This is a genomic window from Bradyrhizobium sp. LTSP849 (genome assembly GCF_000938255.1).
Lineage (GTDB): Bacteria > Pseudomonadota > Alphaproteobacteria > Rhizobiales > Xanthobacteraceae > Bradyrhizobium.
Map to the genome: position 1 here is coordinate 1 of NZ_JYMR01000016.1, position 57,671 is coordinate 57,671.

At 58.7% G+C, this 57,671-nt stretch carries 54 protein-coding genes; 14 read left to right on the forward strand and 40 right to left on the reverse strand.

Features of this window, described 5'->3' with window-relative positions:
- Positions 1-40: 40 nt before the first annotated feature.
- The 3 genes from tnpC to tnpA form a co-directional block, all read right to left on the reverse strand.
- Complete coding sequence (tnpC, locus tag UB31_RS11820) at positions 41-1,669, reverse strand: IS66 family transposase (RefSeq protein WP_044999807.1); 1,629 nt, start codon at positions 1,667-1,669, stop codon at positions 41-43.
- Between the two features lie 70 nt (positions 1,670-1,739).
- Positions 1,740-2,087: an IS66 family insertion sequence element accessory protein TnpB gene (gene tnpB, locus UB31_RS11825; RefSeq protein WP_044999806.1), complete on the reverse strand. Its 348-nt coding sequence runs from the start codon at positions 2,085-2,087 to the stop codon at positions 1,740-1,742.
- Complete coding sequence (gene tnpA, locus UB31_RS11830; protein WP_044999804.1) at positions 2,084-2,479, reverse strand: IS66-like element accessory protein TnpA; 396 nt, start codon at positions 2,477-2,479, stop codon at positions 2,084-2,086. Before tnpA ends, tnpB begins: the two co-directional genes overlap by 4 nt.
- Positions 2,480-2,612: 133 nt before the next feature.
- Between tnpA and yghU the strand changes: the two genes are divergently transcribed.
- A complete protein-coding gene (yghU, locus tag UB31_RS11835; protein ID WP_045006609.1) occupies positions 2,613-3,488 on the forward strand; it encodes a glutathione-dependent disulfide-bond oxidoreductase in 876 nt (291 codons plus the stop codon).
- A gap of 427 nt (positions 3,489-3,915) precedes the next feature.
- Here yghU and UB31_RS11845 read toward each other — a convergent pair whose 3' ends face one another.
- Positions 3,916-4,593 carry a glutathione S-transferase family protein gene (locus UB31_RS11845; RefSeq protein ID WP_045006611.1) on the reverse strand — a complete coding sequence of 226 codons (678 nt, stop codon included), beginning with the start codon at positions 4,591-4,593 and terminating at the stop codon, positions 3,916-3,918.
- Positions 4,594-5,044: 451 nt separating this feature from the next.
- Here UB31_RS11845 and UB31_RS11850 point away from each other — a divergent pair, with 451 nt between their 5' ends.
- Positions 5,045-6,370, forward strand: coding sequence for an adenylate/guanylate cyclase domain-containing protein (locus UB31_RS11850; RefSeq protein ID WP_045006612.1), 1,326 nt, complete (start codon positions 5,045-5,047; stop codon positions 6,368-6,370).
- 19 nt (positions 6,371-6,389) lie between these two features.
- Here UB31_RS11850 and UB31_RS11855 read toward each other — a convergent pair whose 3' ends face one another.
- Positions 6,390-6,944, reverse strand: a complete 555-nt coding sequence (locus UB31_RS11855; RefSeq protein WP_210168180.1) for an enolase C-terminal domain-like protein — start codon at positions 6,942-6,944, stop codon at positions 6,390-6,392.
- A gap of 506 nt (positions 6,945-7,450) precedes the next feature.
- Here UB31_RS11855 and UB31_RS11860 point away from each other — a divergent pair.
- A complete protein-coding gene (locus UB31_RS11860; protein ID WP_045006613.1) occupies positions 7,451-8,101 on the forward strand; it encodes a DsbA family oxidoreductase in 651 nt (216 codons plus the stop codon).
- A gap of 65 nt (positions 8,102-8,166) precedes the next feature.
- Here the strand turns inward: UB31_RS11860 and UB31_RS11865 are convergent, their stop codons facing one another.
- The 4 genes from UB31_RS11865 to UB31_RS11880 all read right to left on the reverse strand — a co-directional run bounded on the left by UB31_RS11865 (position 8,167) and on the right by UB31_RS11880 (position 12,955).
- Entirely contained in the window at positions 8,167-8,622 is a 456-nt protein-coding gene (locus tag UB31_RS11865) for an SRPBCC family protein (protein WP_045006614.1), read from the reverse strand.
- Between the two features lie 326 nt (positions 8,623-8,948).
- The gene (locus UB31_RS11870) at positions 8,949-9,917 is read right to left on the reverse strand and encodes a 2-dehydropantoate 2-reductase (RefSeq protein ID WP_045006615.1); all 969 of its coding nucleotides are present in this window, start codon (positions 9,915-9,917) and stop codon (positions 8,949-8,951) included.
- 104 nt (positions 9,918-10,021) lie between these two features.
- Entirely contained in the window at positions 10,022-10,444 is a 423-nt protein-coding gene (locus UB31_RS40400) for a VOC family protein (RefSeq protein ID WP_082078494.1), read from the reverse strand.
- A 309-nt stretch (positions 10,445-10,753) separates the two neighbouring features.
- On the reverse strand, positions 10,754-12,955 hold the full coding sequence (locus tag UB31_RS11880; RefSeq protein WP_045006635.1) for a molybdopterin-containing oxidoreductase family protein: 2,202 nt from the start codon (positions 12,953-12,955) through the stop codon (positions 10,754-10,756).
- Between the two features lie 217 nt (positions 12,956-13,172).
- Between UB31_RS11880 and moaA the strand changes: the two genes are divergently transcribed.
- The 5 genes from moaA to UB31_RS11905 all read left to right on the forward strand — a co-directional run bounded on the left by moaA (position 13,173) and on the right by UB31_RS11905 (position 18,250).
- Positions 13,173-14,216, forward strand: a complete 1,044-nt coding sequence (gene moaA, locus UB31_RS11885) for a GTP 3',8-cyclase MoaA (RefSeq protein ID WP_197087388.1) — start codon at positions 13,173-13,175, stop codon at positions 14,214-14,216.
- A 132-nt stretch (positions 14,217-14,348) separates the two neighbouring features.
- The gene (locus tag UB31_RS11890; protein WP_245305549.1) at positions 14,349-14,567 is read left to right on the forward strand and encodes a 4Fe-4S binding protein; all 219 of its coding nucleotides are present in this window, start codon (positions 14,349-14,351) and stop codon (positions 14,565-14,567) included.
- 19 nt (positions 14,568-14,586) lie between these two features.
- Positions 14,587-15,966, forward strand: a complete 1,380-nt coding sequence (locus tag UB31_RS11895; RefSeq protein WP_045011020.1) for an FAD-dependent oxidoreductase — start codon at positions 14,587-14,589, stop codon at positions 15,964-15,966.
- Between the two features lie 150 nt (positions 15,967-16,116).
- On the forward strand, positions 16,117-17,583 hold the full coding sequence (gene pdxR / locus UB31_RS11900; protein WP_044999900.1) for a MocR-like pyridoxine biosynthesis transcription factor PdxR: 1,467 nt from the start codon (positions 16,117-16,119) through the stop codon (positions 17,581-17,583).
- A 292-nt stretch (positions 17,584-17,875) separates the two neighbouring features.
- Positions 17,876-18,250, forward strand: coding sequence for a nuclear transport factor 2 family protein (locus UB31_RS11905; RefSeq protein ID WP_044999901.1), 375 nt, complete (start codon positions 17,876-17,878; stop codon positions 18,248-18,250).
- A gap of 160 nt (positions 18,251-18,410) precedes the next feature.
- Here UB31_RS11905 and UB31_RS11910 read toward each other — a convergent pair whose 3' ends face one another.
- The 16 genes from UB31_RS11910 to UB31_RS11990 form a co-directional block, all read right to left on the reverse strand.
- Positions 18,411-20,033 carry a GMC family oxidoreductase gene (locus UB31_RS11910; protein ID WP_044999902.1) on the reverse strand — a complete coding sequence of 541 codons (1,623 nt, stop codon included), beginning with the start codon at positions 20,031-20,033 and terminating at the stop codon, positions 18,411-18,413.
- 92 nt (positions 20,034-20,125) lie between these two features.
- Entirely contained in the window at positions 20,126-20,974 is an 849-nt protein-coding gene (locus UB31_RS11915) for an enoyl-CoA hydratase (RefSeq protein ID WP_082078496.1), read from the reverse strand.
- 32 nt (positions 20,975-21,006) lie between these two features.
- Positions 21,007-22,272, reverse strand: a complete 1,266-nt coding sequence (locus UB31_RS11920; protein WP_044999810.1) for a CaiB/BaiF CoA transferase family protein — start codon at positions 22,270-22,272, stop codon at positions 21,007-21,009.
- Between the two features lie 289 nt (positions 22,273-22,561).
- On the reverse strand, positions 22,562-23,272 hold the full coding sequence (locus UB31_RS11925; RefSeq protein ID WP_044999904.1) for an SDR family NAD(P)-dependent oxidoreductase: 711 nt from the start codon (positions 23,270-23,272) through the stop codon (positions 22,562-22,564).
- A gap of 257 nt (positions 23,273-23,529) precedes the next feature.
- A complete protein-coding gene (locus UB31_RS40405; protein ID WP_156162694.1) occupies positions 23,530-24,072 on the reverse strand; it encodes a UGSC family (seleno)protein in 543 nt (180 codons plus the stop codon).
- Between the two features lie 8 nt (positions 24,073-24,080).
- Positions 24,081-25,532, reverse strand: a complete 1,452-nt coding sequence (locus tag UB31_RS11940) for a thioredoxin family protein (RefSeq protein ID WP_044999811.1) — start codon at positions 25,530-25,532, stop codon at positions 24,081-24,083.
- 85 nt (positions 25,533-25,617) lie between these two features.
- Positions 25,618-26,976 (reverse strand): C4-dicarboxylate transporter DctA, encoded by a 1,359-nt coding sequence (dctA, locus tag UB31_RS11945; protein WP_063775624.1) that lies wholly within the window; start codon positions 26,974-26,976, stop codon positions 25,618-25,620.
- Between the two features lie 68 nt (positions 26,977-27,044).
- On the reverse strand, positions 27,045-28,037 hold the full coding sequence (gene trxB / locus UB31_RS11950; RefSeq protein ID WP_044999812.1) for a thioredoxin-disulfide reductase: 993 nt from the start codon (positions 28,035-28,037) through the stop codon (positions 27,045-27,047).
- A 113-nt stretch (positions 28,038-28,150) separates the two neighbouring features.
- Positions 28,151-28,882, reverse strand: coding sequence for a GntR family transcriptional regulator (locus UB31_RS11955; protein ID WP_197087095.1), 732 nt, complete (start codon positions 28,880-28,882; stop codon positions 28,151-28,153).
- A gap of 76 nt (positions 28,883-28,958) precedes the next feature.
- A complete protein-coding gene (locus UB31_RS11960; RefSeq protein WP_044999814.1) occupies positions 28,959-30,512 on the reverse strand; it encodes a class I adenylate-forming enzyme family protein in 1,554 nt (517 codons plus the stop codon).
- Positions 30,513-30,569: 57 nt separating this feature from the next.
- Positions 30,570-31,838: an acyl-CoA dehydrogenase family protein gene (locus tag UB31_RS11965; protein WP_082078498.1), complete on the reverse strand. Its 1,269-nt coding sequence runs from the start codon at positions 31,836-31,838 to the stop codon at positions 30,570-30,572.
- A gap of 505 nt (positions 31,839-32,343) precedes the next feature.
- Positions 32,344-33,228 carry a LysR family transcriptional regulator gene (locus UB31_RS11970; protein WP_044999816.1) on the reverse strand — a complete coding sequence of 295 codons (885 nt, stop codon included), beginning with the start codon at positions 33,226-33,228 and terminating at the stop codon, positions 32,344-32,346.
- A gap of 227 nt (positions 33,229-33,455) precedes the next feature.
- Positions 33,456-34,244: a molybdopterin-binding protein gene (locus UB31_RS11975; protein ID WP_044999818.1), complete on the reverse strand. Its 789-nt coding sequence runs from the start codon at positions 34,242-34,244 to the stop codon at positions 33,456-33,458.
- Positions 34,234-35,079: a cytochrome b/b6 domain-containing protein gene (locus tag UB31_RS11980; RefSeq protein ID WP_044999819.1), complete on the reverse strand. Its 846-nt coding sequence runs from the start codon at positions 35,077-35,079 to the stop codon at positions 34,234-34,236. Before UB31_RS11980 ends, UB31_RS11975 begins: the two co-directional genes overlap by 11 nt.
- A 125-nt stretch (positions 35,080-35,204) precedes the next feature.
- On the reverse strand, positions 35,205-35,972 hold the full coding sequence (locus UB31_RS11985; protein WP_044999820.1) for an alpha/beta fold hydrolase: 768 nt from the start codon (positions 35,970-35,972) through the stop codon (positions 35,205-35,207).
- 126 nt (positions 35,973-36,098) lie between these two features.
- Complete coding sequence (locus UB31_RS11990; RefSeq protein ID WP_044999821.1) at positions 36,099-36,407, reverse strand: putative quinol monooxygenase; 309 nt, start codon at positions 36,405-36,407, stop codon at positions 36,099-36,101.
- 146 nt (positions 36,408-36,553) lie between these two features.
- Here UB31_RS11990 and UB31_RS11995 point away from each other — a divergent pair, with 146 nt between their 5' ends.
- From UB31_RS11995 to UB31_RS12005, 3 genes are all read left to right on the forward strand, one after another.
- Positions 36,554-37,588, forward strand: a complete 1,035-nt coding sequence (locus tag UB31_RS11995; protein WP_349509919.1) for a GlxA family transcriptional regulator — start codon at positions 36,554-36,556, stop codon at positions 37,586-37,588.
- Positions 37,589-37,868: 280 nt separating this feature from the next.
- The gene (locus UB31_RS12000) at positions 37,869-39,368 is read left to right on the forward strand and encodes a CoA-acylating methylmalonate-semialdehyde dehydrogenase (protein ID WP_044999823.1); all 1,500 of its coding nucleotides are present in this window, start codon (positions 37,869-37,871) and stop codon (positions 39,366-39,368) included.
- A 146-nt stretch (positions 39,369-39,514) separates the two neighbouring features.
- On the forward strand, positions 39,515-39,904 hold the full coding sequence (locus UB31_RS12005) for a tautomerase family protein (RefSeq protein ID WP_044999909.1): 390 nt from the start codon (positions 39,515-39,517) through the stop codon (positions 39,902-39,904).
- Between the two features lie 292 nt (positions 39,905-40,196).
- On the opposite strand, the gene UB31_RS39875 is transcribed toward UB31_RS12005, so the two are convergent.
- From UB31_RS39875 to UB31_RS12055, 10 genes are all read right to left on the reverse strand, one after another.
- Positions 40,197-40,703 carry an ester cyclase gene (locus UB31_RS39875; protein ID WP_082078499.1) on the reverse strand — a complete coding sequence of 169 codons (507 nt, stop codon included), beginning with the start codon at positions 40,701-40,703 and terminating at the stop codon, positions 40,197-40,199.
- Between the two features lie 249 nt (positions 40,704-40,952).
- On the reverse strand, positions 40,953-42,062 hold the full coding sequence (locus UB31_RS12015; protein WP_044999825.1) for an enolase C-terminal domain-like protein: 1,110 nt from the start codon (positions 42,060-42,062) through the stop codon (positions 40,953-40,955).
- Between the two features lie 153 nt (positions 42,063-42,215).
- Positions 42,216-42,401: a tautomerase family protein gene (locus UB31_RS12020; RefSeq protein ID WP_044999826.1), complete on the reverse strand. Its 186-nt coding sequence runs from the start codon at positions 42,399-42,401 to the stop codon at positions 42,216-42,218.
- A 15-nt stretch (positions 42,402-42,416) separates the two neighbouring features.
- Positions 42,417-42,647, reverse strand: coding sequence for a tautomerase family protein (locus UB31_RS12025; RefSeq protein WP_044999827.1), 231 nt, complete (start codon positions 42,645-42,647; stop codon positions 42,417-42,419).
- Positions 42,648-42,675: 28 nt separating this feature from the next.
- Positions 42,676-44,100, reverse strand: coding sequence for an MmgE/PrpD family protein (locus tag UB31_RS12030; RefSeq protein WP_197087096.1), 1,425 nt, complete (start codon positions 44,098-44,100; stop codon positions 42,676-42,678).
- Between the two features lie 516 nt (positions 44,101-44,616).
- Positions 44,617-45,507 (reverse strand): LysR family transcriptional regulator, encoded by an 891-nt coding sequence (locus tag UB31_RS12035; RefSeq protein ID WP_045011031.1) that lies wholly within the window; start codon positions 45,505-45,507, stop codon positions 44,617-44,619.
- Between the two features lie 351 nt (positions 45,508-45,858).
- On the reverse strand, positions 45,859-46,821 hold the full coding sequence (locus UB31_RS12040; protein WP_349643867.1) for an NAD(P)H-dependent flavin oxidoreductase: 963 nt from the start codon (positions 46,819-46,821) through the stop codon (positions 45,859-45,861).
- 198 nt (positions 46,822-47,019) lie between these two features.
- On the reverse strand, positions 47,020-47,991 hold the full coding sequence (locus UB31_RS12045; RefSeq protein ID WP_044999829.1) for a LysR family transcriptional regulator: 972 nt from the start codon (positions 47,989-47,991) through the stop codon (positions 47,020-47,022).
- Positions 47,992-48,461: 470 nt separating this feature from the next.
- The gene (locus UB31_RS12050) at positions 48,462-50,093 is read right to left on the reverse strand and encodes a sodium:solute symporter family transporter (protein ID WP_050031518.1); all 1,632 of its coding nucleotides are present in this window, start codon (positions 50,091-50,093) and stop codon (positions 48,462-48,464) included.
- On the reverse strand, positions 50,094-50,348 hold the full coding sequence (locus tag UB31_RS12055) for a hypothetical protein (protein ID WP_044999830.1): 255 nt from the start codon (positions 50,346-50,348) through the stop codon (positions 50,094-50,096). It abuts the gene before it with no gap.
- 444 nt (positions 50,349-50,792) lie between these two features.
- Between UB31_RS12055 and UB31_RS12060 the strand changes: the two genes are divergently transcribed.
- Positions 50,793-51,392: a glutathione S-transferase family protein gene (locus UB31_RS12060; protein WP_044999831.1), complete on the forward strand. Its 600-nt coding sequence runs from the start codon at positions 50,793-50,795 to the stop codon at positions 51,390-51,392.
- Between the two features lie 292 nt (positions 51,393-51,684).
- Here the strand turns inward: UB31_RS12060 and UB31_RS12065 are convergent, their stop codons facing one another.
- The 3 genes from UB31_RS12065 to UB31_RS12075 form a co-directional block, all read right to left on the reverse strand.
- The gene (locus tag UB31_RS12065) at positions 51,685-52,149 is read right to left on the reverse strand and encodes a RidA family protein (RefSeq protein WP_044999832.1); all 465 of its coding nucleotides are present in this window, start codon (positions 52,147-52,149) and stop codon (positions 51,685-51,687) included.
- Entirely contained in the window at positions 52,143-52,862 is a 720-nt protein-coding gene (locus UB31_RS12070; protein WP_044999833.1) for an SDR family NAD(P)-dependent oxidoreductase, read from the reverse strand. The genes UB31_RS12065 and UB31_RS12070 overlap by 7 nt, the downstream gene beginning before the upstream one ends.
- Before the next feature lie 66 nt (positions 52,863-52,928).
- Complete coding sequence (locus UB31_RS12075; RefSeq protein WP_044999835.1) at positions 52,929-53,363, reverse strand: organic hydroperoxide resistance protein; 435 nt, start codon at positions 53,361-53,363, stop codon at positions 52,929-52,931.
- A gap of 117 nt (positions 53,364-53,480) precedes the next feature.
- Between UB31_RS12075 and UB31_RS12080 the strand changes: the two genes are divergently transcribed.
- A complete protein-coding gene (locus tag UB31_RS12080; RefSeq protein WP_044999836.1) occupies positions 53,481-54,380 on the forward strand; it encodes a LysR family transcriptional regulator in 900 nt (299 codons plus the stop codon).
- Positions 54,381-54,603: 223 nt separating this feature from the next.
- On the opposite strand, the gene UB31_RS12085 is transcribed toward UB31_RS12080, so the two are convergent.
- Positions 54,604-55,620 (reverse strand): D-cysteine desulfhydrase family protein, encoded by a 1,017-nt coding sequence (locus UB31_RS12085; RefSeq protein ID WP_044999914.1) that lies wholly within the window; start codon positions 55,618-55,620, stop codon positions 54,604-54,606.
- 402 nt (positions 55,621-56,022) lie between these two features.
- The gene (locus tag UB31_RS12090) at positions 56,023-56,586 is read right to left on the reverse strand and encodes a TetR/AcrR family transcriptional regulator (protein WP_044999838.1); all 564 of its coding nucleotides are present in this window, start codon (positions 56,584-56,586) and stop codon (positions 56,023-56,025) included.
- Positions 56,587-56,715: 129 nt separating this feature from the next.
- On the opposite strand from UB31_RS12090, the gene UB31_RS12095 reads away from it, so the two are divergent.
- On the forward strand, positions 56,716-57,660 hold the full coding sequence (locus tag UB31_RS12095) for a pyridoxamine 5'-phosphate oxidase family protein (RefSeq protein ID WP_044999839.1): 945 nt from the start codon (positions 56,716-56,718) through the stop codon (positions 57,658-57,660).
- Positions 57,661-57,671: the final 11 nt, after the last annotated feature.

The window sequence follows — 57,671 nt, forward strand, 5'->3', positions numbered from 1 at the left end:
GTAAGCATCCGGCGAAGACCGCGCGCGGGTCATTTTCGGCTCAGGCGGCTTGATCAACGTTCCGGATGGCAGAGCGCCAATTCCATGGCAGCAGTTCGTCGAGCCTTTGGACGGGATGCTCGGCGATGCGCGCCAGAACGTCGGCGAGCCAGGCTTGCGGATCGACGTCGTTCATCTTGGCGGTGACGATCAGGCTGTACATCACCGCCGCCCGCTCGCCGCCGCGATCCGAGCCGCAGAACAACCACGACTTCCGACCTAAAGCGATGCCGCGCACGCCACGCTCCGCCGCATTGTTGGACAGGCAGATGCGGCCGTCATCGAGGAAGCGGGTAAATGCGCTCCAGCGCTTGAGCATGTAGTCCATGGCCTTGGCGACATCGTTGCTGCGCGAGAGCTTGGCGCGTTGTGTGCGCATCCAGGCTTCCAGATCGGCCACGAGCGGCGCGCTGAGTTCCCGGCGAACTGCCTGGCGCCTTTCGGCGCTCTGACCGTTGATGGTCCGCTCGATCTCGAACAGGGCGTCGATCCGGCGGACTGTTTCCAGCGCCAGCGGCGAGATCACTGCCGGCCTCTTGCCCTGAGCCTTGCGACGCGCATTCTCGGCCAGATCAGCCATCACGAAGAACGGCCGCCGGGCATGGACCCAGCACGCGGCTTCCAGGATCGGACCTGCGTTGCGGCCCGGTTCGTAAAGCCTGCCATAGCCGCCATAGGCATCGGCCTGGAAGATTCCGCTGTAGTTGGCCAAGTGAGCCTGGGGATGCTCGCCGGCCCGATCGCGCGAGTAATAGAACACCGCGCCCGGCGGGGCCTGCCCTCCAAAAGGCTTGTCGTCGCGCACATAGACCCAGATCCGGCCGGTGTCGGTCTTGCCTTTGGCCAGGACCGGAACCGTGGTGTCGTCCCCGTGCAATCGCTCGGCGCTCAGTACGTAGGCCTCGAGGCGCTTGAACAAAGGTGCCAGCGCCGCGGTGCAGCCGCCGACCTGGTCGGCCAGGGTCGACAGACTGATCGGCACGCCCTCCTTGGCATAGCGCTCCGCTTGCCGGTTCAGCGGCTGATGTTGACCAAACTTCTCGAACAGCACCATCGCCAGCAGGCTTGGCCCCGCCCAGCCGCGGGCAAGCACATGGAACGGCGCCGGAGCCTGGCTGATCTTCTCGCAATCACGGCAAGTAAACTTCTCGCGGACGTGCTGGATCACTTTCCAGGATTTCGGGATCACCTCCAGCGTCTCGGTGATGTCCTCGCCGAGCTTGGACAGCCGCGCGCCGCCACAGCAGGCGCACGCCACAGGTCCCGGCACGATCACCCGCTCGCGAGGTAGATGCTCCGGGAACGGCTGGCGTGACGGCCGCTTGCGCGTGAACGACGCCACCTTCGTGGTTTTGGCCGCGGCCATTTCGGCGGCGAGTTCGTCCTCCGTCGCCGAACTCTCCAGCTCCTCCAGCGTCAGTTCAAGCTGATCCAATAGCCGCGCGGTACGCTCCGAGCGCGGACCATGGCGGTCGCGGTTGAGTTTCTCGATCTGCAGCTTCAGATGGGCGATCAACGCCTGGTCGTCGGACTGCCGGGCACGGGCGGCCGCAGCCTCCGCCCGAGCAACGATCAATGCCGCTTGCAGCGTTTCGATGTCGTCTGGCAGCGATTCAAGGCCGTCACCCATGGCCCCGATGGAATCACAAAAGAGGCGATTTGAGGCGTCTTTTCTTCCGCACCTCAGAACTTTTTTGAGCCTATCCTGCGCTCTGTGGCCGCCACGTGTGCTGCGGATTGCGCCAGTCGATCGCCTCCAGCAGATAACTCATCTGCGCCGCGCTCAGCCCCACCACACCGCCCACCGTCGCCGGCCAGACAAAACGGCCACGGTCCAACCGCTTCGCGTAGAGCGACAATCCAATTCCATCGTGCCACAAGGCCTTGATCAGCGAACCGCCGCGTCCGCGGAACACGAAGACATCTCCGGCGAACGGATCGCGACCAAGGCTTTCCTGCACCAATAATGACAAACCCTGCATGCCCTTGCGCATGTCAGTGTAGCCGGTCGCAATCCAGATGCGTGCGCTCGAAGAGACTGGGATCATCGACGCTCCAGAACCTGCAGCACCCGCGCCAGGGCGGCCGCATCGACGCCCGCATCGACAATCACCCGACGATCCCGGCCAACGACGATCACCATCTGCCCGCTCGTCGCTGTGGCAGCAACCGCCGGCTCGACCTCAGCGGCAAGGACGACCCGCGCAAAGCCGGATTGCTCGCTTTGAGGGCTGATCGGCTCGGGACCGAACGAGCGCCGCCATGTCATCAGCAACGAACGTGATATGCCATGGCGTCTTGCTGTCGACGATATCGCGCGCGGCGCTTGAAAGCTTTCGGTCACGATCCGCAGCTTTTCGTCATCCGACCAGCGTCGCCGGCGACCAGTCTCGACCACCTCAAGCCGTTCAAGCTGAGTACTGCGCTTATGGCTGTCCATAAGGACTGTTACGCACCAATTGGACTAATCCAACAAGGCGGCCCTCGCCGGAGGGAGACGCTAAAGTGATCGATGCGATTTGTCTCGCACTGGCGATTAGACTTGCGGTGAGGAAAGACCTGGAGTTTTGAGAATGACTTCCTCGTTCGAATATGCGCCGCCGAAGGTTTGGAGTTGGGACAAGCCGAACGGCGGACGGTTCGCAAACATCAACCGACCGGTCGCCGGCCCGACGCACGACAAGGAACTCCCACTCGGCCGCCACCCCATCCAACTCTATTCCCAGGGAACGCCAAACGGCGTGAAGGTCGCCATCCTGCTTGAGGAGCTGTTGGCGCTCGGCAACAGCGGCGCAGAATACGACGCCTGGCTCATCAGAATCGACCGCGGCGATCAATTCGGAAGCGGCTTCGTTGCGCTGAACCCGAACTCCAAGATCCCGGCCATGGTGGACCAAAGCGGACCATCGCCGATCCGGGTCTTCGACTCCGGAGCCATCTTGATATACTTGGCCGAGAAATTCGACGCCTTCCTGCCGACCGAACCCGGTGCACGAGCCGAATGCATATCATGGCTGTTCTGGCAGGCCGGAAGCGCGCCATACGTGGGCGGAGGCTTCGGCCACTTTTACGCGTACGCGCCGACCAAGATCGAATATGCCATAGATCGATTCTCCATGGAAACGAAACGCCAACTCGACGTGCTCGACCGGCGGCTCGAAACGAACGAATTTGTCGCTGGCAGCCACTACACAATCGCCGATATCGCCGCCTGGCCCTGGTACGCTGGCCTGACGAGGGGTTGGCTTTACGGAGCGGCTGAGTTCCTTCAAGCACAGGAGTACAGGAATATTGCGCGCTGGGTAGACGCGATCGCCGAGCGGCCGGCCGTCCAACGCGGGCGAATGGTCAACCGCGTCACTGGCGACGCCTCAAGTCAACTGCATGAGCGACATGACGCCAGCGATTTTGAGACGAAAACGCAGGACAAATTGACGGCCGGAAGGTAGCCGCTTGAAGCGGGCACGCGCCGGCGGCACCATTCTGCAACTCTTGAAGGCACAACTAGTGGCACCGCGCTTTAGCAAGTCAAGCGCAGTCGCAGGTCGATTTTCGCCGCTTGAGCGCGAACGAAGATCAATCATCTTCGCAGCGCGGCGGGCTGCACGCCGAGCGTGCCTTGCGATATGCTCCAGGATTTTGTGTTCAGAGAGAGATATCGAAATCGTCCGGCAGCGACTAATGATAGGAAATGGTCATAGATTTTGTCGCATCAACGCCCCGTGCATCTGCTCAAGACCAGCCACGCCAGCGTCGACCAGATCGCCGCTGAAGTTGGCTAAGCTGAAGGCGTGACTCTGCGCCCGCTGCTGCGCCGGAGGCTCGGTTGCGGCGTCCGTGAAATCCGCCGCAACCTCTGAGGTCGGCTTGCCCGCCTCAGCTCGCACCCCTACCCGCCGCTGCGGCAGCAAACAACAAATCCCAGCCGAACCGGGGCGCTGTCGCCTGATAGCTCGGCGTTGTTTGTATCTGCTCCCACCATCGGGCGAAACCGTCTACCGCGAAGACTTCGTTAGCATCCGGGGTCAGTGAAACGAGGCAACAGATCGGAGCGACGTAGAAATCACCGAGTGAGGGACGCTCGCCCGCGATAAAGGCACTACCGCCACGAATTTTCATAAGCTCCTGCAGTACCCGACGGCTGCTAACAATCGCTTGCTTTCTCGCTTCTTCATTCCGCCCGCCGATCAGGTCGGGAAACAAGTGATATCCAGCAGCAGCGATCAGCGCGCCATAACCATAGGAATCAATGATGCCCATCGCCATGCGCATTCGCGCTCGGTCCTTCGAACTATCCGGCGTGAACGACGGGCCCGGCAGCACCTCGTCCAGATATGGCGCGATAGCGCCGGTTTCGATGATGCGGAAGCCATCGTGGTCCAGCACCGGCACTTTACCGAAAGGATGGCGCGCCATGTGCTCGGACTGGCGCGGTTCACCCTTGAGTACATTCACTGGCACCTGTTCGTATCGCGCACCTTTCTCGGCGAGCAGCATCCGGACTGTCCGGACATACGTACTGCCGTCGAAACCATAGAGGACGATTCCAGTCATTCTGTTCCCTCTTGCTTGGACATCGCTCCAGCTTTTTGCATTTGGGCATGTCGCCAGCTCGTCAGTTAAGATGACGCGCACGCCGTCCCTCTGACGGTCCCAACAACGGAACAGCTTCGGCGATTTTGTACGCCCTCGTTCCACTGCACTAGCTTATCTGCGTCGTAGGTTTGCGCTCGAGCGAATTCACGCTAGGCACCGACCGGTATCGCTATCAAACGCTTTTCCGAGATAGCCATATCTCTCATTCAGATTACTCGGCATTCTCGAGGTCGCGCGAACGGTTTGGTCCAATAGCGCTTTCGGGCACCGTGTTACACCGAATGTCTACTTCGCGCCGACACTCGACGTCCTCACAACGACGCGAATGACCCGAACAAGCCTCGCGCAGCAATTTGGGCGGTGTTATCATGCAGCCGACAGAGCTACGACCACTGGGGATGGCCATCAAATGAGCTATTCAGAACTACCGTTGACACGGTACGCGATGAGCGGCGACATAAGTGTCGCTTATCAAACCATGGGGGATGGCCCCATCAATATCATCGCCATCCCCGGTGCCATTTCGCATGTCGAGTTCTTGCACGAGATGTCCGGGTATACGGCGTTCTTGCAACGTCTTTCAAAATTCGCGCGCGTCATCACCTTTGATAAGCGCGGCCAAGGACTGTCGGACAGGATCTCAGGCGCCCCTACGCTCGAAGAGCGCATGGACGACGTGCGAGCTGTTCTGGACTCCGTCGGCGCACAGCGCGCGGCTCTGCTCGGATTTTCCGAGGGTTGCGCAATGAGCGCAATGTTCGCTGCGTCCTACCCCGAGCGCGTTTCGCACCTCGCTTTGTTCGGAGCGTTTGTCCGCTACCGGGATCTTTTTACGGACGCTGATCCAGAGGTGATCGCTCAGGAGCAGATGAAGAATTGGGGGACCGGTGCCCTGATGAAAGGTGTGATATCCAGCAGGGCGTCCGACCCTGACGCTGTCGCGAAGTTTGCCAAGTTTGAGCGCCTGTCGGCGAGCCCCGGCGCAATGAAGGCCACCCAATTGTTAAACTTCCAGATCGACGTCGGTCATATCCTTCCGGCTGTGCGGGTCCCGACATTAGTGCTGCACCGGACAGCCGACGCACTGGTCCCCGTCCGTTTGGGACACGACTTCGCTGCGCGAATTCCCGACGCCAAATATATCGAATATCCCGGCGGGGATCATGCATTCTGGACAGGCGACGTAGAGGCGTTGCTCGGTGATATTGAAGAGTTCATCACCGGGCATCGCGAGACCGCATCGGCCGATCTGGAGCGCATCCTGGCGACCGTGCTGTTCACCGACATCGTCGATTCAACTCGTCGCGCTGCCGAAATGGGCGACCAGAATTGGCGTAGATTGCTGGACAGTCACGATCAGCTGGCACGCCAGATGGTTGAAAGACACCGTGGCAGCCTGATCAAGAGCACCGGTGACGGCATTCTCGCAACCTTCGACGGACCAGGTCGTGCTGTACGTTGCGCGCTGGCATTCTCGGCCGCAGCCAAGCAGATTGGCTTGCCCCTGCGTTCGGGTCTGCATACGGGAGAAATCGAGGTCAGGGGCCGCGATATCGGTGGTATCGCAGTTCACGCGGCGGCCCGTGTCATGGCAAATTCGGAGCCCGAGGAGGTCCTCGTATCCCGCGTCGTCTCGGATCTCGTAGCGGGAGCCGCACTGAAATTTGACGAGCGGGGAGCATATGAACTCAAAGGCCTCCCCGGTCGATGGGATTTGTTTGCAGCCAGCGCGTGAAAGATCAGCGCCGGGAGCATCAGTCCGCCAATACGGACGGGTCGATGGCGAAGCCCCAACCCGGCCTGTTAGGCACGATGCTTGCGCCTCTTTCGTCCCTCACCAGCGGCTCCTGGTAGAGCGCGTCGAACCAATTAATATATTCATGATAGCTCGCGTTGGGCACGCACGCCATGAGCGCGAGGCTCATTTGCGGAAAGACATGGGAAGACACAGGGATATCGAATGCCTCGCAAATGGCCGCGGCTTTTAGGAACTCCGTCGGCCCGCCCATCCTTTGCAGATCAGGCATCAGAATATCTGCAGCCTTGAGCTGCAGCAGTTCAAAGATGCCCTGGTGGTTATACGTGTACTCGCCAGTGGCGACGGGGATATTGATAGCCGCGGCAACCTTGGCTTCTGAATGCGGATTGCTGCCCATGACGGGCTCTTCGTACCAACCGATTTCGAACTCCTCGATACGGCGCGCCAATTTGATAGACGCCTCAGGCGACGCAATCAGTTGCGCGGCATCAACCAGTAGAATGACATCGGGGCCTTTCCCGCTTCTTCGAGTGTTTCGCTCGTCAGCCAATGAGACCATGTCAATCTACGCGGCGCCTGGATCTCCGTTCTGCAGCGAGCCCCTTTATCTCGCTTTTTGGCAAGATCATAGGCGACGATACGAGAGGCCATCATACCCAGGCGTCAACCAACCGTAATCTCCTTGCCGACTGCTCGCTTACGGACGGGGAGGACGCAGCAGCAGTGCCGTGCCCTACCTATTATCGACGTGATCGACAAGCGATCCTGGAGAACTGCTTGTTCTTTGATCGAACCGCGTTTGCCGCCCCCAGAATGAATGGTTATGTCCCTCAGCGTAATTTAGTACGTCTGGCTTTGGGTGGCCGTTGCTTCCGGCCGGTGTCCGAACCCGCTTATGTGTCCGGCCGAAAAGCACATGAGTGTAACGATCTACGGAAGAGTGTGTTTCTGTCCGCAACGGTTCATCCGATGGTTAAGTCACCCTATCTAGCTAATGAGCTCGGGGGCGCGTGGCATCCCCGAAACGTGACCAAGCGAATAGCGAGCGACATTTCCATGACTAAGACGGTCAAGATCGACTTCATATCTGATGTGTCATGCCCCTGGTGCGTAATTGGGCTAGGAAACCTGGATGTTGCCCTGAGGCGATTTGAAGGGCAATTGACGGCTGACATCCGTTTCCAGCCCTTCGAACTCAATCCAGGGATCCCGCCGGAGGGTGAGAGCCGTTTCGACAACGTGGCACGCAAATACAACGTCGGGCGCGAGCAGGCGATCGCGAACCGTGAGCGCCAGCACGCTCTCGCCGCGCAAGTTGGCTTCGACATGGTGACTACCGACGAAAGCCGCTTCTACAACACATTTGACGCGCACCGCCTGCTGCACTGGGCTCGGATCGAAGGGCGGCAGGAAGAGCTGAAGCGCGCGCTGCTCGCCGCCTACCATACCAACATGCAAAATCCCGGTGACCACAGCGTGCTCGTCGCCGCTGCTGAATCTGTTGGCCTTGAAGGCGCGGCTGCGCGCGATGTGCTCACCTCAGGGCGCTACACTGACGAGGTGCGCGACGCGGAAGAAAAATGGCATCGAGCAGGGATAAGCAGCGTTCCCGCCGTGGTGGTCAACGATCGCTACCTAATCACCGGAGCCCAGCCGCCGGAGGCGTTCGAGAAAGCCATCCGCAAGGCCGTGTCCGAGGTCGTCTGACCGGCGCGGCCCCTACGATCGCCGCAGGCCCACCAGGAACGACGGAGCGCAGATACACTAAAGAGTTAGCGGGTTTGACCTTTGACTACATCTGCGAAGCGCGAAAAGAACTCGTCGGCGATCTTCTTCGCCGACCCGCTGATCAAGCGCTGACCCAACTGCGCCAGCTTGCCACCTATCTGCGCCTCTACGCCATAGGATAGCAACGTACCTTCCTCGTTCGCGACTAACGCGACCGTGGCGACGCCCTTAGCGAATCCTGCGATCCCACCCTCACCTTCGCCCGAAATCCGGTAGCTCCTCGGGGGAACGAGATCGCTCAGAGTGACTCGCCCCTTGAATCTCGCCGAGACTGGGCCGACCTTCATCTTTGCAATTGCACTAAACTGATTGTCCGCCGACCTCACGAGCTCTTCGCAGCCCGGAATGCACACCTTTAGAACATCCGGATCATTCAGTTTCTCCCACACAGTTTCCCGGTTCGCGGCAAGTTGGACCTCTCCGGCCATCGTCATGGGCATAAGACGTAACCTCCAATGAAGCCGCCGTCGGGCACCTCTGGCAACATGCGAGCGAGCCAGCCGCAATACAGACCCAACGGCGTGTTATCCAAGTAAATCTGCATGTGATAACCGGCGTTAGGTTCAAAATGCTGCTCAACTGATGTCGGTAGTGACAGACACCCTCTTTATAAACTTCATCACCCGTGTTCGCGAAGGTCAAACGAATAAACACGATCCTCTTATCGCCGAAAGCGATTGGTCTTTTGTCGCTTCACGGATCAATTCAATCAATGCGAGGGTCTGACGTGTACCATCTGCGGCACTCGCAGTGCAGTTCACGTGCGCTATTGTAGCGTGATAGCGTGCGATCGGGGCAGACGGGCTGCCGCGTGTCTCTGCTCGAGGGCCTTGATGTGCGTATAGGCAAGCATCAATGTGCGATGCTCAATGTCGGCGTCGATCGCCTTGTTGAGCATGAAGCCCAGGATGTGATCGACCTCTGTCGACCCACCGCGTTCGACGTCGCGCAGCATCGACGTCGCGTATTGCGACTCCCGCTGCGAGAACGTCTCTTCCCACAGTTTCATAAAGCTATCGCTAGGCGCGTGGCCGTTGGCGGCTGCCACCGCGGCACCGCACCGAAGCTGTTCAAGGAAAAGCTCACGGCCATAGGGAGTGCGAACAATCTCGCCGACATTCGCGCGCATCAGGCAGGTCATCGCAGCAGCCGTCGAGAGGTGGACGATCTTCTCCCACATCCGTTGCACGATGTCGGTTACCGCGAAGGCTTCGACGCCTTTCGCAGCAGCAAATAGAGCCGCCAGCGTTGTCACGCGTTCCGTCATCTGGCCAGATTGCTCGCCAAAAGTGAGCGTCCGCCAATCGTTGAATTGGCGGATCGCGCCGCTCGGCGTGAGGGTTGCTTGAATCTTGGCAGTACCACCGAGCACGCGGCGCTGACCGAATCTTTGGTTCAGGAGGTCGATATGGGCAATACCATTCAGGAATGGCAAGACGTAGCCGCTCGGTGCCACGGCCGGCGCGATCGTCGCTATGGCCGCATCGAGGTCGTATGCCTTGCAGGTCAGAATTACTCCGTCGAAAATCGGTGCCACTTCGGACGCGACCACTGTCTTCACAGCCAACTGCGCATCCCCGAATGGGCTCTCGAGCCGTAACCCTTGCTCGGAGAGGATTTTGCGCCGTCCTTCCCGGACGAGGAACGTGACATCGGCACCACTTTCGGCCAGACGGCCGCCAAAGTAGCCGCCAATGCCCCCGGCACCAAGAACCAGAATCTTAGGACTTCTCACGAAGGTCTTCCTTTTGACACGCCGGGCTTGGCACGACGGAACGGGGCATCACTAGAGAGGAACTTGATCGATCGCCGGAGCGGCGTTCACCAACCGGAGCTCGGCTAACCGGTGGCGGGAGACACGCAGGCAAACTCAATCCGGATGCCGCCTGGCTCTCGTATCATAAAATGGAATTTCGGACCCTTGCCCGACCTTTCCGGCGCAAACTCAATCTCATTACCAGGCCACGCCGCGACACACGCGTGCAATGCGTCAAGCGCCTTGTGATCCACAACCTTCAACGCAAGGTGATGCAGACCGAGATTACGGCGGCGCTCGAACGGCACGCAGGTCTCCGGATCCTCGACTTGCCAGAGTGTCACAATGGCATTTCCGTCCGATACGAAGGCTGCTGGATAGCTTGGATCCTCTCCAACAACCCGCCAACCAAGGCAATCGCAAAAGAACTTCCGCGTCAGTGCAAGATCCTTTACGGTAAGGCCTACGTGATCGACACCGATCGTTAGCGGCACATTCTCCTGCATTGCAGCTCTCCAGACGCTCACACGAACCTGCGGCGCGAGCAGCCACGATACGCAGATCTAAGCCGTCAGGCTAATGCGAGTCGTCACTGACTTGAAGAGCCGTTACTGGAAAGACACTGTTGCTTCTAACGGAACATTGGCTGGTTCGTCGATCCCAAGCCAAGCGGTCGGAGATCGGACAATTTTGCGAGCCTTGGGCAATCGGTATTTCCTCTAACGCCGTGTTAGGTGCGGCGTCATGCTGATTATTCCCGCCAGCAGGCCCGCAACTATCAAGCTGCGGACCCACAAGCGCATGTTGTCAGACGGCTAGGCTCTCACCAACGCGACCGGCTCAGGCTCATACATGCTCCGTGCGGCATTCCTGCCCACGATCCGCTCCACCTGAACGAGATTGTCCGAGAACGTAGGACAGTTGCCCATCCCACCGAACCGAGCTGCGGATACGCTATTGACGGTACCTTCTTCGTTATGCGTCCGCCAATAGCCGACAGTAGCGACAACCAGTCCGGCCTGAACGTCATCGGTGATATGGGCGACGCCGTGGAAGCCGCCCGTCTTGTTGTACACCTTCACCTTGTCGCCGTGCTCGATCATACGCTCAGCGGCGTCCTGCGGGCTAAGGAGAACGAACTGATCTCCCTGCAGTCTCCGCTTCTTGGGTTCATTGGCGTAGTTGGTATTGAGAAATGCGTGGCTTTTCGGGGCTATGATGCTCAGAGGATAAAGCTTGGCAAGTTCAGGTTCGTCAGCCGCACTCTCATAGGGCCTGGTATAGCCGGGAAGCGGTTCGATCGGCTCGCCGCTTTGCATTTCGTTGTAAAGCTGGCGAAACGGCGGTGCCACGAAATTTGTGGCACCGGTCAGCAGGATCTCACACTTGCCCGACGGCGTCTTGAAATTTCCCTCTGCGTGAGGCGTTCGCGTATCGGCCGGACCCAAGTTCAACTTGGCAAAGCCTTGCTTCCGCAGAAGATCCATATCGACACCCGCTACCTGCGGCGCGGTCCAGTCGATCGTGCTTTCGGCCAACTCGAGATCCGATTTCAGGAACTCGGGGTCGGTCAATCCCATCGTCTTCGCAAGCCTGCGGAAGATTTCTGCATTCGAGCAGGCCTCACCGGGCGGCTCAATGGCCTTCTGATTGAGCGTGAGGTAGTAGTGTCCCCAGGAGAACATCATGTCATCGTGTTCGGCGGCCATCGTCGCCGGCAAGATGATATCTGCGTAAGCCGCGGTGTCGCTTATGAAATGATCGGCGACGACAGTGAATAGATCGTCGCGCTGAAGCCCTCGGACGATCTTGTCGACGTCCATCGCCTGGGTCACGGGATTTGTATTGTAGACCATGATCGAATTGATCGGCGGATCAAGCTTGGTCTCGCCAAGCAGCGCTTCGCCTAGCTTGAGCAGATTTACCACCCGCGTGCCGGGTTTGATCCAATCGGGGCGACAAATCGCTCCGAAGTTTACGGGGAATTCCCATAGCGGTGCTTGATAGATGCCGCCGGCGACGTCCTTCCAGGCACCGGTCAAGGCGGGAATCGCGATGACAGCACGGATGGCCTGGGTGCCGCCTGCGGTACGCTCAAGCGCCACACCGATGCGGATCGAGGCGTTGCGCGACTTCGCGTATTCGCGCGTCAGTTTGCGTATGTCATCGGCACGGATGCCGGTGATCTTCTCAGCCCACTCCGGCGTGCAGGTTGCCGCGTGCCCCTTGAGCTCCGGATAACCAAGAACATACTTGTCGACATAATCGTGATCGACCAGGTCTTCGGCGATCAACGTTTGGATCATCGCCATAGCGAGAGCGCCGTCGGTGCCGGGCTTCGGCGCGATATGCCAATCGGCCTGCTTGGCTGTGCGCGACCGGTACGGATCGATAACAACGACCTTTGCACCCTTTTGACGCGCCTCGGTGACGAAGGGCCAATGATGCAGGTTGGTGCTAAGGGAATTGCAGCCCCAGATAATGATGTATTTCGAATAGGCGAAGCTTTCCGGATCCAACGCATTCGTGGGCCCGACCGTGAGGAGCCAAGCGGTGGAAGAACCCGATGCACAATAGGTCTTCTCGCAAACGGTAGCGCCGAGTCTGTTGAAGAAGGCATCGCCGACCGTCAGCCCCTGCACGAGGCCCTCATTGCCGAGATAGCTGACTGGGAGGATGGCCTCTGCACCATTGCTTGAAATGATCTTCGTCCAGCGATCTTTAATTTCCGCGAGCGCTTGTTCCCAGCTGATCCGCACGAAGGCCCGGCTGCCCTTCGGCCCGTTGCGCTTCAGGGGATACAGCACGCGATCGGCATTGTAATGGCGATCCGCGTAGTCGTTGAGCTTGACGCACAAGCCGCCGCGCGTGATCGGGTGCTTGGGATTACCGCGGACGTTGACCAGTTTGTTACCTTCCACCGTATAAATCATTGCGCAGGTGTCAGGACAGTCGTGGGGGCAACCGCCAAAGAATTCCTTCGTGCTCGCCTCTTTGGTTTGGATGCTGGCAGACATCGGCATATTCCTTCTACCGTCCGGTTAAGGGAAATCTGCGCTTGGGACTTACGGTCACCAAGAGCGGCCTTTTGTAGTTAAATCCAACGACTCAATCGAATTGAGTACCGGTTGCCCCGAATCTCTTGGTGCCGGCTCGCCTTTGCCATTCGCTCCGGACTCAGACCTTTCATTTGCACCGGTACTTCACCAGGCCAGGCCCAGGGACCGATCATCGGTGAATCCCTGGTTGTGCGCATTGCGTGTCGACATGAAATCGCGGCGGCATCATATGAAATCGCAAGCCCCACTCCTGGTAGACACATTCGGGCGCCGAATTGAGTATTTGCGGCTTTCGGTCACCGACCGATGCGACTTGCGCTGCACCTACTGCATCCCAAGCGGATTCCGCGGATTTCAGGAACCAGCGTCCTGGTTACGGTTCGATGAGATCGAGCGCCTGATCTCGATCATGGCTCCTCGTGGACTGAAGCGTATCCGCCTCACGGGTGGAGAGCCGCTCGTTCGGCGGGACCTGCCGAATCTGGCGGCAAGACTTGCGGCAATACCGGGCATCGACGACCTATCTTTGAGCACCAATGCGACCCGCTTGCAGGTTCTCGCCGCACCTCTGCGAGAGGCCGGAGTACAGCGCATCAACGTCAGCTTGGATTCTCTGCGTGCCGAGCGCGTCGCCGCAATCTGCGGCCGCGATGTCCTCGCCGATATCTTGGCCGGTCTCGAGGCGGCGAAACAAGCCGGCTTCGCGCCGATCAAGATCAATATGGTCGCGATGCGGGGCGTGAACGATGATGAAATCGATGAGATGGTCGATTTCTGCATCGAGCAGGGATTTGTTCTTCGTCTGATCGAAGCGATGCCGATGGGCGCAACAGGCCGGAATGCCCAATACCTCGACCTCCAACCTGTCCGGCGCCGCCTGCAGCAAGAGCGCGGTCTCGTCGCAGCCGACGTGCCCGGCGGCGGACCGGCCCGGTACATGAAAACGCCAGATGCACGATTGAGCATCGGCTTTATCACCCCGCTATCTGAACATTTCTGCGCCACCTGCAATCGCGTGCGGCTGGCAGTCGACGGGACAATGTATCTCTGTCTGGGTCAGCGTGAGCAGCTGGCATTCGGCCCACTCTTGCGTCGCGGCGTCAGCGACGACGAGATAGTGGGGGCACTTCGCTCGGCCATGAGCCTAAAGCCGGAGCGCCACGAGTTCAATGAGAAGCCTGAGAAGATTTCACGAATCATGGCCGCGACGGGCGGCTGATGCACTGCGAAAACGACGTTCGAATGAGGAGCGACCATGCCCCATGTGGTTACTGGGAACTGTAGCGACTGTCGGTTCACGGATTGCGTTCTGGTCTGCCCGGTAGCGTGCTTCCACGGGGATGATCATCGCATGTATATCGATCCCATCGCATGCGTTGATTGTGCGGCCTGCGTTCCGGCCTGCCCGGTTCACGCGATCAGCGAAAGCGCGGACCTTTCGCAGGACCAGCAGATGTGGGTTCAAATCAACGCTTACAAATCCGGCAACACACCTGTGATCCGGAGTAAGCAAACGCCCTTAGCGGGCGCCGAGGAGCGGCGCGCCGCCCTCGGCTACGGTCCCAGCTAGACACATTGAGCCGGTCGCCGTGAACGCAATTGGATCAGCAGACAACCCCTTACGGGTAGCAGTCATTGGCAGCGGGCCAAGCGGTTTCTACGCGGCCGAAGCGCTGCTGCAGTCCGAGCACACAACCGAGGTCGATATTCTCGAACGGCTCCCGGTCCCTTATGGTTTGGTTCGTTATGGTGTCGCACCTGATCATGCGCGCTTGAAGGACGTCGCCAACACCTATGCGGAGATCGCTCGGGATCCCCGTCTCTCGTTTGTCGGCAACGTCACATTTGGCAAAGATTTCACCCTGCGCGAGCTGGCAGATTGCTACCACGCAGTGATCCTTGCGACGGGAGCAGCGACCGACAGAAAGCTTGGTATTCCCGGCGAGGATATTCAGGGAAGTCACGCCGCAACGTCCTTTGTCGGATGGTACAACGGACATCCCGATTACCGCGATCTTGTGTTCGATCTCTCGGGGGGCTCCGCCATTATCATTGGTCAAGGTAACGTCGCAATCGACGTCTGCCGCATCTTGGCCAAATCGCCGGATGAACTGCGAAAGACAGATATCGCAGCACATGCGCTGGATGCTTTGGCTGAAAGCCGCATTCGTGAAATCCATCTGATTGGTCGCAGAGGACCGGTTCAGTCGCGCTTCACCAGCAAAGAGTTGCGCGAACTCGGTCAACTGTCTGAATGTGATCCGTCTGTAGACCCCAATGACCTGCTCCTGAGCGACGCTTGTAAATCTGAACTGGCCGATGTCCGTGAGCCCACCCGCGCACGAAATTTCGATGCATTCCGGAGCTTCGCCTCGCGGCAGCAGGAGAAGCCGAAATGCTGCCGAATCCACTTCTTTCTGAGCCCAAGAGAAGCGCGGGGAGAGCATAAACTCGAAGAACTCGTTCTTGAGCGAACGCGGCTCGTTGGCGCCGCTGGCCGCCAGGAGGCGGTCGGGACCGGGCAGACGCTGTCCATAAAAGCCGGGCTCATGATCCGCAGTGTTGGCTACAGCGGTCGTGCTTTAGAGGGCATTCCCTTCGATGATGCGCGCGGCACGATTCCCAACCAGAATGGCCGCGCCGAAATGACACTAGCCGGCAAATGCCCTGTTTATGTCGCCGGGTGGATCAAACGTGGACCAACCGGCATCATCGGCACCAACCGGGCCGATAGCTTGGCAACTGTTGCGACCCTTCTTGCCGATTTGCCGACCTTTGGGTCTCAGCAGAAGCCGGGCCGGGAGGCATTCGCTTTCCTCTTGGCGCAGCGGGCGACGCGATCGGTATCGTTTCAGGGGTGGGAAATGATCGATCAAGCAGAGAAGGCCCGCGGCACGCCCTTCGGCAAGCCGCGGGAGAAATTCACGAGAATTCCCGAAATGCTTGCAGCAAGCACCGGCCGGCCGTAGGCTTACTCTCCGGTACGACCGAGGGCTACCACCCGGGAGTGCCGAAATCCCAAATTGTCTACGAGCTTTGATCGCAACAAGCAGTTTGACAGACGCACTTACCGACAGGCCTCTTCGCTAAGTACCGGCTGTCAAACGATGGAGCAGCAGATGCAGTTGGCTCTTGAAATTGACCTATCCGCTGCGTCATTGCAAAATCAGGTTTTCAAGCAAATCCACGGTTTGATCGTGTCTGGCCGACTCAAACCCGGTGCACGCCTTCCCGGTACCCGTGCCCTCAGTGAGCAGCTCGGGGTCTCGCGCAATACAATCATACTCGCCTATGAAACGTTGACATCCGAAGGCTATCTGGAGTCCCGGGAGGGCGCCGGAACATACGTGTCGACGACGCTTCCCGACAACTCTCTCTCGGTTGCGAGTGCTTCGAACCACGATGCCACCTACCATAAGCCGGTTCACTTGTTCGTTCCGGTTGCCGACGATGCAAAGCGATCCGTGGCCGCCAGTGAAATCGTCTGCGACTTTGCACTCGAGAGCACTGATCCGGCCTGCTTTCCGCGCAGCGTATGGCGCCGCCTAACGAATTGGCGCATGCAATCGTCAAAATTCAACTTGACGTATTCCGGTACGCCCAAGGGACTTCGGGATTTGCGTGAAACGCTTGCCGTGTATCTTGGCGCTTCGCGCGGCATTTCATGCAACCCGGATCAGATCGTCATCGTCACCGGCGTTCAGCAGGCGTTGAATGTCGCCGCCCACCTGTTCGTCCGCGCGGGTACGACAGTGGCGATGGAGGCACCAGGCTGCCGGACAACAGCGGACCTTTTTCGGGCCTATGGCGCACATATAGCGCCTGTTCCTGTCGATCAAAGCGGGATCGTTGTCAGACACTTGCCGCAGTCCCGGAACGGCCTCGCCTTTGTCACTTCAGCGCGTCAGTATCCGATGGGCGTCATGCTGTCGGCTTCCCGACGCGACATTCTGCTGAGCTGGGCCGATCAAACGGACTCTCACATTGTCGAAGTCGATTTCGACACCGAGATCAGGTATCAGGGCTCACCGCCGCCACCTCTGAAGAGTCTCGATACCTACGGGCGGGTCGTCTATGTTGGCTCTTTTGCAGCTTCCATCGGCCCAGGGCTGAGAGTGGGCTACATGGTCCTACCGCCGCATCTGGTTAATCCAGCCGTTCACGCCGCTTCATTGCTTGATCACGGCTTTCCGTGCACCGGCGTTCCTTGGCTCGAGCAGGCGGTGCTGAACGATTTTATCGAAACCGGTGCCTTTGAAAAGCATCTGAGAAAAATCCGCAAAACATATATGGCGCGGCGCGACTGCTTGATTTTGGCGCTTCAAAAGCATATCGGATCCGTCCAGACAAATCCGGTACATTGCGGCACGCACTTGGTATGGGAGTTGCCGCCGGATTTGCCGAGTGCCGTCGAATTGCAGACGCTCATGCTGAAGCAGCAGATCGGCGTTTACACGTTGCGCGACCAGAATATCGGCGACGCGGATTACCTTGAGAATTGCGACAGATATCTTCTGCTGGGGTTTGCGGCACTTTCGGAGCCGGCCATCGAAGAGGGAATTTCGAGGCTCGCCAAGGTGCTTTGACGCTCTCCAAGAAATGAAGCCGGCCATGATGTCTGGCTCCTGCGCTTGCGCGAAGCAAATTGCGCGCTTACGCACCGCGCTGGAAGAGCGCCAACCTGCTCAACATTGGCCGTGAACCGGTACCATCCGCTTTGCTCGCACCGGCGCTGTGAGGAGCACTCGTGTCTCACTAGTTTGTGGTTGGAAATTGCGGGCGAGCTCCTACTGCGACGGCGCCGGCAGTTAGGGGCGCCGGCGGGCGTTTTCCACTACGGCCATGGCGCTGCTGCTAGATATCACAAGGGAGCAAAAGATGAGTGGCACGGCTACGAATTTGAGCGACTATGAAGCCATCACGAAGGTCGTTCAACACTATCTGGACGGCGCCAAGTCGGGCAAGGGAAGCGATATGAAACCCGCCTTTCACAAGGACGCTACGATCTTCGGGTATGTCGGATCCGACTTGTTTGCAGGCCCTATTCAGGGATTGTTCGACTGGAACGACAAGAACGGCGCCGCCACCGGAATCCAATCTCGCATTTCGGAAATCGACATCGTCGGCACGATCGCGAACGTGCGCCTGGAGATCGACAACTGGAAGGGATCGCGCTTCACCGACATGTTCACGCTGCTGAAGACAGATGGGAAGTGGCAAATCATGAACAAGGTCTTCCACCTTCACAGCTGATTTATGACCTGCCCAAGAGGCCTCCACGATGTCGATCTCGTGGATCGGCGGCTCTTGCAGGGTTCATTTGCAGCTCCTCTCCCGCGGAATATGACCTTTTCCGAGGAGCACCTGAACCCGGCTTCCCGCCGGGTTCTTTTTAAGGACCGTCAGCGCCGACTTAGGCATCCCACAGAACAAAGTTCGCGCCTTTGTCGGCAATCATGATTGTCGGCGTATTCGTGTTGCCCGAAGTTATCGTCGGCATCACCGATGCATCGATAACGCGCAACCCATCCAGACCGATCACGCGCAGGTGCCGATCCACAACGGCCAGCGGATCGTGCTCTAGGCCCATTTTTGCGGTGCCAACTGGATGGAAGATGGTCGTTCCGATGTCGCCGGCTGCCTTGGCAAGAGCAGCTTCGCTGTCATCGACCGACGGACCTGGGATATACTCCTCCGGGCGAAAGCGGAGAAGCGCCTGCTGCTTCATCAAGCGGCGCGTAACGCGAATGGCGTCGGCCGCCACGCGGCGATCTTCGTCGGTCGAAAGATAGTTCGGGGCAATGACAGGCTTCGCCGACGGATCCGTCGAGCGCAAGCGGATGGTGCCGCGAGAAGTCGGCCGAAGATTGCAGGCCGCAACCGTGATCGCAGGAAAGCGGTGCAACGGTTCCCCAAACTTATTGAGTGAGAGGGGCTGCACGTGGAATTCGATGTTTGCTCGATCGAAGATACGCGATGAGGTTGTAAAGATCCCGAGCTGCGACGGCGCCATGGTAAGCGGACCACGGCGAAACAATGCGTATTCGAGGCCCATGAGCGCTCGCCCAATCGGCGAGTGATAGGTCTCGTTGAGTGTCTTGACGCCATGGACCCGGTAGATCGCTCTCTGCTGCAGGTGGTCTTGCAGATTGCGGCCAACACCAGATCTGTCGGCGACAGTCGTAATGCCAAGTTCGCCGAGCCATTCCGCCGGCCCGACGCCGGATAGTTGAAGGATCTGGGGCGAACCGACCGAGCCGGCACATAGGATCACCTCGCCTTTCGCACGAACATCGGTCGTCCGTCCATGCTGCTGGAATCGGACACCCACAGCACGCTTGCCGTCGAAAAGCACCTTCTCGACCAAAACGCCTGTTTCGAGACGCAGGTTGGCACGATGAAGTACCGGCTTCAGGAACCCGCGCGCCGACGACCAGCGAAAGCCGCGCTTCTGATTGACGTGGAAGTAGCCCACACCGGTATTGTCTCCGGTGTTAAAATCGGTCGTTGCCGGGATGCCCATCTCGACGGCCGCTTTCGCAACATTGTCGAGGATATCCCACCGCACGCCGGGGCGTTCCACACGCCACTCGCCGCCAACTCCATGATGTTCAGTTTCACCCAGGAAATGATCATCAAGGCGTTTGAACACCGGACGGACATCGTCCCAACCCCAGCCGGTGAGACCGAGTTGGCGCCAGTGATCATAGTCTGACGCCTGACCGCGCATCGAAATCATGGCATTGATCGCGGACGAGCCGCCGATCACCTTGCCGCGGGGATATTTAAGGGACCGCCCGTTCAGCCCCGCTTCGGTTTCTGTCTCGAACATCCAGTCCGAACGTGGATTGCCGATCGCAAACAGATAACCAACCGGAATGTGAAACCAGATCCAGTTGTCCTTGCCACCGGCTTCCAGGACAAGAACCCGCTTCCCTTTATCGGTCGACAATCGATTGGCGACAACGCAGCCGGCAGACCCGGCTCCCACGACAATGTAGTCATAGTCGCCATCCAGTTCACTGCTGGAAACCACCGTCTTCTCCAATTGTTGAGGGGTTGCGGTACCCCGCGCGCGAGCCCTTGCACGTCCGGATCACAGACCGAAGCACCCGGAACAGTGAGCAGTCAGCGGTGGCGGAAGACCGGCGCCCGCTTGTTGACGAAGGCGTTCATGCCTTCCTTCTGCCCTTCGGTCGCAAACGCTGCTTGAAACAGAAGACGCTCATGCCGCAACCCTTCCGAAAGGGGCCCTTCGAACGCCCGATTAACGGCTTCCTTGGCCATTTTGACGGCCGGCGCGTTGTAGCCGGCGATCGTATGCGCGGCCTCCAGCGCAACTTGCATGAGATCGCTGCTCGGCACGACACGCGCAACGAGACCGACAGCCTTCGCCTCGGCGGCCCCGATGGTGCGGCCGGTCAGAACAAGATCCATGGCAAGCGATTTGCCGACCGCACGTGTTAGCCGCTGTGACCCTCCAATACCGGGCAAGATACCGAGCTTGATCTCCGGTTGTCCGAATTGTGCGTCTTCCGACGCAATGATGAAGTCGCAAAGCAGCGCCAGCTCGCAACCGCCACCAAGCGCAAACCCGCCGACCGCCGCTATGATCGGCTTGGAAATGGATTTGACGTCATCCCACGGTCCGAGAAAGTCTTTCATGTAGAAATCGGTGAAGGGCTTCTCGGCCATTTCCGCAATGTCCGCTCCGGCCGCAAAGGCGCGCGCGCTGCCGGTGATCACGACCGCTCCGACCCGATCGTCGACATCGAAGGCTTTCAATGCCGCCAATGTCTCGATCGCCAGTTGCCCGTTCAGGGCGTTCAAACTCTTTGGCCGATTCAAGGTAATGAGGCCCACACGATCGCGGCGCTCCACGATAATCGTCTGCGGCGAACTCGTCTCGGGTGTTGCGGCCGGCGGTTCTGAAGGGGATGGGCTGTCTTTGCGGATGGGGGCGACAGTATTGCTCATGGCCTGTTTCCTACGTTTGGGGGATGCCCGTGTCATTCGGCCGCTCGCGGCAGCGAGCCGGACGCATCGATTTCGTCGGGGATGACGTCACCGGCCGCCGCGTTCGCGTAGGCGCCATGTGTAGCCATGAGCTCGTTCAGAATTGCTTCGCGGTGCTGATTGAGGCCCGGCGAGCGGGCGGGCGTTTCGACATCGTTCTCGGCGTATCCGGTCAGTCGGATCGGGTTGCCGGCGGTACGGATATGACGGGTACCCACACCTCTGACCTTCACGATCATGTTCCGGGCCTTGAGCTGCGGGTGATCGAACAGCTTGTCGATCGTGTTGATCGGAGAGCAGGGGACGCCGGCCTCATTAAGCTTTGCAACCCAGTGCTCAACAGGCTCGCGCGTGGTGACCGCCTCGATCGCCGCGATCATGGCGGGACGATTGCTGCATCGCAGATCATTGCTTATGAAACGTGGATCTAGTGCCAACGCGGGCGATCCAAGCGCGTCTGCTATCAGCATGAAAAGCGTGTCGTTGCCCGCGGCTATGATGACGCGTCCGTCCTTTGCGGCGAAGCTTTCGAACGGAGCCAATGAAGGGTGACTGTCGCCGGTGCGGCCAGGTATCTTACCTTCCACGTCATAGCGTGCGAGTGCCGTCTCCATCAGCGCCGCCTGGCAGTCAAGCATGCCGATATCCACACGCGCTCCCTGGGCATTTTGCACGCGTTTGAAGAGCGCGGAGAGGATGCCGACAGTCGCGAACAGAGCGGCACCGAGATCGCCAAAACTGGTCCCAACGCGCGAGGGCGGCCCGTCAGGCCATCCTGTTAAGCTCATCACACCGCCCATCGCTTGCACGACCATGTCGTAACCGGGCAGATCACTGAAGGGCCCCGTATGGCCAAATCCCGAAATCGACGCATAGACGATGTGCGGGTGAGTTTTGGCGAGCCGTTCGGCGCCATAACCAAGCCGGTCCATGACGCCGGGACGAAAGTTCTCGACGACCACATCGGCCTTGTCCAGCAGCCGCTCAAGCAATTCCCTGTCGCGCGGCGACTTGATATCGAGAACGATGCTCTCTTTGCCGCGATTGAAGCACATGAAGTAGGCCGACTCGCCGTCGACGAACGGACCGAACGCGCGCGTATCGTCACCGGTGCCGAACTTCTCGATCTTGATAACGCGCGCACCGAGATCGGCCAGGACCATGGTGCAATACGGTCCGGCCAAGACCCGCGAGAAATCAAGAACTGTAATGCCTTCGAGAGGCCCCTTTTTTGAAGCCTGAATAGGTGTGCCCTGCATAGTACCTCCTCCCAAGACGCTGGCCGGCGTGCTCTCGTCGCGAACAAACACTGAGAATTTCGGTCCGTTGGAGTCCGCGTCGGCTCGTTTTCCGCCCTTCCGGCCCGGGGTCGCCAACGCCGAACTGATGGCATCCCAGCTCAAAGCGGCGAACCGAGATTATCAAATCGGGACGCTTGCCCGGTGAAGTACCGGTCCAGTCGAAAGGCCTGAGTCCGCCAATACCCCTCCGGGGTCCAGCTCGTAGAAGCGGACCGGAGAACTAGTACCGGCCGCCACTCCATAGAGGTCAGCGACCGGCGCTCTGGCCGCCGTCGACGTGCAAAATCTCGCCGGTGACGAAGGGAGCGTTTTCGAGAAAGAGGATCGCGTCGACGATATCCTTGATTTCTCCCATCCGCCCGACGGGATGCTGCTTGGCAAGGAACTCATACTTTTCGGGAGCATGCATTGGCGTCTTCATGACACCAGGAGCGACGGCGTTAACCCGGACTCCCTTTTTTGCATACTCGATCGCGAGCGACTTCGTGGCCGCGTTTAGCCCACCCTTGGTTAGCGAGGCGAGGACCGAGGGAACATTGCTGTTGGCGTGATCGACGAGGCTGGTCGTAATCTGCACGATATGGCCGGAGCCTTGCTTCAACATTTCGGCCGCGACTCGTTTGGTGATCCGGAAGAAGCCTCCAAGATTGACCGCAACGATCGAAGCATAATCTTCCTCGGTATAGTTGATCAGCGGCTTGGCGATGAATATCCCCGCATTGTTGATGAGGGTGTCGATACGTCCGAAACGTGCCAAGCCTTCCTCGACGATGCGATCAGCCGTCTTGGGATCCGCGACGTCGCCCGCGATCGTCAAGATGTCCGGATCCGTGCTGGGCTTGATGGAGCGTGAGTTGGCAATCACACGGTAATTGTGGTCGCTATACGCCTTCACGAGCCCGGCGCCGAAGCCCTGCGATGCGCCGGTGATGACGACGACCTTCTGCTCTGTACCCATGCCTGCCTCATTCATCAGCGGACGACGTCATTACCACCCGCCAGACGGTCCACGTCTGATCCCACAAACCTAGTGCGAGTTGGGCACGCGCCGAATGGCCGTCATCCGGCAGGTTCTGTTCCAGAAACTGGAACAATGGGTAGCCACACTAGAAGCCGCCGAGGCCGCCGTTTTTCGTTCAAGGAGCAGGTGGCCGCCCGCCGAACTCAGCCAGGAGCCGAGTTCGGCAATCGCAGTCCTTCAATTCACGCGACCCCTTAGGCCGTTTCGCGCATTTTCGGCTTGGACTGATCACGTGCGATCATCTGCAGAATCTCATCTACCGCGGCTTCGGCCCACCGATGGAGCTCTGCCGTGGTTCTATTCTGAAGCGGATGCGCCACGTACACCGCGGCACCATCCAGACCGATCGATGCTTTCTGGGACTCGAACGCCTGCCGAAATTCAGTCGTCAGGACACTAACGCCGGCAAGGCCTTTCTTATCGAGATCATTCAAATCATGCGTGGAGCATGACGTGCACGATCCGCAGTCCGACAGCGCAATGATGACTGCATCACAATTTTCGGCAATGTCCTTGATCATTTCACGAGGGGCGACCCGGGTATTTGTGGGCTTCTTGTATCTGAGGGTCTTGATGCCGCGTCCGGCGCAAAGCTGTTCGAGACGGTCGATGAACTCGTCGCCACGCATCTTCCCGATATCCATGAGCGCGATTGTCTTACCGCCGACGGTCTCGAGCGGGGCTACACGATCCCGCAACGCCGAGGCCGACTCGGCCGTGGGGTCGCGGAAACTCACTCCGTATCTCATATGGTAATCTCCCTGGTGACTGGCTTTGATTCATTCCGGAAACGGCCACCGGTCCAGCCGGCGCAGATCGCTGAGAACAAGCCCGCCTGTCCGCCAGCCTGAACGATCAGGAGGCCTTCGGGCCAGAACTTGTTGACCATTTCGTCGACCCGCTTTCGGTCGATACCTTCGCCGACACCATGTGCGCCTTGGATCACATCCTTTCCGGGACGTACCATTGCCCTGTGAAGCTCCTCGGTGATACGTCCGCGGTCCCATCCGGCTTCGCGGAAGATCGCATAGTGCTCGGGCACCAGAACCAGCATGGCGTTTGTGAATTCGCACAGCTTGGGATGTCCGACCGCGAGCAAGGACATGGCCAGCGATTTCGTGAGTTCTTCGGGAGTTCGGGATCGCTGGTCTAGGAACCCTTGAATTCCGTCACCTTGGAAAAGCGTAACCGCATTCTTGTCACGCCCGATCCCACGCGCGACTGAGAGCGGCATCCATGTTGGATCGGACTCATCCTCCGCGAAGCAGAATGTATATTTACCGGGACCTCCCAGCACTGCACGGTCGAGCTCTCCCGGGCGGCCGCCCCCGACATTGCGAATGATCAGTTGAAGCGCCCGGCCGATCGTTGCGTTGGCGCGGTTACCCTGGCCAAGACAATTGATGCCGGAGTTCATGCCGATCTCGCGAGCGATCGGTCCATTTACAACGACAATAGGGCCCGAAAAGCATGTCGTGCACAACAGACCGTGCATCGTGAAGAGCGGATCCAACGCTGCCTCGAGTGCGCTCAGAACGACCGGCATATATTCGGGCCGGCAGCCGGCCATCACCGCGTTGATCGCGACCTTCTCGACGGTGATGGGTGAGAGATTGGGGGGAACGTCGCCGATGATCTCGTCGGGCTTGCGTGTCGTCCCTTCAAGCATGCGCAAAATGCGAAGGTCGGTCGGTGGAACTACCGGCAGCCCGTCGCTGAAACCGCGATCGAAGCAAACTTCGATGTCGTCATCCCACTCGCCGAGCCGGATCTGCCGCGACTTGTAGTCAAGCTTGCCGTACTTAGCGCGCAAGGCGTCGTGAACGCCCGGCTCCCGTGATTTCGAGCCGCACCCGGGCCGCATGTCCGGCAAGCCCTCTCCGAGAGCTTTGAGACCCGTAATCGTCTCCCAATCATGACGATTCCAACCGTAGGTTCGCGCGATCTCCTTACCATCTTTCATGCGGACGAGTGTCGGAACGGCTTCGATATCGAACGAGAAAGATGATTCGAGCGACGTATCGTCAATTGCTGCGACGCACGACGGAAAGGTCGGATCGTCCTGCGTATAGATGACGATCGGTAGGTTGTCGGCAATCTGCCCAAATACCGGTTCGACCATTTGGCAGGTCTCGCATTCGCGTTTGGCGAAGATCACAACACCATCCTGCTGTCGCTCGCTGATATCCACGGTCATGGTCTCCCTACTCTTAGATCGGGGTGTCCACTCGCGATTGCCGCAAGATCACCGCCCTTGGTCAATTACAAAGTCGACGCTATTTTTAGTCCGGCTGCGGCGATATCATCGACGCCGCCGGGACCACCTCTTGGTCGGCAGAAGTCACAAAGGGTTTGAGGTTAAATTTCACCCCCGCACCAAACCGCTGCGCATAAGCAGAATCGGCCTGCACCGGATCGAATTCTGCGCTCATTTTTGAAACAACGACGGTCGCGACGCCATTTCCGATGATGTTCGTCACGGATCTGGCTTCCGACATGAAGCGATCGATGCCAATCAGCAACGCGAGCCCCTCCACGGGCAACACATGCGTGGCAGAGAGTGTCGCTGCGAGAACCACAAACCCCGATCCTGCGACCGAGCCGGACCCCTTGGAGGTGATGAGAAGCAACAGCAGAAGTCCGATCTGTTGCAATACGGTCATTTCGATCCCATAAGCCTGCGCAATAAAAAGAGCAGCCATCGAAAGGTAGATCGCAGTGCCATCGGCATTGAACGAGTAACCGATCGGAAGGACGAGTCCGACGCTCGATCGTGAACATCCCAACTGTGAAAGCTTGTCCATCAGCCGCGGCAGCACGCTTTCTGAGGAGCAGGTCCCGAGGACGATGAGGGCCTCGTCGGCCATGTAGCGCAGAAAGCGAACGAAGCTGAAGCCATTCAATCGGGCAACCGCGCCGAGCACGACGAACATGAAGATGATGCAGGTCGCGTAGACGGCAACCAGCATATGGCCCAGGACAAGGATTGATCCGAGGCCGTAGCGGCCAACGGTAAACGCCATGGCGCCGAATGCGCCGATTGGCGCGAGCCGCATGATCATCCCGACGATCTTGAACAGAATATCGTTCGCGGACTGGGCCACCAAAACAAAGGGCCTCGCTCGATCACCGACCAAAACGGCCGCACAGCCGAACAATACTCCGAAGAAGACGATTTGGAGCAGATCGCCCTTCGCAAAAGCCGCCACCGCGTTGTCAGGAACGATGCCAGACAGGAAGTCGAAAAAATAAGACCCGACGGGAGCCGCTTTATATTTAGATATGTCGACGGCCTGGCTACCGACGGCAGCCTTGTCGAAGCCGGCGCCCGGCTTCAGGACGTTCATAACGATCATGCCGACGACCAGAGCAATCGTCGAGACTACCTCAAAGTAGATCAGCGCTTGTCCGCCCACGCGCCCCAACCGACGCAAGTCACGCACTTCCGCAACGCCGATAACGATCGTGAGAAACGCGATTGGCGGAATGACCATCTTGATCAACTTGATGAAGATGTCGCTCAAGATCTGCATCGAGACCCCGACAGCGGGCCAAAGCACACCCAGGGTCGCGCCCAACAAGAGTGCCAGCAAGACCTGCACGGTGAGATTCTTCGAGAGCCTTCCGAGCAATGTCGTCATCTGAGCTTTCTCTTTGGGGGGTGCTTGCACGGAATGCCGGATTAACGATGAAGGAAAGCGTCTCCTGGCTAGGCCACCGGCTGGGGGATTCCAACGGGCGGTCGGTTCGCGGCGTGTGACGCGCGATCGGCTAGATATTTTTCTGCTTCGAGCGCCGCCATGCAGCCCATGCCAGCTGCGACGACGGCCTGCTTGTAACGGTCGTCGCTCACATCACCCGCCGACCAGACGTTCTTGCGCGACGTCGCCGTCGACCACGGAGCAATCTTGATGTAGCCGTCATCAGTCATGTCCAACTGGTCTCGAAAGAGCGACGTCGCGGGGTCATGACCGATGGCCACGAACGCGCCGTCGACCGCGATCACAGATTCAGTTCCCGTTGTTCTGTCGTGCAGCCGGAGTCCGGCCAGGCGGGGTGATGGCTCATCTTTTCCGAGGAAAGCGACGATCTCGGTATTCCACATCACGTCAATCTTCGAGTGGCCGAAGAGACGATCCTGCATGATCGGCTCGGCGCGCAGGCTGTCGCGCCGATGAACCAGCGTTACCTTGGAAGCGTGATTGGTCAGATAGAGAGCTTCTTCGACGGCCGTATTGCCGCCTCCTATGACGACGACCTCTTTGCCGCGATAGAAGAATCCATCGCAAACGGCACAAGCCGAGATGCCGTAGCCCGAATAGTCGGCTTCGCCGGGACGACCGAGCCATTTTGCCTGCGCGCCCGTCGCGATGATCAGAGTGTCCGCCAGATAAACATCGCCGGAGTCGCCTTGGGCGACGATTGGATCCTGCGAAAGGTCGACCGAAGTGATGGTGTCGTAGATGATGCCGGTGCCCACATGCTCGGCCTGCCGCCGCATTTGATCCATGAGCTCCGGCCCTTGGACTGCCTCGGCAAACCCGGGAAAATTTTCGACGCCCGTGGTCGTGGTGAGCTGTCCGCCTGGCTGTATCCCTGTGACCAGCACCGGATTGAGATTTGCCCGAGCCGCGTAAATCGCGGCCGTATAGCCGGCAGGCCCCGCACCGATGATCAGGACCTTCGTCTCGAATCTGGCCACGCGAATACCTCACAAACTGGAATTCCAGTTTATGGCAAATGTAATATTTCACGTCAACTGGTATTCCAGATTGGTCTACGCAACGCCTCGATTACGAGGGCCTCGGTTTGCCATCACTTCAGCGGGCCGACGATGCGCATGGCAAGTTGCTGGACGATCTTCAAATGCGAGGTGAGCTCTTCATTCGCCTCAGCGATGCGGCCCGTTATCGTCAAATCGACGATCCGCCGATGCTGCTCCACCGCTCTGCGCATCCGCTCAAGGTCGGGAGGCAACCGATGGCGAATGGCATCGAGCTTATGCGTGATGATTTGATATGCTTGGGTCAGGAGAGGGTTTTCCGCTGCGTGCACAAACGCCTGGTGGAATGCCGAGTCCATTCTCTCGGCCTCTTCGACGTCCTTCGCCTCAACTGCCAACGCACCGCCAGCAATCTGTTTCGAAACCGCACTGGCGAGCCGCTCGGGATAATCCGTAAGAATGCGAAGGGCGCCTAGCTCGAGGATCGTGCGCATCTCACACAAGGCACGCACGGACTCCTCGTCCAAGACCATAACGAACGTCCCACTCTGGGGGCGGATCACCACCAGTCCTTCTCGCGCGAGGCTGGCAAGAGCCTCTCGCACCGGCGTTCGGCTGATCCCTAGAGACGACGCGAGCACGCGATCGGACAGCTTCTCGCCGAATCCGAATGTTCCACGGATGATACCTTCGCGGATCGTCTTCTCCGCTTGCGCGCTCAGATCTACAGTTTGGTCCATAAATCTGGCATACCAGAGCCTCAGATCGAGAGCAATGAACGGGCGCACCATTTGACTTAACCGCCGTTCTAACGCGCCGCTCATGCACATCGACATCGTAAGTCATCTATGACCGATGTCGCCAACCGACGCGGGTGACCGAGATAGCTTCATTCGACGTTTACTGCTTGGCCTGACGAACCGAAGCAGCCAACTTGCTTTTCAGGATCTTTCCCGTGGCTGTTGCCGGTAGGCTTTCGAGCCTGATGATCTGCGACGGCCGCTTATAGGACGTCAGAAGAGGATTTATATACTCCGCCAAGTCGTCAACGGTCGTTTCCGCGTCCGATTGCAGCTGTACGAACGCTATGACTTCCTCATTGCCCGGGACCGGCTTTCCCACAACCGCGGACTGAATGACCGCTGGGTGGGAGTTTAGAACCGCCTCTACTTCGGCTGGGTATACATTGAAGCCTGACCGAATGATCATTTCCTTTGCCCGCCCCACGATATACAGGCAAGCATCGTCGATACGGCCAAGGTCCCCCGTATTGAACCATCCCCCACCGTCGATGGCCGCGGCGGTCAGCTCGGGTGCGTGATAATAACCCAGCATGACGTTCGGTCCGCGGACGTGCAGCTCGCCGACCTCGCCCGCAGCTGCAATCGAGCCATCCAATCTGACGATACGCCCTTCCACGCCCGCAACGAACGAGCCCACGGTCTGATCACTTTTCGGCTCATCAGGACGAACGCTTGAGATGGTCGGCGAGCACTCCGTTGTCCCGTAGCAGTTCAACAGTGGGACTCGGTATCTCTCTTCGATACGCGATTTCAGTGTGAGATCCAGCGGCGCGCCGGCAACCATTAAGTGCTTGAGGACGCCGCAATCATCGCGCATAGCGCCGAAGGCATCTTCGTATTCCAGCAATCTTTGAAACGTCGCGGGGACTCCGCCGAGTATTGATACCTCCCCACTCGATATTGCTTTTGAAACAAGCGCCGGCTCGAATCTACGGACTAGGCGGCCGGTTGCGCCCATCATCATGGACATCAGCAGAAACGTGAACCCGGCGATGTGTGAGATTGGAAGAACAATATAGAGCTGGTGGCCGATCCCTCGGGCCTCATACAAAGCGTTTGTTCGCGCGCTAAAGAGAAGGTTCTGATGCGTGAGCATAACTCCTTTTGGAGTTCCCGTGGTGCCCGATGTGTAAACAAGAATAGCAACTTGCTTATGCCCGTCTTCCTCGACGCGCTCCGGACGCGCGGCCACGTTGATTTCGGACGCAGCGATCTCGGCAAAACCGACGATACCGGCGGACTTTGCGTTGTAAGACACCGCGTGCGTTGCAGCCTCAGGAGACACGCCGGAGGCGAACAGAACCAAGCGCGCGCCGCTGTGCTCTCGGATTTGCTCCAGCTCCCGTTGCGAAAGCCGCGGGTTGACAATTATTGCCCATGCATCGAGCCGGCTCATGGCCAGTAAAAGGACGGCGGCCGCGGCGCAGTTCTCGCTGACAATCATCGCGCGATCGCCGGCGCGTACCCCCAGTTCGCCCAATCGCGTAGCCGTATCCATCGAGGATCGCCTTAGCTCCTCAAATGTCAGTGCATTCGCATGGTCGATGACGGCGGGTTGCTTCGGCGCAATGGCCGCTTGGTTATCTACCGCCAAGTGAAGACGACGCGGCAACTCCGCGATGATGTCATCGATACTAAGCGAATGAGCCACGCACTACCTCCCCGCGACCGGCCTTTGCGCTATTCGGCGCGGAAGCTCCATTGAAACCTACAAAGCTTGATTTACGCGCGGCCGAAGAGACCTTGCGATGACAACATTCTGTATCTCAGTTGTTCCATCCAGGTACTGGGCAGCTTTAGCGCCAGCGAGATGGCGCGAGATAGGTGTCTCGGCCAAGAGTCCACGCGCACCACTGAGCTGCATGCATTGAGCGACCGCGCTCAACGCTACTTTTGTAGAAAATTTCTTGGCGTGCGCAGCATCAATTGTCGCCCGCTCCCCTCGATCAAGCTTCGATGCAGCAGCCTTGAAGAGCAGCTCTGAGGCCGAAAGATCTGTGGCGACGTCGGCCAGCATCCATTGCACCCCTTGAAAGTCGATCGTCCTTGAACCAAACGCCGAACGCTCGGCCGTTGCCTCTATTGCGAATGCGAGGCTTGCTTCCATCATTCCGCAACACATAGCGCTAACCAGCGTGCGCGCGACATCAATCCCGCTCATCGCCCGTTTGAACCCTTCACCGGGATGAGCAAAAAGCGCTTCATGGGGCACGAAGCAGTCGGCGAGTTCGACGCCGGCAAGACCCATGGAATGGCACCCGACGAGGTCATACGGAGCCGTGATGGAGAGGCCTGGACATTCCCTCTCGATGAGAAAGGCGGCAATGCCTGCCGGCCCCGTTCCAGAGTCGGTCTGGGCGTATACGAGAAAGAGATCTGCGGACGTGGCATTGGTAATCCATGCCTTGGATCCGCTTATGCGCCAGCCCCCTTTGTCAGGCGTCGCTGTCGTCCGCATGGCGGCCGCATCAGAGCCTGCTGAGGGCTCGGCTATGCATACGGACAGTATCAGCTCTCCGGATAGTACAGAGCGAAGGTATCGCGCGATCTGAGCCGGCGATCCTTGCTCCGATATCGATCCAGCAACCGCGCTGTGCACCGCCAAGCTGAACGCGAACGCGAAGTCCGCGGAGGCTAGGATTCGCAGGACGGCTCCTGTGGACGAATAATCGAGACCCAGGCCGCCAAACTCAGCACCGATTCTAATTGATCCAATTCCCGCATTGATCGCTTCACGGATTTCGGCCGTGGCCATCGCGCGCGACTTCTCCCAAACAGGGGCTCTCGGCAATATCCTCGTCCGAGCGAACTCCTCCGCGATCGTTATTATGTTCATCAATCTTCCATAGGAAGCTGCGGGCCTGGTCACGTCCGCTGGTCGGGTTGGCGCTTGAGGTTCTGAACAGCATTCAGCCGCGATAGGTAGGCGGGCTGAGGATGCTGGGTGCGGAATTTTCCGGCGCGTTCGAACTCCCATCGGGTTGCTATTAGATCCCGCCGTCTTGACGGCAGCCTTCGCGTTCCCGCAAAATTTTCGATCAGGCCTGTTCAGAGCTAGGCAGTCACCGGCGTCACCATCAAGCGCATTTTTGAGATAGATATATCTCTATTGGAGATAAGTGGAGGGCCGACATCGTTCTCCATGCCGTCCATTGCATGAGATGCCCGGATACACGGCGTTCTTGCAGTGTCTTTCAAAATTTGCGCGCGTTGTCACGTTTGACAAGCGTGGACAGGGGCAGCCGATGCACTCGCAAAAGACGCCCCGCGAGAGCGCGACGTCTCTCACGGCAAGTCCAACGTGATCGATGCCGATCGTCAAAGGGGCATCATCCAGCATTCAGACAACCTCCTGATATCGTTGACTTGGTGTCCGGCACACTAAATCTACCGCCCCGCGATTATGTTCGAACGGACGGTGGGCGGAAGCTTCTGTTCGGAAACGCGAAACCGTGCCGAACGACGTGAAAAAGGCAAACCGTTTAACCCGTGAACTCCCGGCGTGCCGCGCGCACACTCGCCACGATGTGCGCATGCACCTCCGAAACCCTGCGTGTATGGTGCGTGTCGGGATGCGAAATCAGCCAATAGTTTCGCACAAAGCGAACCTCAGGCAACAACCGCTTGAGCTCCGGAAACCGTCGCGCGGCGTAGTCGTGAAGTATGCCCACGCCGTGACCGCCCCTCACCGCCTCCATCTGCGCCACAACGCTCCCGCACTCGTAGTGCCTCGTCATGACTTTTCCGAGTGAGGACGCGTAGTCGAGCGCTCGGCTGTAGACGAAATCCTCAACATGCGTCACGAAAAGATGGCCGGCGAGATCGGCTTGCTTTCGGATTGGTCCTAAGCGCTTCAGATAGCTCTCTGCACCGTAAACACTGAGCGTGTAGTCCGTAAGCTTCTTGACAATCAGGCGCCCTTGCTTCGGACGGTCCAAGGTGATCGCAATGTCGGCCTCCCGCCTCGATAGCGAGAATGTTCGCGGCAGCGGGACAAGTTGAATGAGCAGGTCGGGGTGCTGCGCGGCAAGCGCACCGAGGTGGTTGGCTAGAAAGTAGTTCCCCAATCCATCAGGAGCGCCGACGCGGACCGTGCCAGAGATGGCGTCCGATGATCGGCCAAGTTGGGTGCCGACCTGAAGGAATTCGGATTCGGCACGCTCCGCCGCAGCGACGAGGGCCTCGCCTGCGCTTGTCAGGACACAGCCCGTTGTACGCCGTTCGACCAACCGGGTTTTCAGTTCCTGCTCAAGCGCGGTGAGTTGCCGTGCAACGGTCGCGTGGTTTACACCCAAGCGCCGAGCGGCACCGAGAATTTGACCCGTGCGGGCGACCTCTAGGAATATGCGGATGCGGTCCCAATCCATCGAGTTCAATTCCCGCAAGCACACTACGAATTTTTTCAATGATGTGGAGATTTCAACATTCCATATCGAATCTATGGAAGCAAGCAGGCTACGCCTGCGTCGCCAAAGCGAAAGATGACAGTCGGGAGCTTGCAGTATTGGTCACTGCGACGTCCGGTGCCTACCTCGCGGCCTTACCCGCGGAAGGAGGCTTGGATACCGGCGGCTTATGATAAATACGGAGTCGCTCAGATCCCGGCATACCACTCATAGCCGCGATCTTCCCAATAGCCGCCTTGGCCGCCATGCAGACCAGAGAGGCTTTGCACTAGTTCGATACGCATGATGTATTTGGCCATCTTGTAACCGAGCTGCCGCTCGACGCGCAATCGCAGCGGTGCACCGTGGCGGACGGTCAGCGGTGTGCCGTTCATGTCATAAGCGAGGATCGTCTGCGGATGCGCAGCATCGATCAGATCGATGCTCTCATAGTAGCGGATCTTCTCGGGATAGGCAGATTCGCCGCCATCGTCCAAGGTGTCGGCGCAATGGAATACGGCAAAGCGTGTCTCTGGTCTCACGCCAGCGCGCAACAGGAGTTCCGAGAGCGGCACGCCGGACCATTTGGCTATGCAGCTCCAGCCTTCGACACAATCATGCCGGGTGATCTGGGTCCGGGTGGGCATGGCACGCAATTGCTCAAGCGACAGCGACAGTTCGTGCTCAACGAGGCCATGAACCTTCAGGCGCCAATCGGTGAAATGATTGCCGACGAGCTTGAGGTAGTCCTCGTCCTGCGGATCAATTGAACCATTGGGACGAAACGCCGGGGAGATGTCGGCCTCACTATATTCGGGCGCGAGCCGATGAGCCCCAATGAGGAAGCGCTGCATTTTATAAGTGAGGCTGCTTGCGGCATTGAGGACAGAACGGACGCGCGGTGCGACGGCGACGCGGTCACAGCCCGACAAAGCGAGGCCACTAGTTGCCGCAAATGCCCACAACAAATCGCGACGCCGTGGATGTTCAAGCGACATCTGGCGTCCTCGGATTGCCGAGATCGTACCAGCCGGTGATCATTGAGCGCAGATTGTTCCAGACACCCGAGGCCAGCACCATCATGAGATGTACAATAACGAAAAACGTGAGGCTCGATGCGACGAAGAAGTGGATCAGCCGCGCCGATTGGCGCCCGCCGAACAGCGTGAGCAGCTGCGGCACGGCGCTGTCAATCCCGGGCGACATCGTAAGGCCCGTGAGGATCATCAACGGGAACAGGACGAAGACGACCGACAGATAGGTCAGCTGCTGCAGCACATTGTACCGCCTCGCCGCTGCACCGCGTGGGAAGCGCAGGCGCAGATGCTCAAGGACCTCCCTCCCGACATGGCTGAGTTCGCGGCGGCTGGGGAAAAGATCTCGGTCAAAGTGCCGCCTTACGGTGCCCCAGGCAAAATAGACGAGACCATTCAGAACCAGCAGCCAGGCAAAGAAAAAATGCCAACGCCGGCCAGTCGCCAGATCCTGGTTGCTCGGGATCGTGATCCAGCTTGGAAAGGCACGCCGTGAGATTTGGCCGTCCTCGCTCGAGATGCCGAGTACGCCTGACGTATCGAAGGAATGGCCAGCGATCATTGTCTCTCCAACGAGGCCGTCCTCGGACAGGCGCGCTTGGATCGACATAGCTGGATGGTCAAAGTCCGATCGCTCGCCTAAATAGAGCGCCGGGTGGGCATTAAAGATCTGCAGTCCGCTCATCAGGAGCAGTGTGAAGCAGACCGCGTTGATCCAATGCGTGACACGCACCAGCGCGGCATGGCGGAGGTACCAGCGCTCGGCGACAGGCCGATCAGTGCTGGGAACGGTGGCCATATCATGCTCCGGCGCTTCGGACGCGCTACCTGCCAAGCGCACATACTTCACGTGTCGGTGGACCGCAAAGTATGTGCACTCTGAGCGGAATGAGGCGATCAGCGGCGTGATCGCCAGTTCTTCATTTACTTCGCGGCGTCCTCGATCACGCGGGCGATCGCGGCGGGCTGCGAGACGAAAACAGCGTGGCTTGCGGGCACTTCGGTGACCTTGGCGCCCGAACGCTTGTACATCCAGCGCTGAAGCTCAGGGCTGATCACGTGGTCCTCAGTGGTCAGAATGGCGTAGCTGGGCTTGTTGTGCCAGGCCGCCACCGAGAGCGGTGCACCCATAGCCTTCTGGGCAAGCTGCTGCTCCGAGTCGGCCATGAACTGAGCTTGCTCCGCCGGGACGTCCTGGGCATAGGTTTCCCGGAACTTCGCCGCCGGGATGAAGAAATACTTGTTGTCCGGCGTAGCCTTGTTGACGGAGACCCGCATGGCATCGTTCGGCGCAGCGAACTTCGACATCAGCGCACCGCTGGCCTCTCCCTTGTCGGGCTGCAAGGCGGCCACATAGACGAGCGCGCTGACCTTGGGATCGGCGCCAGCTTCCGTGATCACCGAGCCGCCATAGCTGTGACCGACCAGCACGACGGGACCGGTCTGCTGATCGATGACGCGCTTGGTGGCATCGACGTCCTCGGCGAGGCCGGTGAGCGGCTCCTGCACGATCGTCACATGGAAGCCATCCTTGGTCAGGATATCATAGACGGCGCGCCAGCCTGAGCCATCCGCCAATGCGCCATGGACGATGACGACGTCCTTCGCAGCCGGCTTCGTCTCGGCGTGGGCGACCGCACCAGTCATGGCAAGCACGAGGGCGATCGCGGAAGTCTTTCGTAGTAAGGACATGGGAGTCTCCTAGTATGTTTCAGCTTGCCCGTCTCGCAGGACCATCTCGGCGCCGGGCGGTGTCCGGTGATGGCTAATCAGGGTTGATAGAGGCCGAGTTCGCGTCCGGCTTGGCAGAGGCCAAGATCAGGCCGGCTGATTCTTCACGGCCAGAACGTCGACCGGCTCGACTGACGGCGGCTTTGCCAGCATTTCCTCGACCCGCGACATCAAAGCCTTCGCCATGTTGCCGGCGAGATGTGCCTGGCGATCTTCTTCGCTGGTAAAGGCGTCGAACACGCCGAACGTCGTCGGCGAGAGCTGCAGGGCAAACCAGACTGGCGTGCCCGCCTCTTGATTTGTCAGATCAAGGCCGCTGACGAGAAAATCTTTCACCGCCCGTTCCTTGCCGGGCTTGGCTTCCAGCCGGACGAATAATCCACACTTGAGCGTCATTGCTTATCTCCATTCGTTGATCGCCAAAAACTCCAAGGTGGACGTATCTCTATGAGATAAGCGGCTCAGCTAGTATTGGCAGGATTGCCAATTTTGATACCAATTAGGCCACCTACCTTCCAGATTACGCCGATTTACGGGCATCCTTGATTACAAATTCGAGCTGGATCCGTAGTCTAAGCCTTGGCAAAATGCCTAATTCTGATATCGTTTTTGCCATGCGCATCCATGTCCTTGCTCTGAACGACGTGCTCGACACTGGTCTCGCCGCGGTGCTCGACGCCTTTGCCTTCGCCAATGCGCTGGCGGAAATGCACGGCATCTCCTCCGTGCGCTTCAAGACGAAAGTGGTCGGTTTGCGTGAGACCGTCACAACAGCGCAGGGCCTGAATGTTCCGGTCACCTCGGCAGTGCGCGCGCAGAAGCCCGATGTGGTGGTGATGCCCGCCATCAACCGGATCATGCCGAAGCCGCTGGTGCAGATGTTGGCCAGTGGCGAAGTGCGCGAGGCCGGTGCGGTGTTGCGCAAATGGTCGGAGCGCGGTGCGCTGGCTGCGGCCGCCTGTGTTGGCACCTTCGTGTTGGCGGAAGCGGCTTTGCTCGATGGCGAAGAAGCAACCACCACCTGGTGGCTGGCGCCTCTGTTCCGGGAGCGATATCCGCATGTGCGGCTCGACGAGTCGCAAATCATCGTTCAGTCCAACGCGGTCGTCACCGCTGGCGCGGCGCTCAGCCATCTGGATCTGGCGCTGACCTTGATCCGACGCGCGGACCCTGCGCTGGCCGACCTTACGGGCAAGTATCTGATGGCCGACGTCCGCAACTCGCAGGCCGCCTACGCGATACCTGGGCACGTAGTCCATGGCGATCCGCTGGTACACAAGTTCGAACGATGGGCACGGCAACGCCTGGCCGAGGGGTTCTCGCTGGATCAGGCTGCCGCGGAACTCGCCACCAGCAAGCGTACGCTGGCTCGCCGGATGCAGAGCGTGCTTGGCAAATCTCCCCTCGAATACCTCCAGGATTTGCGGATCCAGCGGGCAGTGCACCTGCTTACAACCGGCCATGCCAGCGTCGATCAGATTGCTGCCGAGGTCGGCTACGCCGAAGGCGTGACGTTGCGCGCGCTGCTGCGCCGGAAGCTCGGCCGCGGCGTGCGCGAAATCCGCCGCAACCTCTGAGGTCGCATCACTCTTGGCCGGTGTTACGGAAGCCCACGCTGCCCAATGGCCTGTGATGATCCGCTCGATCTCTGTCGAGAGAGGCGAAAATTCCACCCAACGAATGGACGTCATCAGCGCGATCAACACGCCTTGGCTGGCGACGATTCACGCAAATGACGCGTCATTGCTGATTCCGGTCTCTAACTTGAATTTCCGCACAACGAATGCGCGATAGTTCTCGTTGTTGTGCAGACTTGGACGTTTCATATGGCGCGTGCGGAAAACAAGGAGGCTCATCGTGGTTACGCAAGTTCAGCATTATATCAATGGCCAGCGCGTTTCTGGCCGTAACGGGCGGTCATCGTTCGTCTTCAATCCTGCGACCGGCGAGCAAGCGGCATCCGTGCCGATCGCGAACGCCGCGGATGTGGCGGATGCCGTCGCGGCGGCAGTGAAGGCTGCGCCGGGATGGGCGGCGACGACGCCGCTGCGGCGGGGCAGGATTCTCAACCGGTTCCTCAGGATCCTCGAGGAACGCACCAGCCAGCTGGCAGACGTCATCGTCGCCGAGCATGGCAAGGTTCACTCCGACGCGGTCGGTGAGATTCAGCGTGGTATGGAGGTCGTCGAGTTCGCGACGGCCGCCCCGCAGCTGTTGAAGGGCGAGATCACTGAGAATGTCGGGACGCGCGTCGATAGCTACTCGATGCGCCAGCCTCTCGGCGTGGTCGCCGGCATTACCCCGTTCAATTTCCCCGCCATGGTGCCGATGTGGATGTTTCCCGTTGCCCTTGCCTGCGGCAACACCTTCATCCTGAAGCCCTCCGAGCGCGATCCGTCGGCATCCGTCATCCTCGCGGAGTGGCTCAAGGAAGCGGGCCTGCCCGACGGCGTATTCGGGGTCGTCCATGGCGACAAGGAGACCGTCGACGCGCTGCTCCATCATCCCGACATCTCGGCGATCAGCTTTGTGGGATCCACGCCGATTGCAAAGTACATCTACGAGACATCTGCCAGCGCCGGAAAGCGCTGCCAGGCGCTAGGCGGTGCCAAGAACCACATGATCATCATGCCGGACGCCGACATGGACCAGGCGGTCGATGCCTTGATGGGCGCTGCCTTCGGCTCGGCCGGTGAGCGTTGCATGGCGATCTCCGTCGCGGTGCCAGTTGGCGAGACAACCGCGAACCGGCTGATCTCGGCGCTGGAGCCGAAGATCCGCAGCCTCAAGATCGGGCCCGGCACGGATCCAGAAGCGGAAATGGGTCCGCTGGTCACCAAGCAGCATCTGGACAAGGTCCGCGGCTATATCGACGCCGGCGTCGCGGAGGGTGCCAAACTGCTGGTCGACGGCCGTGGCTTCAACATGCAGGGCTACGAAGACGGTTACTTCATCGGCGGGTCGTTGTTCGATCACGTCACGCCGAACATGAAGATCTACAAGGAAGAGATCTTCGGTCCCGTCCTGTCTGTTGCCCGTGCGCCCGACTACGACACCGCCGCGCGCATGATCAACGAGCACGAATTCGGCAACGGCACCTCGATCTTCACGCGTGACGGCGACGCGGCTCGGGAGTTTGCGCACAAGATCAAGATCGGCATGGTCGGCATCAACGTCCCGATCCCGGTACCGATGGCATTCCACTCCTTCGGTGGGTGGAAGGCGTCGATCTTCGGCGACCACCATATGCATGGCCCGGAAGGCGTCCGCTTCTATACCCGGATGAAGACAATCACGAGCCGCTGGCCAACCGGGATTCGCGCCGGCGCCGAGTTCGTGATGCCCACAATGTCCTGATCGCAACAACCGGCCCGCTGCTCACCCAGCAGCGGGCCGACCAGGAAAACGGCGGCGAAAGCCTGTCGGTTTCAAAACTCGATCTGCAGCCGCGATCGCGCTCTCGAAGACGAAGCGACAACGCATAGCGACACGGAGAATGGATGATGCCCCTTTTGTGCTTCGATCTTGTTGAGGGACGTTCGGAACGGCAGCTCAAAAAGATACTAGACGTCACCCATGAGGTGTTGGTCGACTCATTCAACGTACCCCATCGCGACCGCTATCAGATCGTCAGGGAGCACCCGCCTTCCAGAATGATCATCGAGGACACGGGCCTTGGTATCAAGCGCACACCCAACATGCTTGTCCTTCAAGTCACGACTCGCCCTCGCAGCCGCGTGATGAAGCAAACATTCTATAGTTCGTTGGTGGAACGGCTTGCCGATCAATGCGGCATTTCGCCGAGCGACGTTGTCGTGACGTTTGTAACGAACACCGATGAGGATTGGTCATTTGGGCTCGGACGTGCCCAGTTCCTCACGGGTGAGCTCTAGCCTGTCGAAGTCCAACGGTTGGACCTAAAGGAACTCCGGATTAGTTTTTTTGCTTGCCAGCGGCCGGATGACGCCGCTCGGGGCACCTGTCTGCCGATCATCAAAAATAATCACGCCGTCGGGCACGAAATCGAGTGTCCCGACGGCGCTGAATACTGGGTCCTTGAAGTCCCCAGCGGTGCTGGATTTAGAATCACAATCCCGCCGGTTGAAACAGCCCGTTTTAGCCGCGCGTCACCCGAGGGGATGTGACTCTCGCAAACACTGAGGCGAAGGCTTGAACAGTTGCCGGTCAGGCCTTCAACTGCGCCAGGACTCCGGCGATATCGCCCATGCCCCAATGCTCGATTATCAGGCCGCTTTGAACCCTGAAGATATCGCAGGAGGTGAATCGGAGCGCACGGCCGGTTGGCGCAACTCCCGAAAGCGGGCCGTTATGGGTGCCGCTATAGACGAAGCTTGCGGCCGCACGATCGCCCGACGCGACCGTGGCCTCGATCTCCACCTTGAGGTCCGGTATTCCCGCCAGCCGCGCAGTAAAAACTGCCACCGTCCCCTGCTTCGGCGACTTGCCCTGCGGCGGCGGCGGTGCGGCCGCGCTGAGCTGGTGGTTGACGTAATTATCAGAGAACAGCGCCGCGAATGCCGTGAGGTCGTGCGCGCTCAAAGTCGCCGCAAACTTTTCAATCAACGGTGCGGCTGCGCTCTTCTTGTCCGCCATGGCCGGCGCGACAAGTGCCGGCAAGGCAAGTGCCGATCCCGCCAACGTAACCGTCTTCAAGAGATTCCTTCGATCCATAACATTTCCCCGATCTGATCATCACATTTCCCGCCGTCGAATGTAGGAGCGGAACGCGCGGCAAACTGGCACCTATATCTCTTGGTGGCCAAACCACGTTTTGTTGTAGCCGACGAGTCTTTCAGAGAGCCGATATCAGCCGAAACGATCGCTCGAACCTCGCTGCTTAGAGCTCTCCTGACGGATACAGCTCCGCAACAACTCGTGCGTTTCGGGAGCCATGGCGTTAGGGGTCTTCTTTGGCCGGGCTCAGATTGCCGCAAGGCGCTTTAGCTTGGCCTCGTCCCATGAAATCCCGCTGCCGACACTCTCCGGCGTGAGAACCATTCCGTCGCGGATTTTCAACGGTTCTTCGACGATCGCATCTGCCCAATCAACATACTCAAGCCAATGGGCGGTGGGCGTGGCGCAAAGAAGATGCGTGCTGACTTCCGGCATCAGATGCGACGACATTTCGATACCCTGGGCTGCAGCGATGCCGGCCGCATGCAGCCAGCCGGTTACACCGCCAATCCGCGCGACGTCGACCATGACGTAGTCGCTCGCGCCAGTCGTGACGGCACGCAACAGGGCATCCGGGCCGTTGAGGTTTTCGCCGATCTGGACCGGAACCTTCAGTTCACGCGCCAGTGCGGCGCTCGCCACATAGTCATCGTGGGCTATCGGCTCTTCGAGCCAGTAGATCCCCTCCTTTTCCAGCTCTCGTCCACGAAGAACTGCTTCCGCGGGTGTCAGGGCCTGATTGTAGTCCACCATGATCGCAATATCTGCACCGGAAACGCTCTTGCGGACAGCCCGCAACGCGGCCAGGTCCTCAAAAAGCGTGGGGTATCCGAGCCGGACCTTAACTGCTCCTAAACCGCTCTCCAGAAGCGCCCTCACCTCTCGGGCAAGGCTATCCGGCTCCATCAGCCCAAGCCCGCGGCTGTCGTACGCACGTAGCGATTTAGGCCCTGACCCGAGTAGGGCGGACAGCGGAACACGATGCATCTGCGCAGTCGCGTCCCACAAGGCCATATCGAGCAGTGAAAGAGCCATCCGCACGGCGCCGGTCACGCCGAGTAGTGCAAACTGGCGCGCGAGGGTCTGCGATGCCTCAAAAGGTGTGGCGTTCTTGCCCTTGAGGAGTTCGACCGCCTCGTACAGATGTGAGGATATGGCAGTCGCGCCCGAGGGCCGATAGCAAAACGTGTATGCCTTGCCCGTTACGCCATCTTCGTTCAGCAAATCGACAAGTAACAGCGGCACAGCCCTCACAACAGCCGCGCTCGTTCCCAGCGTAAATTTCAGCGGGACCATCACTCCGCGGGTCGTTACCGAGCGAATTCGTTGCCCTGCCGTACTCACGCCGTTCGTCATTTTGATCTTTCACTACGTTTCGGGATATCGGACCGACAAGCGAAGCGCCCCTTCTACTCGGAGGCCCGCAACTATCTTGCCCGGGGCTGCTGCGCCTAGCCTGGGCTTTTCTGTACTGGCCATGCCGCTCGAAACAGCTTTCTGCGAGCCAAGCTATTCCTCGCCGTGAATCCTTCCGGAAATGCTCATGTTGCCGGCGGGATGCTCAAACAGGAGAACATTGATGATCTTCGGATCGGAGCCGATCGATTCGTGGGTAACCTTGACGATGTCACGGATCAACTGCGTCTTACGGGTCTTGGTGAGACCCGCTGCGATATGACATTCAATGTAGGGCATAGTTGCCTCCCTTTCCTATTTCAGGCGAGCAATGAGCTCTTTGTCGTTGGCATTGCCTTCGACAAACTCGGGCAGGTGTTGCCCATGCTCAACGAAGTTAATGCCTCGCCCCTCTCTGATGACAAAGAAGATGTTGTTGGCCGGTTCACCGGTAGCTTCGCTGACGACACGCAGCAGGCCGGCCGAAAGCGCTCGCTTTTGCTCATCCGAGCGGCCGTACCGCATGTCGCAAGAAATCATTGACATCGGGATACTCCTTCGTTGACGCGAATGACTATTGAATTCCGGGGTGAAGCGCAGGGTGGACCGCCTTGGGGTTCACTTTCCCAAGGATATCCATCAAATCAGAGATCGGTCGCTCGTCGATCTTCTCGACCGCCTTGATGATACTGTTCCGTAGTGCTTCATCTGCAAATGGCTCGCTCAGCCAATTGAACTTCTCGACCGTGCGTTCCCATGACATTGGGTTGCCGAGCCCGCCTTCGTATCCAAGCTGCTCGCGATCGAAGGTACGACCGTCTTTGGCCTTGATAGCGATCCGGGTGTTCAGCTCGTGCGGGTATCTGGCGGTGAAGGCATCGTCGGGAGCTATCGTTACCTTGCTCAACAGGGCTTGCGCGTCATCGGCCTGGACACGCGCCTGCTCGAGCTGCGCAGGCCCGACCTCATCGTCCAAGAGCGCCGCCGCAATCAGGTACTTCAGGTTGTAATCCGCTTGCTCCTTGGTCTGCGGTCTGTCTTTTGAGCCAAATGCGCCGCCGCCTGCGATGTCGAAACCTGACTGGAAGATGTCGCACCGGACGGCCTCGATATCGCCGGCCGCCAACTTATTGTCGCGCTTCAACTTGAGCACGGCTTCAAGTACCGGCTGACCGTGAATGAGCGAACAGAATTTCTTCATGATCGTAAGCTTGATGATCTCGAGCGAGTCATCCGACCAATCAACGTCGATCTTTTGATCAAACATCCGCAGCAAGCCGTTCGGTCCCTCAAACAGCCCAGATGGACCGGTGAAGCCGCGCTTGGCGAGCGATGCGGAATAGACGGCGCGCATCCCGGTCATTCCGGGAGAAAAACCCTTCCACTGCGATACCGGTTCGACGTGAACGCAAGTGAGGGAAATGTTGTCAACAGTCGCGATCGAGATCGCATGCGCGATCTGCTCAGCGTTCAGCCCGAACAGCTTTCCTGCTCCAGCGGCAGCGGATATTGCGAGCTGAATTGCATGATTGAACCCCTTCGCCATGACGGGGACAACGGCGGTAAACCGGCATTGGATTTCGTAGGCCACCGCAAGGGCGAGCATGAAGTCTTCGCCGGATGCCTTGGCGTGCTCGGCAGCAGCCAGGATCGCGCCGAAATTGTCGCTGGGATGACAGAGTCCGCCCGGCGACATGTAGCTGTCAAGCAGGTCGACATATCGCACCAACCCAGAGTTATATAAGGCGGCCTGGTCCGGAGCGGTCTTACCGCCGCCGATCAGCGTGCACGATCCCCCGGACCGGTACTCCGCAAACTGCTCGCGCAGCGCCGCGAACGGCGCTCCCGGAAGCGCGGAGATCGCGCATCCCAAGCTATCCAGAATATTTCGCTTGTAGAGCTTGCGCGCGTCAGGCTTTAGAGACGTCGCAGCAGCCCGGTCGGCAAAGTCGGCGATCGCGTTTACCGTGGATACGGAAGTCGCATTTTTCATCAGCATGTAAACGTCCTTGGCCGCGTCCCATACGATTGAACTGGTATAGTTTCGATGGAACGTGCCTTTATCATTTGAGATCAGCAAACGAATAGATTCGAGAAGGCAATCTGCACCGCAGATTACTCGGCCAGGTGCAGAGCTCGTTGGATAAAGGGGTCGGCATCAGGCAACGGAATTGAGCAGGGTGGTACCGCCCAGGAGACAACGCCATCAATTCCGGCGATCGAGCAATCTCTTATCGTTGCTGCTCAGGCACGAACGCATCAGATCTGCGTACCGAGATAATCGGCGACGACCGAGGCACGTCGCTTACACCTGCCGCGATGAAATGCCATCTTTGCCGACTAAATGTGGCTCGCGGATTCGGGGCCTTAGGCAGGCTTCGAAGTTTGAGAGAAGATCGACCCTACTTCGTCAGCGCAAGGCTGGCCGTCGTCTCGGTCCCAGGCAGAAACGACCAGAATGAAAAACGCCTGGACGACTTCCTTTCGGAACTCGGCGCTCTCGCAACGAGCCGGACTACTCGGCAGCCGCCACATGCAACTCGGGGCCCGGCCGTACAATCTGAAGAAAGGCAGAGAGTGCACTGGAGACGTAGGCGTCTGTGCGCCGAATGAACACGGTCTGCACTTCAGAAAACTCGGACTCCAATTCATGCACTGCGACTTGGCCGTCCCGCCATGCCGCAACAACTACTCCCTTGGGCAGCAGTGTAACTCCAACGCCCGCCGCCACACAGCCGAGGATTGCGTCGATCGAACCGAATTCCAAAGGCTGCGCCACAAGTATTCCCGCCCTGTTCAGCAGATTCTCAAGCCTTATCCGATAGGAGCAACCGACACGGAAGACAATTGTTTTCAGTTCGTTGATCGAGGAAAGCTCTTCGATGCTTCGAATTGAGCGAGGCGTTACCAAGACGAGTTCTTCCCGAAACAGGCACTCCTGTTGCAAATCTGGATGATCCACCGGCCCCGCAACAAACGCACCCTCCAGCCTGCACTCGACAACGTCCTCGATGAGACTGCAGGTCGTCCCGGTCGTCACCACTGGACGAACCTTTGGGTAAGCTTTGGTGAAGCTCGCAAGCACAGACGGAAGCCGAATTGCCGCAGTCGTTTCAAGGGTGCCGAGTTCAAGGACGCCACCGGGGGTGCCGTCATCCCTTGCGGCCGCCTTGGCGTCGCTGAGGAGCTTGGTTATTCGTGCCGAAAAGGGGAGCATCCGGCGCCCGGCCGGCGTGACCTTCACGCCGCGTGCATGCCGCTGGAATAGCTGAATACCAAGCTCAAGCTCCAACGCTCTTACGCGCGCGGTGACATTGGATTGGACAGTGTTCAGCTCAGCCGCAGCTCGGTTCATACTGCCGTGCCGAGCAACTGCCTCAAAGACCCTTAGATCGGTTGCGTCCATAACAAGCCCTATCTTCTGAAGCGAACGGTTCGGCATCAACACGCTTGGTCGAGTGATTATCTTGATCCAAGCCACCCGTTTTACAAGGCCGAATCCGAACGGCTTATGCCTGTTTTCGAACACAAGGACCGATTGCAGCGAGCTATCACTAAAAGTAATACCGATATCTCAAACACAGATATCGAAACGATAACCCGTCGAGGCCCTCTTCTAAGGATTCGTCGTCCATCAAATTGGAAGCGGTTGGGCGCAGATCGAAACGATGCTGGCCGCGCAACAAACGAGTGCACCGCGAAGGGATCCTAACGGCTTCGCTGTGTCGGAGGGGACGCGTCAGCCCACCCCGTTCCGTCACTCCAACGAAGCGCGGGCATACTTGGCGAGCCTCTCTTTGGCCTCGACAACGACACGGCGCACGACGTCACCTGCCTCGGGCAGGTCATGAATCATGCCGATTGACTCCCCGACCGTCACATTCGCCACATCGAAGTCGCCGACGCGCGACGCCGCCTCCACCTTTTCCAATTCGTCGGCCTGTAGTGCCCTTAGCTTCTCTTCGTGGCCATGCCACTTTTCGATGAACCCATTCTTCAGCAGCCGCCCGGTGTATCCTTCCGGCCAAGCTCTCCGCCTTACAATATCGTACACGCTGGTTCGTATCGTCTCATCGCCCGAAGCTGCCACCACCTTGGCTTTGGCACTCGGATGGATAAGGGCCTCCTTTGTTGCCCAAAAGCGGCTGCCCATGAGAGCGCCTTCGGCGCCGAGCATCAGAGCCGCAGCAAGACCTCGCCCGTCGGCGATTCCGCCCGCGGCAACAACGACCACGTCAGGTGCGTATTTGCTCAGAGCGTCTACCACCGTCGGGACGAACGGCAATGTCGATCGGGCTGTTTGGCCGTGGCCGCCCGCTTCCGTGCCTTGCGCTACGACGACGTCGGCTCCGACATCGGCGGCTCGCCGCGCTTGGTCGACCGTATGGACTTGGCAAATGAGGGGCACCTGGGCTTGTTTGATGCGCTTTGCAAATGGTGCCGGATCAGCAAAGGATAACATGATCGCGCGCGGATGACGCTCTATTGCGAAGTCGAGCAATTCCGGCTGTTTTGCGACCGACCAAGTGATGAAGCCGCATCCCACATCTTTGCGCGTGATCTTCGCCGACTCCGTCTCGAACCAGGCACGGTCGCCATATCCGCCGCCAAGCAGGCCGAGCCCGCCGGCGACGGCAACCGCAGTGGACAGGTCTGCGCCCGCGGCAGGCGTCATCGGCGCAAGGATGATTGGGTGCTCAATATTAAAGAGCTTCGTCAACCGCGTCCTGATCATCGTCCTACCCTTTCCACTGTTATGCCACTAAGCTCCGGCGTTCTCTGCCGTGTGACTTCTTGTGCACCGCGATGCCCCGTAACAGTGACAAGCACTTCCTCTTTCGAACGTTCGGCACTTGACTAACCGCCCGACATTCCAACGTCGCTCCATTATTTCGTAGACACCCAGCGCCGCCAATACTCACTGGTCGGAAAACACTCTTTCGCGGCACGTACGAATGCCGGCTTTTTGAACCACGGCATCGGTCGAGAGGCGGGAGAATTGAGCTTTGAGACGAGGCACCGCAAAATCGACGAAAGCCCGTACTTTGGGAACGGCAAGCCGTCCCTGTGGGGAAATCAGATGCAGAGGGATCGCGGAAGCATCGTCCTGCCTGAGCAGGACTTGTAGCCTGTTTTGCGAGAGTTGCTCCGCAATGTGATAGGAGAAGAGCCGGGTGATGCCTCGCCCCTCGACGGCCGGGGCAATAGCGCCACGAACACTATTCACTACGAAGCGTGGCGTGAAATGAACCGATCGCGGTATCGACGATCCTTTCGCCGGTGGAAAGGTCCACGAATCAATTCCGAAGTGAGTCATTGCGATGATCTTGTGCTTTGCAAGATCAGCGACCTCTTCGATTTTCGGATGCGCCGACAAATAGCGGGGCGATGCCGCTACGACACGCCACACCGCTCCCAACCGGATCGCGACGAGCGTGGAATCTGTCAAATTGCCAATTCGCAAGGCGATATCCATGCCTTCATCGATAAGTTTCACCGGTCTATCGAGCAAAAACAGCCTGACAGAGACGGTTGGATAGGCGTCCATGAACTCGTCCAATACCGGGCGCAAGATATCTTCGCCCGCCGCGACTGGAGCTGTTATGGTCAACGTGCCACTCGGGGTCGATCGTTCACTTGCCGCGACGAGATCAGCCTCCTCAAGATCTGCAATGACGCGGCGACACACAAGCGCATAACGTTCCCCCGCGTCGCTTAGCTTGAATGACCTCGTCGTGCGGTGAAGAAGTGTAACACCTACATGCGCCTCAAGAGACGCAAGCGCCCGGCTTATCGCAGCAGGTGATCGTCCCAGCTTGCGTCCCGCTTTCCTTAAGCCTCCCTCATCGAGGGTGGCGACGAAGATCTTCATGGCGTCGATACGGTCCACTTACCCACCACTTGACACTTGATGTCAGTCAACGCCTCAATGTGCGAACAACATATGCGCAGCCCGACAAGTCCCGGGCAGATCGCGAACTGTTTCCTGCACTAGATTATGCGTCGCCGATCGTACGACGATGTTGATTGAGGCTAGGCAGCAGTTGGCGCCACCATCAAACGCATTTTCGAGATAGCCTTATCTTTTCTGGAGATTGGCAGACGGCGTGTCTACGATTCCCGGGTGCTACCGATGACTTCGCATGGCCCGTCAAGGCTATTCATCGCCGCTGGTCGATCGACCCTAGATCTTCGTCGCAACCTTATCGGCGCGACAGATACCGCGTTCGATTCAAATCGCTTCGCTGGGGTGTCGATCAGCCTCGGCAGCGTTTCGACGCGAAGAAATGCGGGCGTTGCTGCGCGGGCATCGGGCAGTTGAAGCAGTTAGCTATTGAATTCCAGGCTCGGACATCGAATCTATTCCACGTATCGGGCAACGGATGGCCCCGTTAGGCGCCAATCCCCCTCAGGTTCTGCCTTGGTGATCGATACCAGCCAGCAAACAAGCAGCGTCAGCGGCAAGGTGAAGAGCGCCGGAGAGTCGTACGGAAAGATTGCGGGACCAAGACCCAACACCTTTGACCATATCGTCGGGCCCATAGCCGTCAGTACAACCGATGAGATAAGCCCGAAGGTGCCACCGATGACTGCACCACGGGTCGTCAGGCCGTCCCAGTAGATTGCCAGGATCAGCAAGGGGAAGTTGGCGCTGGCTGCAATCGCCGTGGCAAGCGCGAGGAGGTAAGCCACATTCTGGCCCTCGCATGCCAGTCCGAGCAATATGCCGAGCACTCCCAATGCAACCGAGGAGATCCGCGATATCTGGAGCCGCGTCCGCTCAGTGAGTTGCCGTCCGGACAAACCTACGACGAGATCGTTGGCAGCCGACGAGGCGCCCGCTATGAGCAATCCAGAGACAACCGCCAGGATCGTCGCAAACGCAACCGCAGAGATGAAACCAGCCAAGATGCTTCCGCCCACGGCCCTCGCCAGATGGATGGGAGCCAGATTGTTCCCGCCAAAGAGTACGCCACTGGCACTGGCGTAGGCGGCATCCCCACGGAGGAGCGCGATACTGCCATATCCGATAAAAAACAGCATCACAAAGAACAAGCAGATCAGGCAGGTCGCGTAAAACACTGACAGACGCGCTGCCCGCTCGTCGCTAACCGTGAAGAAGCGCATGAGGATATGAGGCAACCCAGCCGTGCCGAACAGGACTCCGACGCCAATCGACAGCGTCGCGACTCCGTCCTGTGCGAAACCACGAATATCCATGATCCTGTCGCCGATTGGATGATTGCTCACCGCCGTCTTGAAGAGATCCGACATACTGAATCCGAACCTGACCAAGACCAGCACCGCGATTATGCAGCTTCCGCCGATCATCAGAACGGCCTTGATGATCTGAACCCACGTGGCGGCCCGCATGCCGCCGAGAGTCGAAAACACAATCATGAGCATTCCAACCATGATGACCGCCGGCGCGTAGCCGATTCCGAACAGCAAGGAAATTAGCTCCCCTGCGCCGACCATTTGCGCCACGAGGTAGAAGCTCACGATTACGAGGGTGGAAGAACCCGCCAGGATGCGAACCGGCCGCTCTTTCAATTTATGAGTCAGCACGTCTGCGAAAGAATACTTCCCAAGGCGGCGCAGTGGCTCCGCGACGAGAAACAGTACAATAGGCCAGCTGGCCAAATAGCTGGCGGCGAGGAACATTCCATCCAAGCCTGAGGCATAGATCGCGCCCGACAGACCGAGGAAGGCGCCGGCGGACATGTAGTCGCCCGCTATGGCAAGGCCATTTTGCCCTGACGAGATCGAGCTTCCAGCCGTAAGATATTCCGATGAACTGGTTGCGTGGCGCGCCGTCCAGAAGCTGATGAGCAGCGTAAGCACCGCGAAGACCACGAAGAAAAAGATGGTCGAAACGTCCGCCTGGCGCACTTGAGACTCGGGCTGCGCCGAGTACGCCGATCCACTAACCCCGAAGGTATATGCAATCGCAAACAAGAGGCTCATGCCATTCCGTGACATACGCATCATTCAATCTCCGTGCCGCATGAACACGAATAAGCCGGTCAAGATGACGCTCAAAGCCATGCAGCTGGCCAACGCGATCATCGCTGGACTAAAGGTCATTGAGGCAATGGCGGCGGGCACCGGGTGCCGTGCGCAGTAGAGGACGAAGGCCATCATCGCCAGGTATGAAAGGATCATCGCGAGCATCAACCGGACACGGAGCGTGTCTGGCCTGTTCGCGGTGACGCGCGACGGATGCACCTCATCGGTTCTGTGCAAATTCCTCTCCCTGCATGGGATTGCGTGTGCGTCGCATGTTCTGCGATCATGTTGGTTCAACGCTAGGCAACCGCTGGCGCAACCATCAAACGTTTTTTCGAGATAGCCATATCTTCTCTTGAGATTGCCGGACGGCTCATCTCGCATTTGCAGGGTCTATCGATTGCTTTGCTTCGCTCCGCCAGAGCGATTCAGCGCCACCGATCGACCGGTCGCAAGCGCTGGTCCTCGTCTTATCGGCGCGAGAGATACCGCGTTCAGTTCAAATCGCTTCGCCCGGATACACCAAGTTCATAGGCTCATTTGGCAAGCCTAACCGGGAGACATCTGGCGACGGCGAGCAGTGAATACGCTCATAACCGGCCGAAGGACGATCGGCGTGTCCACCGAAAGGATACCCCGTGTTTGACAGCATCAACCACAGGCTCACCCGGGAGATTTCTCATGAAGCTCTATTGGTCGCCGAACTCCCCTTACGCCCGAAAGGTTGTGGTGGTTACCAAGGAGTTGCAGATCGACGATCGTGTTAAACTCATTGAGACATCTGCAATGCCGACCAAAGAGAACCCGGAGCTTTCGACGCTCAATCCGGTGACCCGCATACCGACGCTTCAATTGAATACCGGTGAGGTTCTTTTCGATAGCAGCTTAATCTGTGAGTACCTGGATGAGTTCTCAGACGGTGGACTGCTGCCGATGCTTGGACTAGCCCGACGGCAAGTGCTCAAGCTCGAACTGTTTGGCCTGGATATCATGGACCGCGCTGTGGTCTGCCGCCAAGAAACCCTACGGCCTGAAGGCTACCGCTGGAGCGGATGGGTCGATGCTCAGTTTGATCGGATCGGCAAGGTGCTCGACGTCCTTGACGCCAATGCACCAGCACTCGATCCTGACCTCGGCTCCATCACCGTCGGTTGCGCCCTCGAATATCTAGACTTTCGCTTCGGTGACCGCCCCTGGCGATCGCAGCGGCCGCGGCTGACTGCCTGGCAGGAGCAATTTGCCTTGCGGCCGAGCATGACCAGCACAAAGCATCCTCGGTGACCAGAGTTCTAGGGCATCGGCATGCCCGTTAGCCGTCGTGCAATTGCTCAGGCTTGTCACACGCCTCCCGTCGGCGAAGCCCGTCTGTCTTGACCGGCAAAGAGGCTCCCGGTGCCCTCTCCCAGACTCGCCGGGATCTCCTTGGAGGTCCCGGCGCTTTTTATGTCCGCGGCAACGATCTGAGCTGAGATTTTGCCGTCGCTGTCGCTCTATCGATCGTGTTCAGATCGCGATAGATCGATGGCTGATACTCGTTGGCGCTGATTGAATGACATACCAGCCGGTCCACGGGTTACGGCTTCGTTTCCAGTATAACCTCTAACTCGATCGGCATGTCCATCGGCAACCTCGCAACGCCCATCACAAGCCGGGCCGATACCTTCTTTGGGCCAAATACCTGGTTGAACAGTTCAGAGGCGCCGTCCGCTATCCCTGGCTGATCAATAAGATCTCCTGAAGTTGCGATATAGACACCGAGTCTGACAACGCGGCTCACCTTGTCGAGCGATCCCAGGCGCTCTTTGGCAACGGCGAGGGCATTGAGAGCCGCCAGCCCCGCCGCCTCCCGGCCCGCCGCGCCGTCCAGTTCCTTGCCGACACGTCCAACAAACTTCGGCTTCTGGTTTACGACAGGTAGCATGCCGGTGAGGAACAGCAGATTGCCGGTCTGCACTGCCTCGACGTACGCGCCGAAAGGCTTGGGTGCCTGCGGGAGTTGGATACCCAACTCCCGCAGGCTGACTTCCGCGCTTACCATCTTCCGGAATGCGCGCCGCCATCAACGTGCAGCGATTCCCCGGTAACATTCTGCGCTTCGGTCAGATAGACGATCGCATCAACGATGTCCTTGACGCTGGAGACCGTGCCCAACGGGGCGAGTGTCTTCAGGAACTCGTGCGGATCGTCTTTGTGCAGGGGGGTGTCCACCATGCCGGGCGCGACCGTGTTAAAGCGGATGCCCTGCTTCGCATATTCGACTGCCAGGTTGCGGGTCATGGCCTCCAGGCCGCCTTTGGTGATCATCGGCACCGAAACGGTCAGGCCTGCGATCGGGTTTTCGACCAGCGACGAGGTGATGCCGACGACACTGCCGCCCGACTTCTGGGCCAGCATCTGCTTCACGGCATGCTGCGTGATGTAAAGATAGCCTTCCAGGTTGGTTGACGACAGCTTCTTCAGATCTTCACCGGTGTAATCGGTAAATGCCTTAGGGAAGAAGATGCCGGCATTGTTGACCAGCGCGTCGATCGAACCGAACTTGCTGATTGCGGTCTGGGCAACCTTCGCGGCCACCGATGCATCCCCGATATCGCCGTCAACCAGCGCGAGCTTGGGGGACGTTGGCAGTTCCTTCGACTTGCTCACGCTGCGCGATGTCGCGACGACGTTGTAGCCCTTGTCGAGGAACGCCTTCACGGCGCCGGCACCGATGCCCTGGGAAGCACCTGTTACGATAACTGTCTTGCTCATGATATTCTCCGTTGTTTTTGGGTTGATCGTCGGAAGGGCACTCGCCTGAATCTTCCGCTCGAAACTTCACTGCGCTGCGACGATGTCTACGCGCACGTCGAGGCTGTTCCGCGTCGCGTTCGAGTAGGGACAGATCTGATGGGCCTTCTGCACCAGCGTCTCAGCATCAGCCTTTGCCAACCCGGGCAGATAAACCGCGAGGCCGACCTCAAGGCCGAAACCGCCCTCGGCGCGCGGACCAATTCCCACGGTAGCCTTGACGGTGGTATCACCCGGCACCTTCGGGCCACCCTGCGTGGCGACGAACTGCATGGAGCTAAGAAAACAAGCGGCATAGCCAGCAGCGAAGAGCTGCTCGGGGTTGGTGCCCGGGGCACCGTCGCCACCCAGCTCCTTGGGCCGGGTCAGGCTGACCTTCAGGTTTCCGTCTGGGGTGGCAGCATGGCCGACACGACCTCCCGTCGCTGTGGCATTGGTTCTGTATAAAACATTGGTTGGCATCGCTTTCTCCTCTTCATGCGGTGTGTTCGCTGGTGGGAGGAGAATGGGAGCTGCTGGCTTGATTGATTAGGCGGAAATATCTGGAATTACATTTCCATTTATGGAAAAATCGCAAAAATGGCTGATCTGAATGACATTGCTGTATTTGTGAAGGTTGCGCAGCTCGGAAGCTTCAGCCGTGCTTCACACGCTCTTGGCATGCCGGTTTCCACCGTGAGCCGGAAGGTCTCGGCACTCGAAGCGGAACTGGGTGTCACGCTGTTGCAAAGGACCACGCGCAAGCTCGCGCTCACTTCGCAAGGCCAGGATTATTTCCACGAATGCAGTGAACCGCTGAACCTCCTGTTCGACGCTGAGCGGGTTTTGACACAGACCCAGAGGAAGCCGGAGGGTACACTCAAGATCTCCGTGCCCGTGGTCTTGGGGCAAGATCCTTTTCTCGAATTTATCTCTGATTTCCTGAAACTCTATCCGAGGATCAAGATCGACCTTTTCATCACCAACCTGTTCCTGGATCTGATCGCAGAAAATGTCGATGTCGGCATTCGCTTTGGTGAGCTGAAGGACTCGACCTTGATTGCCAAGAAGCTTGGCAGCCAGGTCCGTTATGTCGTCGCCTCCCCCGAATATTTGAAGGATCGCAAGCCTCCCACCAAGCCCGCCGACCTCGGGCTGCATCAGTGTGTCTTGCTCAACGGCAAGAATAACGAAGCAGAGTGGGAATTGCTGAATGGACGAAAACGCGCGGAAATCCGGGTTGCGGGCCCTATTTCAAGCCGGGACTTCCAATCCGTCAGCACGTTTGTTTATCGAGGGCACGGTATCGGTCTTTTGCCCTCTACCTATTGCAACGACAAGATCGAAAAAGGTGAACTCGTAAGGTTGCTGCCCGACTGGGCTTCGAGGCAACTCGAAGTGCACGCCGTCTACCCTACAAGGAATTTCTTGCCTTCAAGGCTACACGTATTCCTTGAAGCGTTGAGGGCCTGGAAGAGCCCCTTGTGGACTTTACCTTAGACAAAACGAGCCACATACCGACGTTGCCGCGAAGGCAACCGAATTATGAATCAGGTTTACCAACGTAACTGCAACAAAAACTGGCACGCCTGTTTCGCCGCACATCATCCGCGAACGGCGACAACTCCGTGCGCTCGAATAAGACCGCACCGACCTCCTCATGGTTGCGACGTATCGCCCGGCCTCGGTTATGATTTCCTCTCTTGATCTCAAACGGTACTTTTTACTCGTCAGGCCGAAATTCCTTTCGATAGGCGAATAGCGCTGGAGTTCCGCCAGACATGATAAACAGCACATTTTGTCCAGGCTTGAGGACTCCATTGGCAATGTCGTCCAACAGGCCCGCGAAGGCCTTGCCCGAATAGACCGGATCAAGGAGAAGGCCTTCATGGCGAGCCATGAGCCGAACCGCCTTTTTCATGGCCTCGGTCGGAATGCCGTAACCCTCGCCAAGCTGTGCGCCGCTAATATTGACTTCGTCCGGAGAAACACCGGGAGATTCAAGCAGCCCCAACGTCGCGTTGATTTTTTCAAGTGTACCGCGGCGAGCCTCCTCAACTCTTGCCAGCACCGCAAACGACTTGACTTTAGCTGCACCTACGCCAAGGGCGGCGAAGCCCGCCGACAGGCCAGCGTGCATCCCGCCACTGCCATTTGGCACGACTATGTGCCCAAAATGGATGTCCTGCGCAGCCGATTGTGCCGCAATTTCACTCGCGCATGCTGCGTAGCCAAGACACCCTACTGAGGACGACCCTCCAGTCGGAGCTACGTAGACCTTACGGCCGCTCGCCCGGAGAATTTCTGCGCGCTCCTCGGCGACGGCAAGCGTGCTCACGTTACCAGCAACATCGTGAATTGTCGCGCCGAACAAGTCATCGAGAATGATGTTGCCACTCTCCATATAGTCTTCGTCGTCACGCGCTACCACGCGCCCGAGAACCAATTCACAACGCAGTCCGTAGCGAGCGGCAGCAGCAGCCGTCAGCCGCGCGTGGTTGGACTGTCGTCCGCCAACGGTGATGACGGTATCCGCGCCTTGTGCAATAGCATCGCCCAACAGGAATTCGAGCTTCCGCAACTTGTTGCCGCCTCCACCAAGGCCCATCACATCATCCCGCTTCACAAAGAGACGAATTCCGTTCAACTGCTCCCCTAGCGCAGCTTCAATTCGTCGAAGCCGTTGGATCGGTGTCGCCAGATCAAGTAGAGCGACGCGAGGCATACGCCGAAGATGCAAGTCGAGTGTCTCGGTCATGGAGGCGCCTACGTAAGGTGATGAGAACAAGAGAAACCGTTCAGTATCATGAATTCCCGCCCCATGAAGCGTTCGTCGAGGCACGCCCAACTCAACCGCGACGTCCGATCACGGCGTTGAGGGCCTGGAAGAGCCCCTTGTGGACTTTACCCTGGACAACACGAGTTACATCCCGACGTTGCCGCGAAGGCAACCCAACTTGGTGGCGATGACTACTTGGTCGCGATATACACTTGGGATTGTGAGATCTTAAATTGGCGACGGCGGATTGGTCTGCGTAACTGTCGACCAGGGGGCGCCTCCCTCAGGCGCTTTTCCGAGACTTGCCGGAATCTCCTCCGATATCCCGGCGTCTATTTCAACCCGAAGACTGTCTCCTCCTGCTCAACGGCGAGGGAGCGGTTTGAGCAGGGACTTGGCCATCTCAGTAGCCTGATTGATGGCGTTTCGATCGCGGTAAACCCTCGAAACGACGAAGCCGCCCTGCACGACAGTTATGAGCATCAGCGCAAGCTCGTTGGCATCGAGGCGTTTCGCGATTTCTCCGTTGGCTTGAGCTTCACGAAGAGCTGCTGCAAGGAGCTGTTGCAGTTCGCGGAAATAACGTTCGACCGGTTTCCTCAACGAAGCCTCAGCGATGGACGACTCGCAAGCAAATCTACCCATCCTGCAACCCTTAAGCCCGTCGCGAGCAACGTCGAGAAAGCGGAAGACGCGATCCAACCCAGAACCATCTGTTCCGACGGTCTCGCGCGCGAACTCACACATTTCATCGGACACCTCATCCAGAGCCACCGACGCGAGGTCCAGTTTTCCCTTGAAGTGGTGATAGAGACTGCCTTGCCCTGCACCACTTTCGTCTAGCAAGTCGCGCGGACTTACGCCCTCGTAGCCGCGCTCCCACATCAGCTTCTTGGCCGCCTTAACAAGCTCGCCCTTCGCCTTCATGACATCCTCATGATCGCGTCGAATCAACCGAACGTGATTGTGTTATGTAACTACTAGTATGTAAAGACAACTGCCGATAACGGGGATCAGCCATGTTTTCTCAAGGCGTGCGGCCATGATGGTACTATTATGATGAAGGCCACGTCTCCCTTTCACGCCGGCGAGCAAACGATCCAAAGCCTTGCCGGCGTGCGTGATCGCATGGAACTCAAAGGGCGCGCAGTCATCCGAGACTACATGCCGGAGCAGCATCGAGCGTTCTTCACTGCGATCCCGTTTATGCTCGTGGGAATGGCGGACCAGAACGGACACCCCTGGGCCACAACTTTGTCTGGCCCCCCAGGGTTCGTGACTTCTTCGGACGCGAATCTGCTTACCATCGAGTCATGGCCCGATCTGGGTGACCCCTTGCATTCGTGCATTCGCGATGGTGCTCCGGTCGGGGGCCTCGGAATCGAGCTTTCGACGCGTCGCCGAAACCGGGTCAACGGCCGCATCGAAAATTGCGTTATCGGCGAAGGTTTCTCGATCAGGGTTCAACAGAGCTTTGGAAATTGCCCGAAATACATTCAGGCACGTAGCGAACGGTCGCGGATCTGCTCCAGGCTCGCGCCCGAAACTCGAACGGCTTCCCATCTGGGCGATGACGAGGTCAGCTTCATTACCGAGGCCGACACTTTCTTTATTGCATCTCGGTCGCCGCAACTCGCCCCGCAAGAATCCTCGCAAGGTCTCGATGTCTCCCACCGCGGCGGACGTCCCGGCTTCGTGCGGGTGATTTCGGCAAACGAACTTAGCTTCCCGGATTATAGCGGCAACTTGCTCTTCAACACGCTCGGCAATCTGGAAACGGACGCGCGCGCCGGGCTTCTGTTCATCGACTTCCAGAGCGGCCGGATGCTGCACATCATCGGTAGAGCCAGGATCTGCTGGGACGTTTCGGAGACGATGCGGTCCGCTGGGATTGAGAGGCTCATCTTTCTCGACATCCAATGCGTCTTGAACCGCGAGCATGCATTTCCGCATTTGTTCGACTTTGTCAGCTACTCGCCGCATCTGGGGACGGAGGGTTAGGATACCAAAAT

Excerpts from the sequence above, each read along its gene's own strand:
- tnpC (WP_044999807.1), bottom strand. The coding sequence starts at position 1,669 with ATGGGTGACGGCCTTGAATCGCTGCCAGACGACATCGAAACGCTGCAA.
- tnpB (WP_044999806.1), bottom strand. The coding sequence starts at position 2,087 with ATGATCCCAGTCTCTTCGAGCGCACGCATCTGGATTGCGACCGGCTAC.
- tnpA (WP_044999804.1), bottom strand. The coding sequence starts at position 2,479 with ATGGACAGCCATAAGCGCAGTACTCAGCTTGAACGGCTTGAGGTGGTC.
- yghU (WP_045006609.1), top strand. The coding sequence starts at position 2,613 with ATGACTTCCTCGTTCGAATATGCGCCGCCGAAGGTTTGGAGTTGGGAC.
- UB31_RS11845 (WP_045006611.1), bottom strand. The coding sequence starts at position 4,593 with ATGACTGGAATCGTCCTCTATGGTTTCGACGGCAGTACGTATGTCCGG.
- UB31_RS11850 (WP_045006612.1), top strand. The coding sequence starts at position 5,045 with ATGAGCTATTCAGAACTACCGTTGACACGGTACGCGATGAGCGGCGAC.
- UB31_RS11860 (WP_045006613.1), top strand. The coding sequence starts at position 7,451 with ATGACTAAGACGGTCAAGATCGACTTCATATCTGATGTGTCATGCCCC.
- UB31_RS11865 (WP_045006614.1), bottom strand. The coding sequence starts at position 8,622 with ATGCCCATGACGATGGCCGGAGAGGTCCAACTTGCCGCGAACCGGGAA.
- UB31_RS40400 (WP_082078494.1), bottom strand. The coding sequence starts at position 10,444 with ATGCAGGAGAATGTGCCGCTAACGATCGGTGTCGATCACGTAGGCCTT.
- UB31_RS11880 (WP_045006635.1), bottom strand. The coding sequence starts at position 12,955 with ATGTCTGCCAGCATCCAAACCAAAGAGGCGAGCACGAAGGAATTCTTT.
- UB31_RS11890 (WP_245305549.1), top strand. The coding sequence starts at position 14,349 with ATGTATATCGATCCCATCGCATGCGTTGATTGTGCGGCCTGCGTTCCG.
- pdxR (WP_044999900.1), top strand. The coding sequence starts at position 16,117 with ATGCAGTTGGCTCTTGAAATTGACCTATCCGCTGCGTCATTGCAAAAT.
- UB31_RS11905 (WP_044999901.1), top strand. The coding sequence starts at position 17,876 with ATGAGTGGCACGGCTACGAATTTGAGCGACTATGAAGCCATCACGAAG.
- UB31_RS11915 (WP_082078496.1), bottom strand. The coding sequence starts at position 20,974 with ATGAGCAATACTGTCGCCCCCATCCGCAAAGACAGCCCATCCCCTTCA.
- UB31_RS11920 (WP_044999810.1), bottom strand. The coding sequence starts at position 22,272 with ATGCAGGGCACACCTATTCAGGCTTCAAAAAAGGGGCCTCTCGAAGGC.
- UB31_RS11925 (WP_044999904.1), bottom strand. The coding sequence starts at position 23,272 with ATGGGTACAGAGCAGAAGGTCGTCGTCATCACCGGCGCATCGCAGGGC.
- UB31_RS11940 (WP_044999811.1), bottom strand. The coding sequence starts at position 25,532 with ATGACCGTGGATATCAGCGAGCGACAGCAGGATGGTGTTGTGATCTTC.
- dctA (WP_063775624.1), bottom strand. The coding sequence starts at position 26,976 with ATGACGACATTGCTCGGAAGGCTCTCGAAGAATCTCACCGTGCAGGTC.
- UB31_RS11955 (WP_197087095.1), bottom strand. The coding sequence starts at position 28,882 with ATGAGCGGCGCGTTAGAACGGCGGTTAAGTCAAATGGTGCGCCCGTTC.
- UB31_RS11965 (WP_082078498.1), bottom strand. The coding sequence starts at position 31,838 with ATGGGAGTTCGAACGCGCCGGAAAATTCCGCACCCAGCATCCTCAGCC.
- UB31_RS11970 (WP_044999816.1), bottom strand. The coding sequence starts at position 33,228 with ATGGATTGGGACCGCATCCGCATATTCCTAGAGGTCGCCCGCACGGGT.
- UB31_RS11975 (WP_044999818.1), bottom strand. The coding sequence starts at position 34,244 with ATGTCGCTTGAACATCCACGGCGTCGCGATTTGTTGTGGGCATTTGCG.
- UB31_RS11980 (WP_044999819.1), bottom strand. The coding sequence starts at position 35,079 with ATGGCCACCGTTCCCAGCACTGATCGGCCTGTCGCCGAGCGCTGGTAC.
- UB31_RS11985 (WP_044999820.1), bottom strand. The coding sequence starts at position 35,972 with ATGTCCTTACTACGAAAGACTTCCGCGATCGCCCTCGTGCTTGCCATG.
- UB31_RS11990 (WP_044999821.1), bottom strand. The coding sequence starts at position 36,407 with ATGACGCTCAAGTGTGGATTATTCGTCCGGCTGGAAGCCAAGCCCGGC.
- UB31_RS12005 (WP_044999909.1), top strand. The coding sequence starts at position 39,515 with ATGCCCCTTTTGTGCTTCGATCTTGTTGAGGGACGTTCGGAACGGCAG.
- UB31_RS39875 (WP_082078499.1), bottom strand. The coding sequence starts at position 40,703 with ATGGATCGAAGGAATCTCTTGAAGACGGTTACGTTGGCGGGATCGGCA.
- UB31_RS12015 (WP_044999825.1), bottom strand. The coding sequence starts at position 42,062 with ATGACGAACGGCGTGAGTACGGCAGGGCAACGAATTCGCTCGGTAACG.
- UB31_RS12020 (WP_044999826.1), bottom strand. The coding sequence starts at position 42,401 with ATGCCCTACATTGAATGTCATATCGCAGCGGGTCTCACCAAGACCCGT.
- UB31_RS12025 (WP_044999827.1), bottom strand. The coding sequence starts at position 42,647 with ATGTCAATGATTTCTTGCGACATGCGGTACGGCCGCTCGGATGAGCAA.
- UB31_RS12030 (WP_197087096.1), bottom strand. The coding sequence starts at position 44,100 with ATGCTGATGAAAAATGCGACTTCCGTATCCACGGTAAACGCGATCGCC.
- UB31_RS12035 (WP_045011031.1), bottom strand. The coding sequence starts at position 45,507 with ATGGACGCAACCGATCTAAGGGTCTTTGAGGCAGTTGCTCGGCACGGC.
- UB31_RS12050 (WP_050031518.1), bottom strand. The coding sequence starts at position 50,093 with ATGATGCGTATGTCACGGAATGGCATGAGCCTCTTGTTTGCGATTGCA.
- UB31_RS12060 (WP_044999831.1), top strand. The coding sequence starts at position 50,793 with ATGAAGCTCTATTGGTCGCCGAACTCCCCTTACGCCCGAAAGGTTGTG.
- UB31_RS12065 (WP_044999832.1), bottom strand. The coding sequence starts at position 52,149 with ATGGTAAGCGCGGAAGTCAGCCTGCGGGAGTTGGGTATCCAACTCCCG.
- UB31_RS12070 (WP_044999833.1), bottom strand. The coding sequence starts at position 52,862 with ATGAGCAAGACAGTTATCGTAACAGGTGCTTCCCAGGGCATCGGTGCC.
- UB31_RS12075 (WP_044999835.1), bottom strand. The coding sequence starts at position 53,363 with ATGCCAACCAATGTTTTATACAGAACCAATGCCACAGCGACGGGAGGT.
- UB31_RS12080 (WP_044999836.1), top strand. The coding sequence starts at position 53,481 with ATGGCTGATCTGAATGACATTGCTGTATTTGTGAAGGTTGCGCAGCTC.
- UB31_RS12090 (WP_044999838.1), bottom strand. The coding sequence starts at position 56,586 with ATGAAGGCGAAGGGCGAGCTTGTTAAGGCGGCCAAGAAGCTGATGTGG.
- UB31_RS12095 (WP_044999839.1), top strand. The coding sequence starts at position 56,716 with ATGATGAAGGCCACGTCTCCCTTTCACGCCGGCGAGCAAACGATCCAA.